Genomic DNA, 44613 nt, shown 5'->3' on the forward strand with positions numbered 1-44613 from the left:
AGACTTTCTGTCTTTTTTGCTTTTGAATGTTGGGAAGTCATTTTGACCACGAAAGAAATTTTTATAGGCAGTTTGCAAGTTTAGTTGAGCATTTGCCAAAGCTAATGAATCAACTTCTTTTAACCACTCAAATTCTGCTTTGTATTTTGCGGGAGTGGGAAGCTTTTGTTTCTTTAGTTGATCTTTATCATCTTTATGTTTTTCATACGCTTCTTTCCGTTCAGCTAACATTCTGTTATACACGAAACGTACACAACCGAAGGTTTTGTGCATAAGATGTGCTTGGTCTTCTGTTGGATACAAACGGAATTTATATGCTTTATTCTGCTTTGTCATATCATTTCACCTCACCTTTCACTTTGATTTTCAATATATGTTTTTACTACGTCTATTGGCGAACCACCAGTAGTTAGCAAGCAAAAACTTCTTGACCAAAACATCTCTTTCCAAAGTTTCTTTTTCACTTGTGGAAAGTCTCTTTTAATAAGTCGAGAACTTGCACTTTTATAAGCATTGATGAATTTTGTCATTTCTGTATTAGGGTGTGCCTTGAACAAAATATGAACATGGTCTACATCATAATTCCATTCAACTAATGTGATGTTATAGTTTTCAGATAGTCGAACAAACATATCTTTTGCATAGCCTGACATATCATCATCAAACACATTTCTTCTGTATTTCACGACCAACACAAGGTGATAATATAACAAGAATACTGAATGGTTATTACTATCTAATTTCATTTATATACCAGCCTTTATAATTTATAAGACTGATTATATCAGAGGCAAAATAAAAAGGAAAACCTTTTGGCTACGCCAAACCGAAATTCATCTCCCACCTATCGTTGGGCTACGCCCTTCACACGCTTGAGGAAGGAGAATTCTTTCGGGAAATTCGTTAAATAAAAGACATCTTTCTTTTCAGATTGATGTCTTTTATGAATTGAAAATTATATTTTACAAATCTATTCTTTCATTTGCCCTAGACTATATATTTTCTATAGGTAATTCTTATTTTACATTACTATGATTTGATTAAGCATCAAATTTTCTAAGTTAAGATAGAGTTTACATTTTTAATAGTTCGGACGAAAGTCCTAACATTAAAATCTATTTAAATATATATACAATTAAAAGAAGGTTTTAAGATGCAGACGAACACTAATACTATAGAGGACATCTATCAGGAGATATTAGATGGAAAAAGAAATAGATTTCCACCAAACACTTGGAAATTAGATAGAAATAATCAATTGGCCAGAAGAGTAACAAAGTATTTAGTAACAAAAATTTTGAATTGGAATGAAGAAGAGATAAAACAAAATTGGAATAACAAATTGATTGCAAAGTATCGATTACGTGGTGTATTGAAGCACAAATATAATAATAGTCCATATGCGATGATTAATGATTTATATCCGAATCAATTTAAAGAATGGGAATTTAGAATGACACCATTAAATTTTTGGACGAAAGAAAAGGCCCTACAATTATTAAAATGGTTAATTGAAGAAGAGGAGAAATTACCACCACAAAAACTCTTACAAATTTATGGGCAAAAATGGTTAATTGAACATCGATTAAGTGCACCTCTAAGGGTGATTTGGAATGGAAGCCCGTATGCGATGATTAATGATTTATATCCAAATCGATTTAAAGAATGGGAATTTAATAAGGCTCCTAATAAGTTTTGGACGAAAGAAAAAACATTACAAGCACTAAAATGGACAATTGAAGAAAAAGAAAAATTAAATCTGGATCAATTGAAGAATATATACGAAAATAAATGGTTAGCCCAATCAGGATTGCGTGGAGCCTGTCAATTATATTGGAATGATAGTCCATATGCAATGATTAATGATTTATATCCAAATCAATTTAAAGAATGGGAATTTAAGATGACACCTAGTGGTTTTTGGACGAGAGAAAAAGCGCTAGATGCATTACGGTGGACAATTGAAGAAAAAGAAAAGCTGACAGATAATCAATTATTACAGCAATACACAATGAAGTGGCTTAAAAATCATAGACTATGGACACCTGTAGTAAGATACTGGAATGGAAGTCCATACGCAATGATTAATGATTTATACCCAAATAAATATATAAAAAGTTCCTTCAGAGGATATATAAACAAAGTTTAATATTATTAGACATAGCTTAATTAAAATAAAAGCTTAACTTGCTAAACAGCAAATTATATTATCTTGATGAGAGAAATATTTAATGAATAATTGGCACAATTAATAACAATAGAAAAACAGTAAAAAATGGCTATTAGTTTAAAAACAAATTCAAGATTTTAGAGGAGGACATTTATGCATACAAAAAAAGTTCTATTTATATTTAATATGATGAGGCTTCTAGTAATAGTTATCTTATTTCTTCTCTTTTATTTTACACATCAACTATCTTATCTTTATTTTTCAATTCCTTTTATTCTTGAAATATTCAATAGATGTATTCTAAAAAATAATAAAAAAACAAAGTTCTATAGATGAATTTGATAAAAAAGCTAACAATGAAGCAATAGCTTTCATTCACATTAAAAATAAATATGTAAACTGACTCACACAGGGTTTGAGTTGAAAACAAAGATGCGAAGTCATAAAATAGACTTCGCATCTTTGTACTTAAAGCAATCTATATAAATATAAATCCCCTTTAATATTATAGCAATGTCTTTAACAAGATCATCACACCTTACTCACTACATTGTATCCCACTTTTTTAAACGGAAGTAAAACAATACCCCATCCTCAGTATTTTTCACACCGTATTCTGCATCATGTAATTCGAATATATTCTTTACAATTGAAAGCCCTAGACCCATCCCCCCGCATACTCGTTTTCTTGATTTATCTACTCTATAAAATTGATCCCATATTTTCTCTATATCTTCTTCTTTAATATGGGATCCTTTATTTTCAAACCCTATATATACGTCATGTTCTTCTTCATTTACCACTAATACAATAGTTTGTCCCGAATCTGTATACCGAATTGCATTCGTAAACAAATTGGTTATAACTTGTTCCAATAAATTTGCTTTCCCCTTCACACACACATCATCTATATTTGTTTTGATTTGCAGTTCCTTTTCATCAATTTGACAGTGTAAATCTTTTTCAACCTGATGAATCAAATTTCCTATATGAACTTGCTCCAACTGTATTTGATACGTTCCTGATTCATATTTAGCTAAATTAAGCATCTCATCAATCATTACATTCATTTTCTCTATTTCCTTTTCCAACGCTCCCCAATAATATTGATTCATTTCAGGTGCAATCCCGTCCTGAAGCATAGAAGCCGATACCTGCATCACACTCAGTGGTGTTTTCAATTCATGTGAAACACCTGCAATAAAATCTTTTCTTGTCTGTTCTAATTGCTTCTCTTTTTCTAAATCATCTTTCAATTGATTAATATATCCTTCCATTCTTGCTGAAAGCTGATTAATATTGGAGGACAGTTCCCCTATTTCATTTTTCGACTTTATGGATAGCTGATCTTGAAAATCAAATTCCATGATTTTTTTCGTCGCTTCATTTATTTTCAATAGTGGTTTCGTAATGATTCTTGAATAATAGAAAGACACAATAAGCGATAGAACTAACACAAATGCAACGATATATATATAATAATCACTCATTAAATCGCTTGCTTTGGTAAGTGGTTGCAAAGACGATAATGTATATACCATCTCTTGCACTTGACCATTTTTTATAATTGGTTGTATTGTTTCAATATATTGTATATCATTAATACGAATCTCTTTTTGTGTCCAACCTCTATCCTCCAATTTTACTTTATTAGTTATCCAATCAGCTTGAAAATCTAAAATTCGTTTCGCAAAAATATCATTGTTATATAGAGTTTCAATAGCATCAGGGTTTGAATAATTAGGCATACTTATTTCTTTGACAACTCCATCAAAGAAGTATAGTGGACTATCATCTTTAATGAGGCGAATACCCTCTTTAGCACCCTCGAACATATTTTTACTTATCTGACGATGGATCGAAGAATCAAAATTAGTATCATACCCTTTTACTCTCATACTCATTGGAATAATTATTTCCCTACCTACATCCTTACTTGCCGCAGTCAAGACAGCCACAGTAGATATTTTATTAATAAAACCAGTTATAATGATACTAAAATCAGGATCCATATATTCTTTTGCATTAACAATATTATTAAACACAACTTTAGAAGCATTTTCTGGATTTTCTTTATCTACCACCTTCAAATAATAATCCCCTGATGGCAGCATTTTGATATTTGCTTCTTTATCTAGCCTTGCAATCAAAATACCGTGCTGATTCGCAAAAGTCTCTTCTATATTTTGCATTTTCTTCTCATCGTGCGAATGTTTTTCATAATATTTACTGTACTGGTGTAATTGTTTTTGAACACTTTCTTTTTCCTTATCTACATACAGGTATTTTGTAACATACATTTGTCCCAAAAATATAACAGTAATAATCATACAGCATAACAAAAACGTAAGGGAAAACAATTGAAATACTATTTTCCGTCTCATCATCTATCTACCTCAAACTTATACCCCGTTCGAACAACAGTTGTAATATGTTTTGCTCTCTCCCCTAGCTTTACCCGTACATTACGCATATGTGCAGTTAATGTTTTATCGTCTCCATCATAATCATATCCCCAAATATTCGTGATTAATGTGTCTCTTGTCAACACTTGGTCCTTATGCTGCATTAACGATAGTAAAATTTCGAACTCTGTGTGTGTAAAATCTACTTTTTTTTCATCTATAGCAACAGTACGTGCCGATTTATCTAAATGAATACCACATAAATCAATGCAGTCCTGGAATTGTATAATTTGAGTTGTTTCTTTGAATAAACGCTTTGCTCTCGCTAGCAAGATAGTTGGCTTAAATGGTTTTGTTACATAATCATCAGCTCCTAGTTCAAACCCGAGTAATGTATCATCCTCATCACTTCGAGCTGTTAATAAAATAATAGGAACAGTCGAGTTCTTACGAATACGTCTACACACTGACCATCCATCCATGACTGGGAGCATAATATCTAATATGATTAAACTGATATTATCATGTGCAGTAAATAATTCTAATCCTACTTGGCCATCCTCCGCCGTTATTACTTCATACCCATCATGAGAGAAATATTGTGCCACGGCTTCTCGTATGATTTTTTCATCTTCAATAATTAACACTTTTTTCATATCAATTCTCATCCAATCTATGCTTATCTACATGGAAATGGCCATGGCTTGCCTTCCCATTTGAACCCATGATTGTTCAAAATCATTTCGATTAATTGCTATATGTTTCTCTGTCTTTAACGGATCGTTAATATATACATATTGGTTATCATAATTTGTCACTACTACACTATGCTGATGATATGTCACTTTCATTTCCCCTTCATCTGTTCTCCATGTGTAAAATTGATCCTCAGGTAATAGTTTAAAACGAGCATTAGTTAATACCCATACAGGGAACCCTTGATCTATCGCCTCATAAATTTGCTGAGGTTCCTTGCGACTTAAATCCATCACTTTATCAGCTGGAACATATAACTTTGCCAATTCTAAAATTGGTTCCACATAAACACCTAATCCAGGTTTATCAAAAGTAGCCATATTCCCAATAAACCCCTTATGCATATTTCCCTTCAAACCATTTCTCTGAAATGGTACATGTTTTATTTTTGAGGCTAGCTCCATCTTGTCGACTTGCACTCCTGAAAACTGAAGTACCATCGCAAGGCTCGTTACTTCACAACCGCGCATCAATTCTGGTTTTTGTAAAATCAGTGGCACATCCAATGGCTTTGTAATTTCTTCCCCTTGTTCTATGGCCACATTTTCATTTTCAACTACCACTTTATTAAGGGATTCTACAGATACATTCCTCTTTTCTTCTACTTCTGATTTTTGTTTCACTTCAGCTGCTACGGCAGGTTGTTTTTTTGTAATTGTAGGAATATCACTATTTGACATGCCAATACTTGTACCCAATACCGATAGAGTGAATAAACAGATTGTTGCCTTTCTGATTTTATTCATGCTTATCTCTCCTTGTAATGTTCTAAAGAGAGTGTAATTTATTCATATTTAGATAAAATCATATTCATAGAAAGACAAAGTTAAATTTATATCAAGATTATATAAAGATGACTCTTATACATATTAATCGTATGTGTGACAAATCACGCTTTCAACAAGAAACATTTAACATTTTCTATCAATTGAACCATTTCATCACACATCATGAATTCAGAGTTAGAAAAAACTTCAAATAAAACTCCTACAATTTATAAGAAAAAATACATCTACGTACAATAATGTAGTTTGCTTAACATGTTTAGAATTCACACAGTATACTTTTCATATCTGATTTGAATACAAAAGTACCGATTCCAAAGTCATACATATAAGGAACATTTATCCGTCTAATATAGACCAAATCCATACATCACCATTATTTTCATGTTAAGTATTTACTGGTTCAACTTCTACTATATGATTTATAATGTTCCAGCCAATTGAAGTTTGACCCCATCATCTATATTGATTTCACTGATTCTTTTATAAATTTAAATTCTTAGTACATACATCACTTCACACGAGGTTAATATTTATTAGTACACGATAACCGGTTCATATGTGTTTAAATTATCATACACATTTTTTGCAATACTAGGAGGAAGGTTAACGCACCCTCCCGATCCTCCTGTTAAATAGGCATTATTTGCCCAGTTTGTTCGCCAGCCAGCATCATGGAATCCTTGACCGCTATTTGTGAATGGAACCCAGTAATCTACTTTAACTGCATAATCACCTTTACCTACTGCGCTACCTTTAAGTGTATACGGTGACCGTTTATAAAGAACGTACCACACACCTGGTGAAGTATCTTCACTCGTGCTATGTTTCCCAGTTACTACATTTGTTGTGACTGCTAATTTCCCATCCTTATAGATCCAAATGTGTTGCTCTGCAATTGAAATTTCCGCATACGTGTCCCCAATACCATTATTCGATGTTGTTTCATAACCAATGCCTTCCTTACTCCAGCCATTTCCTCGAATGTTAGAAGCAGAAAGTGATTTTTCACCTTTTTCAAAAGCTTGTTGGACTTGCTTTGTTTCTTTTTCAACATCTAGTGCCCAGCCATAGCCTTGTCCTTTTACTGATATGACCGAACCGGAATGGGTTTTAAAGCTAAAATCTTTATTTAATGTTGATTTAGCATTATTAATTTCAGCAATCTTATTCTTAATGTTGCTCGCATCGATTGTAACTTTCATATCCTTTGACACAGAGGCATTTTGAATTAAATCTTTCGCTTTTAAAGGATACACCTCATTCTGCACTTTAAAATCTACAGACTGTTGAAAAAGATTGTGAAGTGCATTCTCCTCTTTTTTGATAATCGAATCGCCTTCTTTAATAGGCTGTATGTATGCAGACTTCAAATGAATTTCGCTGTTATACTTCTGCTTGTCGTAATCTTTCAGTAGACTCGTAATGTCATACTGTTTTCCCTCAACGCTTTTCGAAATAACAACTTTTCCTTGTTTGAGCTTCGCTATAGCATCTTGAGGCGCTTTTAATTTTTTATTCATAGAGAAGAGCTTTTCTTCTACAACTTTTTTCATCGTTTCACTACGATATTGTTCTGCCTTTTCTGGTAACAATGAATAATTCTTTTCCTTTGAGGAAGGAAAAAGTGTCCACTGGCTTTTTAATAGATTCTTAACTTGAGGCAAATCTTTTTCTGTAAGTTCCGTTTTAGTATCTTTTTCATCTAAAATTTGTTGTTGATCGACATAGACTTTGTTTGCTAGTTCAGATGTTTTTAATTTCTGAATTGCCTGATCAGCGCTCAGACCACCGACTTTTATGTCGTTAATTGTAACATTTGAATTGAAGTGGTTTTCCTGATAATAAATCATTCCCCCAATGAGAATTGTGATTATACCACCACCCGTTGCAACAAGCTTCCAATCTTTAAAATGTTTGCTTGATCTTACTCTTTTTTTATCAGCTTCTTCAACCGACTCATTTATTGTATTGTTGTTCATTAATCTTTCCTCCGTTTATACCAAAGCCAAAAGATTTTAAACTAAAATTATTGACTAATGTAACTTATTGTTTTTAAAATCTCATTATTTTCAACCATATTTCATGGTGATTAATTGATCTATTTTAGACTTTTATTAAACGACACATAAAAATTGGCAGATAAATTTTCAATTCACATCAAGCAGGCTTATACAAGTAATAAATCATTATAAAAGGTGCTCCCACTCTATGTCTAAAAATTTAGCAGTATAAGTTGCGCGAAAACGATAAATACGAAATCGATACCACAAAAAATAACTTTTCCATTTAGGAGCGCTAAAGTCTTAACTTGATAGCTAAGACCTCCATCGCTATCAAATTAAGACTTTAAAAATAGTTCCAAATCCCCTATCTTTCTACAATATTCATTCAGATTACTGTTTTAAGTCAGTTTGGTTCTACTTCCTTATTACATAGTTTTAGTTTGCATACTTCCCCTGATTATTTTTCAAATCAAAATACGCATCTAAAACCTCTTTACCAATTATTGAATTAATTTTATTACCTTTGTCATTAGTTATCCATGGGACAACAACAGAAAATGCCACCTCTGGTTTATCATATGGAGCGTAACCTGTTAGAGTTAAATTATAACAACGAACACGCTTGCCCTCTTGATCCTTACCAACGCTATTATCATCGCCTCCATAAACTGTTTGTGCTGTTCCAGTTTTACCAGCAGGCTTATAAGGAAGATTTTTGAAAGTACTCACACCAGTTCCGTCACCTTCTTGAAATACACGTCTAAACCCCTCTTTTACTCGATCTATATATTCTTTTTTCATATCTACATGGTTTAATACAACTGGTTCCATCGATTTTATAATTTTACCAATTTCTTCCTTTCTTGTAGTTTGTTCTCTAATTTCTCTCAAAATTTGTGGCTTCAATCGATTTCCTCCATTTGCAATAGTAGAAACATACTGTGCAAGTTGCAAAGGAGTATACGTATCGTACTGCCCGATAGCTAAGTCTAACAAGAAACCAGGTTGATAATTTTCTTTTCTCATTATTCCAGATGTTTCGTTTGGGAGATCAATTCCAGTTGGAACCCCTAATCCGAATTGCCCAAAATAATATCTCATTTTTTCAAATGCACTTGCCTTTATATCTAATGAGCTATTTGGTACGTAATCTATTCCTGCTATTTTTAATGCCGTATTAAACATATAGACGTTAGAAGAAACTTGTAAAGCTCTTAAATCATCAACAATCCCAAAATCTTTCCAAGATTTCTTCTCCTTAGTCCCTTTAAACTTCATAGGCACATCATTAAAGTTTGTACCGGGTGTAATAGCCTTCGTTGCAAATCCGGTTAACACTGTGGCACCTTTTACAGTTGATCCAAGCTCATATGAGCTCGTCATCGTACCTAAAGCATAATCAGCTATTTCTATGTTTCCGTCTTTCTTTCCTAATTTTTTACCCGCCATAGATAATATTTCTCCAGTATTCGGATTCATCATCACTACAAATGCCCGATCTAAAAGAGGCTCTGACCCCTTATAAGCTTTTAATTGCTTTTCAAGAATTTCTTCTACCGCCTTCTGTAATTTCATATCAATTGTCATAATTAAATTATTGCCACTTTTCCCTTTAGTGACCGTTTCCGTTTGAATAACATTCCCTTTTCTATCAGTAACATTCTTAACTTCTGCCTTAGTTCCATGTAGTACATCTTCATATCGTTGCTCGATATAACTCTTTCCAATACGATCATTGCGATTGTAATTACGAACTAAATAGTAATCTAAATTTTCTTTTGGAAGTCCCTCTTCAGTACTTGTTATATTACCTAGTACAGAACGGAATAATTCACCATTTACATAATTACGTTCCCAGCCAATAGTTGCATCAATCCCTGGAAATTCTGATAAGTTTTCACTAATTGTAGCGTATTCTTTCTCAGATACATTTTTCTTTATAATTTGTGGTGTCATTTTATAACCTGAATTCATTCTCCCTTTAATAGTTAATATCTTTAGGTCTTTTGGACTTAATTCATTCAATTCCTCTGCTGTGACGCGTCCTCGTCTCAATTCATCTATTTTCTTATCAAATTCTTTTCCTTCAATATTTTGTTTACGCAAATTTTCTTCATCTTTTTTTGTAATCTTTTTTTTCGCTTTTTCCTTATTTAACTGCATCCAGTAATCTTTTTTGTCTGTTTCAGTCAATCTATTTATATCTTCTTCTGGTATCTCAAGTATTTTGGAGAGCTTTTTTGCTATTTTTAAGATCTCTTCAGAAGTGATATCCTTCCCCTTTGTATACGAAATGGTACGAACCGCAGTATTATTAACCACCTTCTCACCTTCCCTATCAAAAATTTGTCCACGTGGAACAGGAATACTAACCGTCGTATTTTCTTGCTTTTCAACTGCATTCTTATAACCCTCTCCGTCAACAATTTGTACTTTTCCAAGCCGAATGATAATTGCTGAAAATGATAAAAAAATGCACAAAAATAATATATTTAACCTTATAGATACCTTGTTTTTTTGTAATGTTTTTGATTTTGATTGCCTCATATTTATCTCCTTTTAATACTCAATACATTGAACTAATATCCTGAAAAAACCCCCATCACATAACCCAAAAGTATTTCCCCCTGCATTTACATTATGTCTACAATAACTATTTGAAAATTTTCCAATAATAAAATTTCCATACTCACTAAATAAAAACATATACAACAGAAAACAACATAAATTTTATATAAAGTTTATATAAAGATGTATATGTTAAAAAAAAGTTAGGTTGTAAATTTATGTGAAAAATAAATATTTAATACGTAGAATTTATATAAAAGTTCTCAACAAGTGATTTTTTATACAAAACTGTTTATTTTTAAAATTAATTATTTTAATATACGAAATGAGAATTATGAGTTGATTGAAGATATTGTCGTAATTAATAATGTAATTCAAGAAAAATTCAAAACTCATAGCCATCATTATTTAAAGTTTAAGCTCTTTAAAGTATAAATGTATTAGTATATTTGAGCTTTAATACATTGGGCCCCCATATTTTCTATGTACTAAAGCTATTTTTGCAGTTAAGAGTTAAAAGTCTATCTTTTGTACATTCTATACTTATCAATCGTATTATGAAAAATTGTTAAAAATAATGGAACACATCATTCAAAATGATCACAATAGCATATAAAGGTGGAGAGAACGTTGGATTTTCGAGACTTAAAAATTTTTCAAACTGTAGCAAGAGTTCAAAATATTACCGCAGCAGCACGAATCCTTAATTATGTACAATCAAATGTAACAGCGCGTATTAAACTACTAGAACAAGAGCTAGATACAGTTTTGTTTTATCGACATGCTCGGGGTATCACATTAACTGGTGATGGACAAATATTTCTTAAAAAAGTTAATAAATTATTAAAAGAATTCGAAGAATTACAAAATACGTTTATTGATGATGATAATCCCACAGGTCTTCTCAATATTGGAACTGTAGATACTGTTCATCCCTTACCAACCATTTTGGCCAGCTATCATAAACAATTTCCTAATGTAGATATCTCTTTAAAAACTGATGTAAGTCAACGTTTGATCATAGACATCCTAGAATTTAAGCTAGATGGTGCTTTTGTAACAAGTCCGATTCAAGATTCTTCCTTAGAGCAATATAAGGTAAGTACGAAGACACTTGTATTATTTTCAAATCGTCCTACATTTGATATACAAGATTTAAAAAATGAAACATTTTTAGTGTTTAGTCCCGGATGTGGGTATCGTTTTGTTTTAGAAAAATGGTTGAAAGATGAGGGAATTCTTCTTAAGAAAATTATGGAGTTTAATATGTTAGAAATGATTTTACATAGCGTATCACTGGGTCTAGGCATTACGGTTCTTCCAGTTACAGCTCTAACTTTTTTTACAAACATTCCTAATATCTACTCTCATGAAATACCTGGGAAATATGGAAAAATCGAAACGATATTTGTTAGAAATAAGGATATAGCTTTATCTCTTACTATGAGAAAATTCATAGAAAATATACAGAGTTTATAGTAAACGTCTATAAATGATAATATTTTTATAACAAAAGTCCTAAATTCTCCAAAATAACCGACAATATTTTAAAAACAACAACGACAGATTTAGAAATATATATTGAAATTAGAGAAAAATCGAAGGATCTTAACGGATACCATTCGATTTTTTTGTGATTTTTTAATATCGATCATTAAAAATGATATGTATCATTTTTTAGAATTATTTTACGAACCTATATTCAGTATTTTAAAATTCATAATAATAATGTTATTTTTATATACTCAATTTAGAAAGAAGGCTAAGGATGAAACAACACAGAATGTTATTTAGTATGTTGATTTCTTTACTACTGGGTATTATATGGGAAGCACTGTTTCTATTCTTATGTTATGAATTTGAATATATAGATTTATTTTATTTTTCAATAATTCGTTATGGTTCGATAACAATTATATTATTGGTTTTATTATGGATTAAAAAGAAAAAAAATTCTTATTTAGAGGATACTGGTAAGTTATTTCTTTTTTTAATATTAATGGCATGCACTGTATACAGTATGTTGATTCTTCTAAAACAAATGTTAATGGAAGAAGAGATAGCTTCTCTGTTGGCTTCTACTATAGAAGTACTAATGCCCTTAATGTCTATTGTAATTTTATGGGGGTGTGAACTTAATAGGTTTAGGATATTCACAACTTGTACAGCTTTTATAGTAACATTTCTTATACTCACAAAGGGAGATATAAGTATATTGTATACATTACAAGATCAAATACTTCCATTATGCTGTATTTTAATTGGAATAGTAAGTTGGATTGTCTATAAACTAGACGATTAATACCTCATCATTCAGTATTTGGTGCCGGTACAGTATAAAATTGTACAAAATTAATAAACAAAATTCTATTATATAGAAGAGATTCAACCAATTTGTTATTAGCAAGTTGATTGGAAGAGAATATCATATTAGAGGTTCATTATTTTTCTTTATATCTTGAACGGAGGGTGACCTTACTGAAACCAATCAAAATAACAAGTAGAAAAGCAACTAGATTAATATTAAACTAGTTGCTTTTTTTCAAAATCAAACATATAAATGTTCCGTTAATACATATGGTTTTATCATTTCAAAAGGCTTTGATACCCTATTATTCCATACAGTTCCCCTACGCTCAAACTCAAAGATCCCTTCAATATAATGAGCAATCTGTGGGCCAAATTCTCGCTCGATTAGTTAGATTACACTATTAATTCCTGGCTTTCCCCCTTCACTTCTTACCAACTTTCTATGATTTAAAATACGATTCTAGATTTTTTAACACCTAAAAGCCTCTTATACATTCATCTCCAACATATTTAAATTTAGTTTGATGATTTAACATAATTAAAAATCTATAAGTTAATATTTATACACAATTTTAAAATACGAATAAACAGTTAGTACATAATAACCCAAATAAATTATGCAATATGCACCACTACTAATTAGAATAGGAGTAAAAATATTATATATAGGCATATTGATTATTACTGGTATAGCAAACAAGCTATGAACAAGTCCAACTATCACAGGTGAAATAAAACTAAAGCTAACTTTTTTCGAAATGGACCTTCTTAATTCTTTTTTTGTAACACCTATCTTACGAATAGTCTCGTAATATCCCTGATTAGCATATGCCTCAGATAATTGTTTATAGTAGATAATAGAACCCGTTGCCAGTACAAATATTAGCCCTAAAAAGCTACCAATAAACAACGTCAATCCATATATATTCATAAAATCTATATGGATTTTATAAAAAGTACTAATTGTCGAATTTTCACCGTTGGGCATTAGCTTTACTAAACTCTCAGTCAATTCTTTACTATCCTCTTGCTGAGTTACATCAACGTTTTTCACAATATGTGTCTGTTGTGTTTGCATAACAATTTTATAGAGATAATCAGGTACAATTACAACCAATTCTCCTAAATTAGTAAGTCTATAATTTCTGATTCCCTTAATTACTGATGTTCTTTGTTCCGTTTCAATAGGTAATTGAACTATATTACCATTATTAAGATGCTTATCATTTTCTGGACTATATATAAATACTTCCCCTGTATTTAAATCAACTTTTTTCACCCCCATATTTTGAGCATTCAAATTAAAATTTGATTGTGACATAAGCTGAAATTCATTTGTTAATTTATATTGGGAATTTGGTACACTTGTATTTCCTTCTCTCGCCTGACTCTCTCCCTTAATTGTTAACATTTCTACATCAAAATCACGAATAATAGCATTTTTTTTCTTATTATCCTCAAAAACAGCCTGTATACGCTTTTCCATTTCATCATCTTGTTTTTTATATGAAAAACTGTACGGTGCATTGTTCTTGGTTTCAGATTGTCCATAATAATACCCCGTTACAACTGTACTAATCGCTGTTAAAGCTGTGGCGCTTAATATAGCAATTGTTGCAAGTAATTTAGCATTTCCTTTTACTTGATATAATAGTTGTGAGATATTTAATATGTTCATACCATTATAGAGTATTTTTATTTTCTTTTTAATTTTCTTTATTAAAATGACTGTATAAAATGTATAGAAAAAGTATGTCCCAATAACTGTTGTAAACAAAATGAAAAACGGGATTGCAATAGGGGGCATAGCGTCCTTCACATAATTTATAACCTCATGAAAAAAAGCTGCTAAGAAATAGCCTAATCCAATTAACATAAGGGCTATATACGCCAAAATTTTAGATTCCTTCGGCATACTTTCTCCTTTATGATCTGCTTGAAACAATTCAATTAATTGGAATTGATAAATTAAGCGTGAGTTGTTCCATGCTGTATATAATAAAATAACTGAAAAGACGGTAAAAGTGTCTATTATTGCTTTTATAGACATCTCAAAACGAATTGGTGTGTTTAACTTCATCATACTCATTAACAGTTCCAAGAATAACTTAAAGCTCATGCTGCCAATCAGTATTCCGATTACAAGAGCTGCACCTCCCATTATCATAGTTTCACAAAATAACATCGTACCAATTTGTTTTTTAGGTATACCTAGTAAAGAATATAATCCTAGCTCTTTTTTACGTTTCCTTATAAAAAAATTAGTAGAATAAACAATAAATATGGCTATAAAAATAATAAGAATTACTTTTGACGATTGAAGAACGTTATTAATCGTCACATTAGTAATCATTTCTTTTTTTATTTGATTATTATATCGGAGTGATGCAAATATAAAATAAATAATCATACTCGAAGTTAGGGCTACAAAATAGAGTAAATACTCTTTTAAATTACGCCATATATTACGTTTAGTTATTTCAAATAAAGTCATTTATCTTAACCTCCATGAATATTTATATATCAACATTTTACCAACTTTCTTTTTACAGATTTCACGATACGTGAAATCACATACCACACTTTAGTCCGTCTTAGGCATGAGGTGAACACATCATTTTTTCATAGAATTTCCCTCGTAAACCATTTAATTTGATACAGAATTAATAATCTTTACTCAATGTACACGTAATAAATCCCTTATTTAACAAAAGAGTCGATACTCATGGGAGTATCCACTCTTCTGTTAGAGGGTTTTACTATTAAATTAAATCTTCCATCCTTCTTATTCATACCGTAAACACTCGATTGGATCTAATTTAGCTGCTTTATTAGCAGGAAGTATACCAAAGAAAATACCGATTAACATGGATATTCCAACAGATAGTAAGCCAAGATCTACGGAGATAATGACCGGCCATCCACCAATGGAGGCAGCTATCCAAGCAAAGAAAATGCCTAAACCAAAACCAATTCCTCCACCCAATCCAGTTAAGAAGCAGGATTCAATGAGAAATTGCATTAATATTTTTCCTCTTGTTGCACCAAGTGCCTTTCGAACACCTATTTCACGTGTACGCTCTGTAACCGATACAAGCATGATGTTCATGACACCAATACCACCTACAATTAAAGAAATTCCAGCAATACTAGCAAATACTATTTTCATCGTTCTCATTGAATCTTCCAGACCTTGACTATACTCTTTTGTATCATCTGCTACTGTAAACGAATACTCCACTTCCGGTGATTTCAAACTATTTAGTACAGATAAAGCTTGTTTTTCTACATTTTCTCGCTCGTTGGGAGAAGATAGCTTCATTTTCACTGCATCATATTCCTCCACGCCTGAAATCAATGATGCATTATCAATTGCCGTATAACCATCGTATATTTTAAACGACCGCTTAAAATTATCTGCATATTTATATACGCCTACAATTTTATATGGCTTTCCTTTTATATCTATATACAAATCATCTTTCCAAGTATCAAATATTTTTGTAAATAAAGCTTCACTGATAACCACAACAGGAATTGGTTTTTTCAGTTCATCCCCTGTTAATTCACGCCCATATACCATTTTAAGTTTATAGTCCTGCATAAAATTACCTGTTCCCACGTTTAAATTAAACGAAACAGCCTTTGGACCGCTATATGTTTTTACATCCATATGTTTCTTTGGATACACGTCTATAACACCTTGTATCACTTGCAATTGCTTCACCATTTCCGGTGTAATTTTAGCTTTTTCTGTTGGAGAATCAGGATTATAATAATTTATATTGATTTCATCCATATGGCTGCTCTCTGTAAGATCTTTTTGCATCTTTGCAGTATTTCCATCCCCCATTGCGATAATCGTAATAATTGCACTAATTCCAATAATAATTCCTAACATTGTTAAAACGGATCTCAATTTATGCGCAAAGATAGACGATATGGCCATCCTTATATTTTCTTTTGTATTTATATTCAACCCCTCCAATCTTGAACCATACTTCCATCACGGGTTACAATTTGGCATTCTGCTGCTTCTCCAATTTTATGTTTATGGCTAATCCTAATGATTTTTCATCCTTAAGAGATCCATAATTTGAGTACTTGTTTTCGTATTAAGTGGCTGCCATTGGTTTCTCCACTATAATGATTTTTGGGTTATTTACAATGGCACGTACTAAAGCAACATTTTCTCCGTTTTAACATAACAGTGCTAAATAGATTTCACCACATACCGTGTACAATATAAAAAAGCCCCCACTTTTTCATTTCCAGTTCCTTCTTTCCCTAATATACCTATAGGATAGAAAAAACTATTTAAATAAAAAGTGGGGTAAATATAAAATTTTTATTAAATTTTTAATTTCTCTTCTTTTGAAAATCTCACTTCAAATATTGTTCTTGCTGTATTACTTGCAACAGAGATTGTCCCATTATGTTGCTCGACAATATTTTTTGCAATGAATAACCCAAGACCAGTTCCGCCTCTCTGCTCTGTTCTTGCTTTATCACCTGTATAAAGTCTATCAAAAAGATAGGGTAAATCTTCTTCCGGAATCCTCTCTCCATAATTAATAATCTGTACGATAACCTCTCCATTATTAATATATCCATTCATATCAACAAAATATCCACTATCTCCATATCGAATTGCATTTGTTAAAAGATTTTCAAATACTCGGTTTAATAAATTCTTGTCACCATTAATATATAAATGAAGATCAACGTTCAATCTAACGTCTAAATGATGCTTCTTTAATAGCGGATACAATTCTTCATGTAACCGTATTAGCAACTCATTTATATTAACTATTTTTTTATCTAGCTCTAGCATGCCAGAATTCATTCGAGTAGTTTCAAGTAACTCATCAATTAATCTTTCAAGTCTTAGCGATTTCGTAAATGCAATCGTAAAACAACGTTTAATTTGTTCCTTCGTCAGTTTTTCATCTTTAAGGGTTAAATCTAGATAACCTAAAACAGATGTTAACGGAGTTCTTAAATCATGAGCCAAATTAACAATTAGCTGACTTTTACTATTTTCTTCAAAGTCTCCCCTCTCGACCGCCTCTTTTAATCGTTCACTCGCTATATTAATTTCACACCCGATATCTCCGATTTCATCCTTTAATGGAATTTGAACTTTATTTGTAAAATCACCGTTAGCGACATATTGAATGCCTTTAGAAATTTCATTCAAATACTTTAAGTAGGGCTTTGTTAAAAGGAAAAAAAATAAAATAGATAGTAAGATAAATGAAATCAAAAAGAAAGTAATATCTTCAAATGCTCTTCCTGTTTCCCTAAATTGTTCTAAGGGATTTATATGAAGTACCATTGTTTTATAATAGAGCATTCCTTTATAAATCATATATGTCCCACCAGTTGCTAGTGCCATACTTAGCGCAAAAAATGTAAGCATTTTAAAACGAAAACTTCTCATTATTTTAGTCATTGAAAGCATAGCCTCCCCTCATATCGTTTTTACCAACTTATTCTTTTATTATCCTAGCCAAGTTTATTTTCGCAAACTATGAATATACACCTTAACTCTATTTCCATTTTCATAATAAAAATTGGCTCCCCATACTTGTTGGAAGATGTTTTAAACACTATATAATTTCTTCGGGTGACTCACAATCGACACAAAACATCAAGCTCTTTAAGGTTAATTTAAATTGTTCTCCATATATATGTTCCACTCTTTGCTCAAAATCAATAACAACTCTCCCTACTTTTAAAGGAATCTTCCCTTCTCTACTTGAAATTGATTTAACGTAAAAAATTCATGAAGTTTTGCATTTATACGTGAAACCAACTCAAGCGCTTAGAATGGCTTTGTTTGTTATGTAATCATCTGAGCCTAGTACAAGACCAGCCACCTTATCAAAATCAGATATTTTCGTACTTAAGAAGATGATATGCCTATAATATTTCAAACAAAATTGTCGCATCACTTCTTATCTATCCATTATTGACATTATAATATCTAAAAAAATTCGAGTGGATGGATGATACAAATTGTTTCTTCTCCATTAATTGCTTTCACAACCTGTTAACCTTCTTTTTACTAAATACAACCTAGTCATTCTAATGATATCTATATATTATAATTTAAATAAATTTCATTTGATTACTCCTCACATTTCATTTTTATACGTTTAATTTTAAAGTACTTTGTTTTACGTAAAATCAATCTAAGGGAAGTGAATTCATTAAATTTTGAAACTTAAAATTTTTATATTATTAATTAGTGTCCATGCACACTAATACTTTCTTATTAATAAATAGATTGGCTATTAAAAGATGGTAGTATAACTAATTTCTAAATGCAAACACATTGTACAAAAATAAAAAATATATACCCTCTAAATCTAGAGTATTAATCCATTTCTCATTTTAAATACATCCTTTGTAAATTAAGTGATGTATCTTAGGTATTTATTTGATAAAAAAGGAAGGATGAATGTTCAATCAACCGACACAACTACTTCTTAGGAAGTGTGTTATAGTTAATTCAGAATCAATACTGCTTAGCAGCATTAATTCTCACCTATCTTTTATTTATTTGTTTTTACACCAACTTAAAGGAAAGACCAACTATATTTTTAGTTGGTCTTTCCTTTTGTTATTAGAACACGATTAAGAATCGCTTAGTTTATATACAAATTACGATTTATTTTACGATAATGTACATATACTTCCGATAGAATTCTACCGTACTCTTGATAAAATATGAAAAACATAGCTAGTTAAGGTATCTTTCAAAAAAAATCGAAACAAAAAGAACTTGTAATATATAATTACAAGTTCTTTTTATCGTAGCTTCAACACATTGGAACTATAAACTTGTAAACAACAACATTAGAGGAAGGGGTGAATTATCCCCTTAAAATGATTATATAACTAATATTTACATTTTAAGATTGAAACCTTGAACATTTCGTTAATTTTAATAATCACTTTAATATTCTCCATTTTTAATTTCCATAAACATTTATAATTAAAACAAAATAACCCAAAAATAAAAATATATATGAACTTTTTTATATTTTTTTTGAGATTAATTGAATATTTTATGATTATCATTTCATTTTCATTCTAATAGTGCCATGTTTGTAGATTACTATTAAAGATTTACCTTCTAAAACTTACTTAAAATTGGTTAATATTGAATACATTTACTGAAAATTGAGAAATTAAGTGCATATTGATACTATTATGCTATAAATTATCTGTCAGTCTCACTTCCATTACCCACAATAACGTTTTTCTATATATGTATAGAAATAATTTATCTGTCAGTAATTTATAGTTTATTATCATACATTAAAAAGGAGGAAGTAAAATTATGAAGAAGAAAATCATTACAGCAACTGCTCTGGCTGCAACATTAGCTACAAGTGCATTACCTACAACATCAGTATTTGCTGCTGAGACAGTTGCTCCTATCCAACAACAGGAATCACAAGTTAGTATTCAACCGTTTGCACAAAGTAATCTAGAAACGGCTGTTCAAGCTGCATTAAATGGTCCCGAAGTCAAAAAAATTAAAGTATTTGAGCATGAATTTAATGTAAAAGAAATTGAAGTTGTGGATCGAGGTGCAGCTGGTAAAGATGTATATGGACAAATCTCTCATCATTTAAGCTTCCGTCCAGATGATCAACTTTACTATAAATTCACAAAAAAAGATGGTGAGGTAACGGGATTCGAATTCCATATTGATAGAGGCGGCTGGACACCAATTGTAGCTCCACTCTTATCACTTCTTGCTGCATATAACGGAATTCCTGTTAATCCAAATGATTTAAATTCACTCGGTCAACAACTTGGAAAAGTTATCGATGGTAGTTGGGAACATGCAGGACAATCTATTGCTACTGCAGTTAGTTTAAGCTTTAATGAGAATTAAGCTTACAGGCATTATTTAGGGTTACAGAGAAGTATTATTCGTAAATTTTTCTAAAATGATATTATATGTAACAAATCCATTTCTAAATTCAATGCAGTAATAAGAGAGAGACTCTCCCCAAAAGTCTTTTGATCTCAGATATGGAATTCATATAATTTTGTCACATGATATCTTAACAAATAAAAATTTACATTAATAATTATGTAAACATTACCAATTTTAATAATTCATTGTACTTCGGAAAACAGACGTCTAGTTTAAGACTTCTGTTTTCTTTGTATAATATTAGATTTGAATTGTATGCCTTATAAAGTACATGAAGTATGATAATATACTTTGTCATCATTTCACTAAACTTGCACATGATTATTTTGGCCTTTCCACCCTTTTATGATTACATTTCTAAACTTATGTTCCCAGTGCACGATGGCTTTTGAGCAAATCTAAATGAGAATATCCCACTCTAAATTTTAAAGCTAACACAATATTTTAAGGCAAATGAAAATAGTAAATCTGATGGTAGCTAACATATTATCTTATTTGACTTACTTTCTTTTTAACTTTACAAACCTTTTGGTACCTATTATAAATTGGGCACTATTTATAAAAACTAAATTTTCAATTAATACAGTCTATTATTCTCATGCTGGACTTTATGCATATGGTAAAAGCACCTAAATTATTATATAAGACTAATCTGTTTAAAATCAGGAGAGATATAATGAAGAAAATAAAGATTATAAAACACTTAAAATTCGGGATTCTTACTTGTTTTACACTAGCAAGTTTATGTACAACTTCAATAGTATTTGCTGATAGACATTCAGGTTATTCATATGACTCCGATTTAGGTTATCGAAATCCAAACTGGATGTCAAAATTGGATGATACAAAAAGAATAAGTGAATTATCTATTCCAGGTACTCACGGTTCTATGGCTTTACATGGAGCGAGTTTTATTGATGAGAATTTGACAAGAAATCAAACAATGCCCCTACCTCAACAGTTCAATGCAGGAATACGGTATGTAGACATGCGTGTTAAACGTGTGAAAAATTCTTTTGCCATGCAGCATGGTATTGTGAATCAAAAAGCAATGTTTGAAGATGTATTAAAAGAAACAATCCAATTTTTAAGAGAAAACCCTCAAGAAACAATTTTAATGCGCTTAAAAGAGGAAACTGATCCAGAGAACGGCTCACAGTCATTCGAGGAGATATTTAAAAGTTATAAAGACCGTAATGTGTCCTATTTTTGGGAACCTAATTCTGTGCCATTTTCAGAAAGAAATAACCCTAAGTTAGGAGATATCCGTGGAAAAATTGTAATACTACAAAACTTCTCAGCAGTTGAAGAATACGGAATTAATTATGAATCATTAAATATCCAAGATAATTTTGAAGTTAGCGCTGGACCGGATGGAATGTATGAGAAATGGAGTGCAGTAAAAAACCAGCTTCTAAAGGCACATAACGACTCTAACAATAATCATATCTATCTCAACCATTTTAGTGGTACAGGTGGCGCTACAGCATTATGGAATAATTATTATCCTTGGTTTGTTGCAAGTGGAAAGGAAAATCGAGATACTGGTAGTAACCCACAGTTAATTCAAAAAAATACAACAAATGAATGGAAAGACTTCCCTCGTGATACAAATGGTCAAGTATTTTATGGTGGAATGAATACAATGGGGACAGATTTCATACTACAAGGTGGTATCAGACATTCTGGTATCATTGCAGCTGATTTTCCAGGTCCAGGTTTAATAGATAGTATCATTAAATTAAATGGGATAAACGTTAATGAAAAAGAGATATTAATTTCCCAAATTTCTTCTGACTCTAAGCCATTGCCTGGAGAAAAGAACCGATCCAGCCAAAACTTTAGTATAAATAATTTACCCCCAGGGACAATCGGTTTAAAATGGATTATTGAACCTACCCAGGGAGAGGCTTCTGACAGTATCTCTTTCAATATTATGGTCGATGTTTCTCTGGGTCTAGATCGTGTTAGTTGGAGCAATATTTCAAATGAGTCCAGGACTGCAGCAGATACAAATTCTAGATATTATATCGCAAATCCAAGTGGTGTGAATCACCCATTTACAGTAAAAGTATATGCTATCACCAATTAAATTCTTTAAAGGATTTCTTTATCCCTCCGTCGGCTTAAGAAGTTCAATTACCTTATGTATCAAAAGAGCATTCTCTCCAGGTATGCTATATTAATGGAAATAAAGAATCCAGTGAACTTAAAAAAATTTCATGTGACATATCTTTAGGATTATAAAATAAAAAAGAATCTAGAAATTCCACTAGATTCTTTTTTGTTTTTGGAAACAATTCATATTTAGATTAAAATGTTTTATTTTATAAAAATAATTAAAATACAAATTAACAAACCGCTGAACGTCCTAAAAGTAAAAGTACAATAACTACAATTTCATTCCATGTTGGTAATTGATTTATTTCAACTTTATTCGCGGAAACACATTATATAGAAAATAACATTTCTTGGTTTCGTTCCCCGTTACTTTCATATAAATACATAATCATATCACCTTTCTATATATAATTTATTTATAGTAAAGGCGTTCCTTCTTGATTTCAAATAACTACTTATGACCAATGAGCAGTAACTATCGTATCTTAATGATACTTATAGCATAGAAAAACTAACAGTAAAACACATTCTGTTTTCTTAAAATAACGATATAAAATCAATAAGTAATAGTTGATTCTCCTATTCTTTCTCACAACTAAAAAATTATTATAATAATCATTACACTAACTACCCATAAACTCCATATATACTACAGATTATGTTTGTATGATACGTATATCAATAGAAAGGGATGATATATATTGCTGACAATTTATATAATATACCTGTTTTTATCAATTGCTATTATGCTATTTTTATTTACAAGTACAATCGGTTAATTTTATAGATTATATCAAGCTCGCTTCTTTTCATACAAGAGAACGTCTATTTCTTCACTAAAGTGAACTACCCGCCACTTAACGTCCTAACGGACTGTTTGAAGTAGGGGCTTCTCGGTTAGTCGTTACTTTTGGTAGCTAACGAATTCGTCCTAAGACAGCCGAGCTAACTCCCTTGTTCCAAGGGTTATTTTATTGCTATCTATGCTAACGCTAATAGGCGTATTGCTTCATTTTTGATATTGATAGCTGCGTTATAATCTCTATCGAGATTTACACCGCATATACAAGAATAGACTCGCTCAGACAATGACATATTTTTCACATTTCCACAACTGCTACATGTTTTTGTCGAAGGAAACCATTTGTCTATTTTCACAAGCTGTTTGCCTTGTTCATTTAGTTTATAAGCTAAGAAAGAAGTGAACATCCCCCAAGCATTATCAGCGACGCTTTTTCCAAAATGAAGTGCTTGCGATATTCCCTTCATATTAAGATCTTCAATAGCTACAACATCAAAATGAGTAGCTAACTCTTTAGACCTATGATGAAGGAAGTTCTTACGTTGGTTTACTACTTTTTCATGCAGCTTAGCTACACGGATACGTTGTTTATTCCAACGCCCTGAACCTTTTGTACGTCTTGATAATACTCGTTGAGCCTTTGCTAATCGGTCTAACATTTCACGATAGAACTTAGGATAATTGGCTCTCTCATCCTCAGAACTGACGTATAATTGATCCATCGCAAAGTCTAATCCAACAACTGTTTCTACTTCTTTTTGTACGATCTCTTTTTCGTATTCAGTCAAAATGGACACATAGTATTTACCAGTAGGTGTCATAGAAATCGTACATGACTTGATTATATGGTCTTGTGGTATTTCTCTATGCTGTTTGATACGTACCATTTTCAGCTTTGGCAATTTGATATGACCGTTAAGCAACATAATATTTCCGTTCACTACATTCGTTGTATAAGACTTTCTGTCTTTTTTGCTTTTGAATGTTGGGAAGTCATTTTGACCACGAAAGAAATTTTTATAGGCAGTTTGCAAGTTTAGTTGAGCATTTGCCAAAGCTAATGAATCAACTTCTTTTAACCACTCAAATTCTGCTTTGTATTTTGCAGGAGTGGGAAGCTTTTGTTTCTTTAGTTGATCCTTATCATTTTTATGTTTTTCATACGCTTCTTTCCGTTCAGCTAACATTCTGTTATACACGAAACGTACACAACCGAAGGTTTTACGTATAAGATGTGCTCGATCTTCTGTTGGATACAAACGGAATTTATATGCTTTATTCAGCTTTGTCATATCATTTCACCTCACTTTTCACTTTGATTTTCAATATATGCTTTTACTACGTCTATTGGCGAACCACCAGTAGTTAGCAAGCAAAAACTTCTTGACCAAAACATCTCTTTCCAAAGATTCTTTTTCACTTGTGGAAAGTCTCTTTTAATAAGTCGAGAACTTGCACTTTTATAAGCATTGATGAATTTTGTCATTTCTGTATTAGGGTGTGCCTTGAACAAAATATGAACATGGTCTACATCATGATTCCATTCAACTAATGTGATGTTATAGTTTTCAGATAGTCGAACAAACATATCTTTTGCATAGTCTGACATATCATCATCAAACACATTTCTTCTGTATTTCACGACCAACACAAGGTGATAATATAACAAGAATACTGAATGGTTATTACTATCTAATTTCATTTATATACCAAACCTTATAATTTATAAGACTGATTATACCAGAGGCAAAATAAAAAGGAAAACCTTTTGGCTACGCCAAACCGAAATTCATCTCCCACCTACCGTTGGGCTACGCCCTTCACACGCTTGAGGAAGGAGAATTCTTTCGGAAAATTCGTTAAAGAAGATATAGATATCTTTCGGTTCCCTCCTACATATAAAGTAATTCACCCTGCTTCCTAATACCTACTGATTTGTTACACAAAATTGAATTCCATAAAAATTTGAATTTCAAAACACCCAGGAATACAATGAATATAGTATATACCTTATTTTTTAGAAAGAAGGATTGAACATGAAAACTAAAGTATCTAAATCAATTCAAAATTTGCAATTGAAATCATTTGAAATGATGACAAATTCTGTTTCTTTTAAATCTATTTTGCGTGGAACTGGTATGACTTTTGTAATTATTTTTGGATCATCTTTCATTAACAACTCTTCTTTATTTTCATTAAATTCTTTGATGGTGATATTGGGTTTCTTTTTAATCTTTACGCCATATATGTTTAATATTGCTGAGAAGTCTAATATATAACTTAATTTCCGACGTTTAATCATTGACTTAAAAATTTTAAGCACCCAAAACAAGAAATTCACACACTTTTAATTAAAAGGTGTGATTTTTTTTGTTTGGGTCTATTTGCTCTTAAATCTATAGTTAAGTGATACTACTTCAATTAATTAATTTTTATTTCTAGTTTAAAATTATGCAAATGGGTAGCCTGTATCTTCTCTACAATACAATTCCCCTTATTTAACTATTTATATAGTATAGATTTAAAAGTAAACATACCTAATCCCCCTATACAAAACTGTAAGAGTATCTTCAACCTTTTAATATTATATTTATATAAAATTTACCCTTTCTTGAAAACATACTATACTATAAAATTAAATTAACAAAAATTATTTAATGGAGGTTCATAATGAATAAAACAGAACTAATTAACCAAGTATCCGAGAAAACATCACTTACTAAAAAAGATGCTACCGCATCTGTACAAGCTATCCTAGATCAAATTACACAATCTCTTCAAAAAGAGGAATCCGTACAGTTAATTGGATTTGGTACATTTGAAGTACGTGAGCGTTCTGCACGTACTGGGCGCAATCCCCAAACGGGCGAAGAAATGCATATCCCAGGAGGAAAAGTACCTGCATTTAAAGCTGGGAAAGCTTTAAAAGAGGCTGTTAAATAAGGATTAAATTATCTATCTAAAAAAGAATGGAGATTTTTATCTCCATTCCTTTTTAGATTAATCATATATTTTTTCGGAAAATAATTAACTAATTTTTTATCATTTTCACGATTTCCATACCCTGCAAACTCTTCTAATCATAGAATTTGTTTTTTAGATGCTAGATGCATCTTTTACTGCTAATTTTTTCTTACTTAAATAAACAGCTCGATCCGATTTTTTTGCAACTTCTTGTGAATGTGTCACAACAATTACACATTTATTTTCTTGATGAGCGAGCTCCTGGAACAAATCAATAATGTCATTTGCTGTTTCTTCATCAAGGTTTCCTGTCGGCTCATCCGCAATTAGTAAATCAACATTACAAGATAGTGCTCGAGCAATTGCTACACGTTGTTGTTGTCCGCCGCTTAGTTGCAAGACATTTCGTTTCGCTTCTACTTCTGTGAGTCCTACCTTCTCTAATAATTCTAATGCCCTTGCTTTTTTATTTTTTACCTTCACACCTGTAATTTCCATTGCCGTTAATACATTCTGAAGAGCAGTCATATAGGTAATCAAATTATAAGATTGGAAAATTACAGATACATTTTGATTACGGTATCGATCCAAGCCAATTTTTCGAATATCCTTGCCATTATACAGTACATAACCATTTTTAGGTATATCCAACCCACAACCTAAGCTAAGAGTTGTAGTTTTACCAGATCCAGATGGCCCTAAAATCGTGTAGAAATGCCCTTTTTGAAAAGAAAAATTAACATTATCTAGTATCGTTACTTTTTTTCCGTTACTTTCATAATAATAATCTAAGTTTTTAAATTGTAAAATTGTCTCCATATCGAGCCTCCTTATTCATCTTTTAAAAGAATTTGTTTTGGATTTAAGCGTAGAATAGATAATGCCGGAAGAAGCGTTGCTAATATAGCAATAGCTAGTCCAATTCCCCCCATTTTCCCTACATCTTCTCCTGTTACACTTACATCAATTTTATCAATTGGCTCTTCTTTTTGGTCTTGCAGCGTACCACCAGGCCCCGACATCATTACAGTACCATTTTGTGGGGTGTCTGTTTCTTCGCTTGCTGTAGCAATTTCACTCGAAAGTAAGTTATCCCCTACGAATTGAGATACTTTAGCTCCTGTTGTTATGGATAATCCAAATGCTAAAATAGCAATACATACTACTTCTACTACGAACTGCGCCATCAGTTTCCATTTTTTCTCTCCAATGGACAATAAAATTCCCATTTCCTTACGACGTGCTTTAATCGATAACATAATGATTAATCCTAAGATAATTGCACCTGCAATAGATACCATATAGATAATCATTTGAGAAGTAGAAGCAATATTTTCGATAGGACCAATCATTTGTTTGTACAATGAATCATGTGCATCTAACTTAAAATAATTAAAATCAATATCAGATTTTTTTGCTTCTTTTTTAAATGCATCAATGTATTGTGGATCGTTCAATAAGTACACAACTTGAATACTACTACTCATACCTTCATCTGTTTCTAATTTTTTCAAAGTAGAGTAAGGCATATATAGTTTATTAGCTGGATTCATCATAGGAGGGGCATTTTGACCCATTGGTTGTTCATTCGTTTCATAAATACCGATAATTTCAATTTCAAGAGTTTCCTTCTTATCCCCTGATTGAATTTTAACTTTATCTCCTACTTTCAAATTGTTTTGTTCCGCTAATCGTTTTTCCATTAAAGCTACATTCTGATCTTGCATCTGTTCTGTAATTGGTTTCCCATCAATGATTTTACTTTTTCCATTTTTAAAACTTTCGTGTAATAAAGTCTTGCGAACTCCTTCTATCATAAGAGAAGAATTCATATCTATTTCTGAACCTGATCCTGATCCTCCCGCTATTGCAACGCTACCTTTTCCTTTTCCTTCTTCTTCTCCTTCTGAAGCTCCTACTAATTTAAACCCATCCGCAATTCCGAAATTATGGGTTATATAATTATAGTCTTTTACATGCTTGGACTTCGCTATTTGATCTGTTTCTTTTGTGTTGAGCTTTGGTGGTTTAGGCATCTCTCCAGTTTCCCTTGCTTGTTTTCCTAATTTATCAAAATCAAGACCTAAAGTAACATCAGCACCCAGTTTTTTTCTTGCTGCATCCGCAGCTTTTTTTGATGCATTTTGGATTGTAAATCCTGCCAGCACTAAGTTTGTAACAATCAGAAAGACCGCCATCAAAATTAATGATGTTCCTATCCTTTTTTTCATACTGAGAATTGCGCGTTTTATAAAATTCATTTTTCCTAACCTCCTTGATAGTTGTTATTCTAAATACGCTATCTGGAGTTTATATGAAGATATTCAGTAGATTATCTAAAGACATTAGGGCTTATCTGGAGTACATATGTAGTGATTCGTTAATATAGTCAAGAAAGGCTGGAACACGAATTAAAATATGTAATCGATTTTGAACATTGGTAAAGAGTCAGTCCATTTAATGTAGAATGAGGACAAATGGAATAATAATGTGGGCATTCTTTTTGCTTCATGACCTTTACCACCTCTGATATATCTAGTACCCACACAAAAAGCACATATAAAAAAACCACCGAAAGGTGGCTATATTTTTAAGCGGCACTTGTTTAATCCGCTAATTTCACGTTTTTTATTAGTTTTTCACCATTTCGATAAACTGTTACTTTAATTGTATCCCCCAATTTTTTCTTTTTATATAAATATTTTCGGAATTGAACGACATTTTCTATTTTTTGTTCATCCAATGCAATCACAACATCATACTGTTGTAATCCACCTTTTTCTGCTGGTGATTGGTTTGAGATATTCCTCAATACTGCACCATTTGATATCTCTTTTGGTAATTTTAACTGATTGCGTGCAGAATCTGTCATTTTCTCCACATCTAATAACTGTACACCCATCATCGGACGTTTAACTGTTCCATCTTTCTCAAGAGACTCTAGGATCGTTTTGGCTATATGAATCGGAATTGCAAATCCAATTCCTTCAACAGCTTGTTGTGCAATTTTACTCGAATTAATTCCAATGACTTCACCCTGTTCATTAAACAAAGCTCCTCCACTATTACCAGGATTAATAGCTGCATCAGTTTGAATGACCTGTGCTTGCCAATCCACTTGTTGATTTCCAAGTGTACTAACAGGTATTTCTCGTTCCTTGCTACTAATAATCCCCTTTGTTACACTACCTTCTAGCCCCAATGGATTCCCAATGGCTATTACCGTTTCCCCTGTACGAATTTTTTCTGAGTCTCCAAGTGTTGCGACTCTTTTTACATCTGCTCCGTCAATTTCTAATACCGCTAAATCTAATAATGGATCTGTCCCTACTACTTTAGCGGGAACCTTTTTACCATTATTCAATTTCACTTCTACTTTATTCGCACCGTCTATCACATGATTATTTGTAACAATGAAAGCTTTATTGCCGTTTTTTTTATATATAACCCCTGATCCCGAACCAGCTTCTTCTGATTGATCTTGCGTATTAAATGAATCTGCATTTTTTTTATAGTTAATGACACCTACGACAACTTCTTTTGCAGATTCAATCATATTTTGAGGATTGCTCACATCTTCTGGTTTGTAAGAGATCGGCGTAGCCTGATTTACTTCGTTATGCTTAGGAGATTGACCTGCACTTCCTTTGATTTCATTTATATAAGGAGTAGTCAATCCAATGGTAATTGCACCAATCACTGCACCAATTATTCCTGTGAAAAAATACCCTGTTTTTTTATAGACTTTATTCCTATTGCTTTCTGTTTGATTTGTATCATAGTGTCCCATTGTGAACATCCCTTTCTCCTTTAATTTATAATTGAATGTTTTTATCTTCATATTTAAAATACGATGTATGAATGTAATATTTAAGAATCACCATTTCATAAAAAAATTTTACCTTTAGGCATGGTTTAAACATAAATCAACTATTTTTTCGTAAGGGTAACATTATATTTGAAATTTCCTATGAATATATGTATGACTATATCCAAACCCACTTCAAGCTTGTCTCTAAAAAAAGAGCCTATTCGGCTCTCAACAAATAGAGTATTCAATGTACAAAGTAGGATACGTGTTTATACAGGTGTTTTGCAAAAAGTGGAAACAAGGGACAATAAACATCCATTAGCCTATTTATTCTTTTGTTATAAACTTAGATTCTAACATTCTCGTGAGAATGGATGGTAATAGGTTTGTGTGTAAATAAGAAGGAAGGGATAAAATTTGATAGATTGTGTAAGTCGTTAACATCATGTATCATTCCTTTCTATTTGGTACATGTATCATACAAACTTAATCTGTATTCTATATGGAGCTAATCTAGAGTTATAGTAAAGATTTTCAGTACCTAATTATGGAATACAAAAATAGAGAGAATCAATTTAATCCTCCCTATTTTGTTCACTAGACTTATATAGCTTTCTTTTATTTACACTTGTATATTTGTTTAAGCCTGGTGCTGGTTTCAATTTTTGTTTTTTCTCTTTTATGCGTCTATTATTCGAATGAGGGGCCATCCACAGTTGTACATCTAATAAAGAAAGAATGATGTTTGCTTCTAGTGACATCTTAATTACCTCCCTCTGTCTTGTTATGTATATAAACTATCTCATGCATCTGGAGCTAATTTGAAATACATGTAGTTTTCTTATGAAGTTTTTATAGTGTTTCTAATACGTCTCCACATCAACTCCAGTTTGGAAGGTTATAATGACTACAAGAGGTGATATTATGAAGAACTATCACATTCTGGTGGTAGAAGATGATCAAGAAATACAAGAATTAATCAAACAATTTTTAATGACACAACAGTATAAAGTTATAGTTGCATCAGATGGATTAGAGGGCATGAAACAATTTAATAAGCAGTCCTTCGATTTAATTCTTCTAGATGTGATGATGCCAAACCTGAATGGATTTGAAGTTGGCAAAATGATTCGAAGTCAATCAAATATACCAATTATTATGCTAACTGCGCTAGAAGAAGAACAAGATCAAATGAAAGGATTTGATCTTGGAATCGATGATTATATTACGAAACCCTTTTCTTTTCATGTTTTGATAAGACGCGTCGAAGCAGTACTGAGAAGAAGTAATAATCAAAGTACGGATAATCATTTTTTATTTAGAGAACTACATGTCGATGGCGATGCATATAAAGTATATGTAAATAAAGTTGAAGTTCCCCTAACGACAAAAGAATTTGAAATTTTGCAACTGCTACTTCAAAATGAAAAAAAGGTACTCACAAGAGAAACTATCGTAGAAAAAATTTGGGGATATGAGTATGCCGGAGACACACGAATGATTGATACGCATATGAAAAACATACGAAAAAAATTAGATATACCATATATTAAAACAGTAAAGGGCATTGGTTATAAAATCGATGAATAAGATTGTAAAAATCATGAAGATGAAGAGAATTACCTATAAACTCTTTATGACTACATCCCTCATTTTGTTAGCCTTTGCAACCTTAATTTATGTAACTTTATACTTCTTTCTCCCTAAATTTTATGAGAAATACAAAACAGATCAGCTTCAAACGGGAATCGAAGAATTAATTGATAAATCTAAAGATCTTACGCTTCAAAATGCAACACCACTTGTTGATGAATACGCACAAAAAAATAATGCAGTGATATATCTTCAAGATAATGAGGGAAGGCTTATTTATTATCCTTTTCTTCAAAGTACTATTCAAAGGAGTACTATTCAAGAGGGTACTGTTCGGGGGGGGACTCCAGCAAAAGGTTTTGTTACAACAGTACCAATAAAGGGTTTAGCTCAATCTCGTAATTCATATGAGGCTACCAAGCCAATACAATTCCAAGATGTTAACTTAACGCTTGTGGTGTTCGCAACATTTCAACCAATCGATGAAGCTTCACAGGTCTTAGTACGTTTTCTACCCTATATTAGTATCATTGTACTGGTTATTGGTTTAGGAAGTGCTTATCTCTATTCAAGGTTTATTACTAAACCACTTATTTATATTAATAAAGGTGCACAAAAGATGGCAAACTTGGATTTCTCCGAAAAAATTGAGGTTCGTTCTATGGATGAATTAGGGGAATTATCCAATAGCTTGAATGATATGTCCATAAATTTACAACAGGCAATTTTTGATTTACAAAAAGCGAATCAGCAATTAAAAAGTGATATTGAAAAGGAAAGAGAATTAGAAACAAAGCGAAGGGAATTCTTTGCTATTGTAGCACATGAATTAAAAACCCCTCTTACTGTTATGAAAGGATACATAGAAGGGATGATATATAATATCGGCCCTTATCAAAATCGTGACCAGTATTTAAAGAAAAATTATCAAATAATTGAAAGTCTGGAACAACTGGTTCGCGAAATTTTAAGCATGTCAAAATTAGAACAACATACCTTTAAACTTCAAGTGGAAGAAGTAAATCTTTCGAAATCAATAGATGTAATCACAAAAAGCCTCGAATTTTTTGCTTCTCAAAAAGGCATTCAAATAATAAAAGAAGTCAATTCTGACATTTTTGTTTATACGGATTATGTTCTTTTAGAAAAAGCTTGTAAAAACATCATTCATAATGCGATTATGTATTCACCGTATAACGAAAAAGTCTATATAAAGTTAACAAAGGATTCTAAACAAAACAACATCCAAATGCGAGTTATCAATACAGGTGTCAAAATAAAAGAAGAAGATATACAACATATTTTCAAACCATTTTATCGAATCGAAAAATCAAGAAATCGAAATACGGGAGGGAGTGGCTTAGGGTTATATATTGTAAAACAAATTTTTGAATCCCTTTTTATCACGTATTCTATAAATAATACCAAACAAGGCGTAGAATTTTTAGTTACCATTCCATTATCCAGCAAATAAACAACAAAAGAGTCTCAATCTCATTTCATCCTATAAAAATGAGATTGAGATTTTTCATATTATGTTGGGTATGGCAACCCAAACATAATATGGGGTACAGAGATATTAAAGTTGTTTAAATTACATTAAAAAATAATATGAGTCCTACAAGCCTAGTCATATCAGTGAAAAAGTAACTAAATTTGTAGACGGGATAGAAATATTTTTTGTTACACAAACTGGCCGACTGTACTTTTTTCACTACAAACTGATAACTTAACAGCTGGGTAGAAAGTGATGAGTATACTGGACCAGATATGACTGATTTCGGATTTCACATTTTTTGTTAGTATTTCCTTTCATCATGTCTAAAACAGATTTATATGCTTAGTGACACGGTCAATCAAACTATATAAGCAGATGATCCATTATACTCATTCGCCATATTATGCATAATAATCTATAAAATACGTATCTATAAATTAAAAATCTAAAAAAGAAAAAATCTGAAGATCCTTCGGACGTAAGGAGTTTCAGATTTTTTTATTTTAGTAATACCCTTTGCAACAAGTTGCCATTAGGATAGTGTATCAGCAACTTGTAGCTATTACTATGAATGCTAGATTCCTCAAAATTATTCCATATTTTTTCATTTTATTTATATTATTCTATGCTTTGTTCTAAATTATAATTCCATATTTATGGACAAAAGTTTAAATTTATGGAATTTTGTACAAGCTATTTATACGCTATTTTTAATTAGGAGGGATTCTTTATGTTTGGTCTAGGAAAAAAAAGAACTCCATTTGGGGAGTATTTAGATCACAGAGGAATCAAACAACAATGGCTTGTACAAAGAACTGGATTAAGTAAATCTCTGATAAGTGATTTAGCAAATAAAAAGGATCGTATTCCCACTTTAACATCTGCAACTAAAATCATTAGAATACTAAAAAAATTTGATAAGCATATTGATTATCAAGATTTTTGGAATATTGATATTTAATACCTCTAAAATGGACTGCACATCTAATTGTCTCTAATCCAATTGTGTAGATTACTAAAAATATAGATTTTTCTCTTTATAACTAATGATTATTTAACACTTATAATACAAAAATTCCTTTTATTAAAAAGGATATAAATTTCTATTTAGCTCTGTTCATATCCCCACTCAAAATAATTAATGATTACATCCCACTTCATTTTTGACAAATCAATTCTTTAAAGACACTTTTTATTAGAAAATGTAAATTTCATTGTTTTTTTATCCAGAAGCCTAAATATACATTTGATATTATTCTAAAGTTTATAGCGCACTATTCGAACATTTTGTGAAAATCAGCAAAAAACATTACAAACTACTAGTAGTAGGTATTAATTTACTAGTGTTTGTTCCAAGCACTGTGTTAAACTGAGAGGGTTTAACAGATCTACTCTAATAACATTAATGAAATGGGGTATTTACTTGAACTTTCCACAATTAAAAATCGGTCATATGATGCCAAAGGTCCCAATTATGCAGGGAGGAATGGGCGTAGGCATTTCATTAAGTAAACTTGCATCTGCAGTTGCAAATGCTGGAGGAATTGGGATTATATCAGGAACTGGTATTTCCATAGATGAAATGAGAATGCATATTAGGAAGGCGAAAGAAAAGATCCGGAATACTGGTTATATTGGAGTAAATGTCCTTTTTGCAATGAATGATTTTGCTGAAAAAATGAAAGCAGCTATTGAGGAAAAAGTTGATTTCATCATATCTGGTGCTGGCATTTCACGAGATATGTATACTTGGGGAAAAAATGCCGACATACCAGTTATTTCAATAGTATCCTCAGCCAAAATCGCTAGATTATCTGAACGCTTGGGTGCGGCCGCTGTTGTAGTAGAGGGTCATGAAGCAGGAGGACATCTGGGTACCGATCGACCTTTATTCGATATATTACCGGAAGTAGTCGCAGCAGTCAAAATCCCCGTAATTGCTGCTGGAGGAATTATGACTGGAAAAGATATTGCGCATGCCTTAAAAATGGGTGCATCTGGTGTGCAAATGGGTACAAAATTCGTTGCAAGTAATGAGTGTGACGCACCACTATCCTTTAAGGAAAAATATATAAGTGCTCGATTAGAAGATACTATATTAGTCAAAACAACTGTCGGACTCCAAGGTCGTGCGGTTAAAAATAACTTTACTAAATTAATAGCTGATAATAATAAAAAGATAAAAATAAAAAAGTGTATAAATTGCTTAAAAAACTGTTCTTATCGTTTCTGCACGCTAGATTCTTTGATAACCTCTATGGATGGTGATTGTGAAAATGGTCTTGTTTTCGCAGGTGCACGAGTAAATGAAGTCAAAGAGATTTTGCCTGTCCAAACAATTATTAATAATATTATGATGGAATATAGAGCATGTATTTAAGGTAGAATCCATGTAAGTTCTTTAAAAAATATTTAATGTTGTAAATTCTTATTTTCCTGACGATACATCAACTAATAATTATACTCCAGACATTATTGGTCATAAAAAAGAACACCTACAAATGCTGTAGGTGTTCTTTTGAATTTATAATTGGATAATTTCTCTTATTTCTTCTATAGGTAACTTCGTAAATTTCGCAATATCCTCTACAGACATTCCGTTTTTATACATACCACATACCAATTGTATACGTTCGGCTTTTTTGCCTTCTTCAATACCCTTTTCAATACCTTTTTTGATTCCTTGCTCCTCTGCGTGAGCAAACTTTGCAGCTTCATCCATTAGGGTTTTTTCCCTCGCTTCATAGGCTTGTCGGAATGTCGAATCTTGACTCATTCGCTCCCACTTATTCATTGCTTTTTGTAAAATCGGATCTTGATTCATCGCAATGTCCTCCAATGTTTGAGTTAAGTGTTCATCTTCATTTGCCGGAAGTAATAACAGCCAACGAACAAATGAATCTTCCCACGGATTAACTTTCTCTTCCCGCCATTGTTCCATTAGTTTAGGAAGCTCTATAACATGAATTTCTATATCATCACTAAACTGCTTTTGCTGTTGTACATTCCATAGCTTTCCCGTAGTATGAAATTCCTCATATTCGGGAAAAAGTACGAAGTTTAACAAATTAATAGTAATTGTTTTACTAAGAGAGCTGTACGGCATCCCTTTTTGTAACTGTGAAGTATATAATTTACCCCAGTAATATAAACTTCGTTTAATCATGTCGTGATTATTATTCAGCTGAATTTCTACGTTTACTTTAGTACCTGTGTCTAACGTGGCTGAGACATCTAAAATTGATAATTTATCATCCTCGTGTTCTCGATGTAAATGTGGATCCTCTAATTGTAGTGACATAATAGGTGATTCTAATGAATTCTTTAGCATGGCATTTAAAAATGTGATAAGAATATCCTCACTACCACTTGTTCCAAATAATTGCTTAAAAGCAAAATCAATTCGTAAATTTACTAATGACTTGGTCATGACTTCCTCTTCCTGTCTAAGAAACTCTCTTTTCTTTATTGTACATAAAAATTAGGTAATCATGCAAATAAGAACATTTACAAAAGATAACGCTATCATTTTTTTCAAAAATATATGTTCACTAGAAGATACAGGTACAATTAATATTTAATTTGGTGAATTATAACATATGTTATCTTTAAATAATACCCATTTAAAAAAATAATGGATTATCTGTGACATAATTGTTAAATTTAGGGATATAAAAAGGCTTTCTATATAAAAAATAGAAAGGTGATGGTGTACGGATAAAATATAAGGGGGATTTATATTATGTTTTCAAAAAAACAAAAATTAGTAACAGTGGTTACCACTCTGACGCTAGGATGTGGATTAGCTTTCGGATTAACTCCTACTTCAGCAGATTCTATAAGTAATCCTACTCCTATTAAGGAAGAACAAGTAAGAATACAGATACCTTTCACTGGATATGTTATTTCAGCAGATGATAATTATTTGGTTGTAGCTGACACTACTACAAAAGAGGAGGCACTTTCTTATCAAAATAATTGGTGGGAATTAGCTTCTCAGAATAAAATTTTACGTGTTCCTATTACTAGCAAAGATAACTATAGCGTAGGTGAAAAACTAAATATATTTTCCGTAGGATGGACTCACTCTATTCCACCAATCGCTGTTATGCCTGTTATCGAAAAAGTAATTGAATAAATTATATATTTTTTACAAAAGAAGATAGCCATTACAAATGGCTATCTTCTTTTAAACTCGTTTATTCTAAATTGGACTAAATAATTTTTGTTTGTAACTATCTTTATAAATTTATGCTATAACAACGCTTGTGCACTTTTGTATTTACTGAACTATGGCTTGTTCTTCCTTCTTCATAGCTCTAATGGATTGAGCTACTTTAACCATCATAGAACATTCTATCCTCTTGCGGAAGATTTTACAGCTGAACTCATGTGTTCCCTTAAGGGAACCCGTTGCATGTATTGTATTAGCTGGGCAACCGCCGCTACAGTAAAGCTGTGCCCAACATTCCTGACATTCCGGTTTTGAATAGCAATTATTCTCCTTAAATTGAGACTGTATCTCTGTTTTTGTAATGCCATCCCAGATATTCCCCATACTATATTCTTCTTCCCCAACAAACTGATGACAAGGAAATATCTCCCCCCATGGGGTAATAGCAAGGTATTCAGTTCCAGAACCGCAACCAGAAATTCTCTTTTGAACACATGGGCCTTCTGAAAGGTCAAGCATGTAATGATAGAAAGTAAAACCGTTGCCTTTTTCCTCACGGTTTAGCATTTCCTTCGAGAGAATTTCATATTGATTGTAAATTTCCAAAAGATTTTCTTCACCGAGCGCGTATGGTTCTCGTGGATTACAGATAACTGGTTCCATTGAGATCTTATTAAAACCTAGATCAGCGATGTGATAAATATCATTGGTAAAATCGACATTATTATGAGTATAGGTTCCACGTACATAGTATTCTTTATCTCCACGCTTTTCAACAAATTCCTGAAACTTTGGAACGATATAATTGTAGCTACCCTTCCCATTGACAGTTTTACGTAGATAATCATGAACTTTTTTTCTTCCATCAAGGCTTAATACAACATTGTGCATTTCCTGATTCAAGAAGTCAGTAATTTCATCATTAAGCAGCATACCATTTGTAGTAAAGGTAAAACGAAAAGTTTTTTTGTACTCTTTTTCTTTATTTCTTGCATAGACGACAATCTGTTTGACAGTCTTCCACGCCATGAGTGGCTCCCCACCAAAAAAATCAACATCGAGATTTCGATGATTACCTGAGTTTTCTAATAGAAAATCGATGGCTCTTTTTCCAACTTCATAACTCATGATGGCCCTATTTCCATTGTATTTTCCTTGGCTAGCAAAGCAGTATTCACACGACAGATTACATGTATGCGCGACATTAAGGCAAAGAGCCTTCACATAAGTGGGACGATTTATCAAATCAATTGAAAGATCCTTATAATCATCATCGGTAAAAAGCTTCCCATCTCTTTTTAGTTCTTCAATATCCGCAATTGTTTCTCGAATTTCCTTCTCGGAAACGTGGAAATCATATTTATACTTTTCTTGTATCGTTGACAGGATTTCTTCCATAGGAGTATTCTCATATAGCATAATTATTTCATAAGCAAGATCGTCAACAACATGTACCGACCCGCTATAAGTATCTAATACGATATTGTATCCATTTAATTTATATTGATGAATCATACTGGATAATCAAACTCCTTTTTCATAAAGATTGCCGCCCAATAAAATATAACTGCGTACAATACTACTTGTTTCCTATCTATTTATTGTATTTTCACACTTTTGATTTGCAACTCCACATGAGGTTTTACAAGCGGACTGACAAGATGTCTGACATGCACCACATCCACCATGTTTTATAGTATCTTGCAGTTTACAAGTGCTCAGTGTTATAATTCTTTTCATTACCTATAACCTCCTTTTGAAATAATTTTGAAGAACTAAGGCACATCATTGTGAACATCTTCACAATGATGTGCCTTAGTTCTTCAATTTTGGTGTATTAATTCTATTCATGCTTTTAACAACACTTCGATTAACCACTAAATATTACCAATAACTTTATGTATTAACAAACTACTTTTACTGTCTTTTCTTTTAACCATAATTTAAAATATCACGAGAATATCAAATATTATCTATTTAAAAGTTATATACCATAAAAGCTACATATAGACTAATGTTTGTTGTAATTATTTATATATTCATAAGTACGGTACGTGAAATTACAACATTTATCCTATAAAAAAATATGGACGTTTATAGCTTTCTGCTACAACTATAAAAAGTCAACCCCAATGGAATTGACCTTTTATAGACTGTGGCAACAGAAGGATGTCATAAAACTAGGATTTGATATTGTAGCGTTTCACTTGTGAAAAGTATAACATGATTAAACAAAAATAGATGTGTCGATCCTTGGAACATTAGTTATAACTTAATTTTTTGATTATGTATAGATATATATAATATTTAATGGGCCTATAGAATTCATCATACATCACTATCAATAATTAATGCTTTTTTAATAATAAAAAAGATGTCCAAAAAAATTCTATTTTTTTAGACATCCTTTTAATCTATTTTATTAATAATCCCGTAGGAGTAACTTGATATGTTTTTTTCTTACCCACAAATTCCTGTTTACTATTCTCAAGATTTGTAAGTGTGGCACGTGTCTTTTCCTTTTGTGCTTCTCCCTCTATATGAGTAAACTCAATATAATCTCCTACTTTGACGGGAACGGTTTGGTTTTCAGCAGCTTGTTGTCTATTTCCTACAATTTCTTTATTATACAAAATATTGCCCGATGAGTTTTGAACTTTAATGCTTGCATACGTACTAGTAAAATAGGAATGGGGTATACCCGCTTCTAATTTAATCTGCATTTTTTCTGTTGCTTTGTTATACTCTACTTTTGCGATTTCTCGATCATTATATCCTTTTAAAGACCACGCAAATTGATTTCCATCTAAAACTGTTGTTTCTGGCATTTTCTCTACTTTCTTCAGGCCTTCTTTTGTAACTTCGTACATGGCTTTTTTTCCAAAACTCTCTTGTTTACTATTATCTACATTTGTGAGAGTAGCTCTATGCACACCTTCTTGATGTGTTAACTCGATATAATCTCCTACTTTGACTGAAACTTTTTGCGATTCAGCATTTTGTTGTTTGTTTCCGTAAATATCCTTATTGTATACTACTTTCCCTGATGCATTTTGTACTTTAATACTCGCATATGTTTCATTAAAATAATGATGTGGTATGCCTGATTTTAAATCAACTTGCATTTCTTCTGTCGGCTTATTGAAATTGATTTTAGCAAACTCAAAATCACTGATTCCTTTTAGCGACCAAGCAAATTGATTTCCATCTAGAATTGTTGCTTCTGGCATTTTTTCTACTTTCTTCAGGCCTTCTTTTGTAACTTCGTATATGGCTTTTTTTCCAAAGCTCTCTTGTTTACTATTATCTACATTTGTGAGAGTAGCTCTATGCACACCTTCTAGATGTGTTAACTCTATATAGTCTCCTACCTTAACCGAAACTTTTTGCGATTCAGCATTTTGTTGTTTGTTTCCATAAATCTCTTTGTTATAGACCACTTTACCTGATGTGTTTTGCACTCTAATACTTGCATATGTACTATCAAAGTAGTTATGTGGTACACCTGCTTTTAAATCAATTTGCATTTCTTCTGTTGATTTATTTAAATTTACTTTTGCAAATTCAAAATCTCCAATCCCTTTCAGCGACCATGCAAACTGCTTTCCTTCTAAAATACTAGAAGAGCTCGGTATATCTGAATTAAAGCCTAAGTTATCTAATATAGATTTTAGATCAGGTAAAACACCTATTCTATCATTCCACGGATCTTGAGATTTTGTTCCTGTATTTGGATTACTTAGGATATTTCTTAATTCGGCTGGTGTATAAGGAGAACCTCGATGTTCTTTAGCAATACCTTGAATCGAAGTTGCTGCTCCAGCAATAATTGGTGAAGCACTTGATGTTCCACTAAATGTTGATGTATATAAATTTGTAGTATTTTGACTTGGATTTGCTGATGTTGTATCAACATTTTCTCCCCATCCATATACATCTAATCGACTTCCATAATTTGAAAACCATAAACGTTTATGTGGAACAGTTGATGATCCCGCCCCAACCATAATAGCACCTGAATCCTTGAAGTCTGGACTATTTCGATTTAAGATCTTTTTTCCATTACGATCTTTAAAATTATCTAAGTCGTTTGAACCATTTGCGCCAGCTTCTATAATAATAATCCCTTTATCTGCACCAACACGAATTGCATCAAAAATATCTGGATGTACTTCTACAGGTAAATATTTATCCCCATACCCATCATACGAAGCTTGTGCCTCTAATAAAAGAATATCTCCCGCTTGTAAATTATGTACAGCACTTAAAATAGCATCCGCTGTATTATAAATTCCATTATCCCTAATTTGGGATATCACTTTTACATTTGCTTTTGGTGCAATTCCAATATTTCCAATTTGATTATCTTCGGATGAAACAATTCCTAATACAGAAGTACCGTGAGCTCTATGCTGACTTATATTTTGTCCAGACATAAGCTTTATATTTTGATTGACTAAATCCTCATGGTTCAATAACCACCCATATTCCATATCCACAAAAGTTGTACCTTTCCCGTCACCACCTTTAATGCTCCAAGCATGCGAGGCATTAATTCCCTTTGGTGCCGCTTCAAGATATCCTTGATTTTTAAATCTAGGATCATCGTATGGATTAACAGATAAACCTGGTAATTGTACTTCAGGGGGTGTTAAGATTTGTTTTTCTTGTATATAGGCCTCCTCTACAAGAGGTGATGTTTCAAATTTTTTCAGCAATAATTCTATTTCTATATTATTAGGAGCTTGTACAATATAATAATTTAATAAATTTTCAGCTGATTGATTAGCAAATGATTTAGAATGTAATGATAACTTTTCAATCTCTATCGGATTTACAGATGAAAACAGGCGATTCAAAGTAAGTTCCGTATTTTCGGAAAATAACTTCTTTAAATTATTATCATAATTACCATTTTTTATTCGTTTCTCAATGCCATCTTCATAAGGTAAGTCCATTTCATTTTTAAACTTTACAATTAATTGTCCCTCCTGTGAATCTCTTTTATTAGAATCAGTTTCTTTGTTTGTAGCATTATAGGACTCCGCATAAACTTTATTATGAATACTATCATCTGGTAGTATTTGATCTGTTCCTAAGAATGTTGTCATTGCAATTGAAGCAATTAGAAACCCTTTGAATATGTTCATACTTTACCCGCCAATCTATTTTCTCTTGAGCATTGTTTAATGCATATAATAGTTAAGATTTTAATATAATATATAAATTTACAATTTAAGTTTTAAGGTTACCTCTATGACTTTATTAATAATCCCATAGAGGTAACCTGATATATTCTTTTCTTCCCTATATATTCCTGTTTACTATTATCAAGATTAGTAAGTGTAGCGCGTGTCTTTTCCTTTTGTGCTTCTCCCTCTATATGAGTAAACTCAATATAATCTCCTACTTTGACGGGAACGGTTTGGCCTTCAACAGCTTGTTGTCTATTTCCTACAATTTCTTTATTGTACAAAATATTGCCCGATGAGTTCTGGACTTTAATGCTTGCATACGTACTAGTAAAATAGGAATGGGGTATACCCGCTTCTAATTTAATCTGTATTTTTTCTGTTGCTTTGTTATACTCTACTTTTGCGATTTCTCGATCATTATATCCCTTTAAAGACCAGGCAAATTAATTTACATCTAAAACTGTTGTTTCTGGCATTTTCTCTACTTTCTTTAGGCCTTCTTTTGTAACTTCGTACATGGCTTTTTTTCCAAAACTCTCTTGTTTACTATTATCTACATTTGTGAGAGTAGCTCTATGCACACCTTCTTGATGTGTTAACTCGATATAATCTCCTAGTTTGACTGAAACTTTTTGTAATTCAGCATTTTGTTGTTTGTTTCCATAAATCTCTTTATTGTATACTACTTTCCCTGATGCATTTTGTACTTTAATACTTGCATATGTACTATCAAAGTAGTTATGCGGTACGCCTGCTTTTAAGTCCACTTGCATTTCTTCTGTCGACTTATTGAAATTGATTTTAGCAAACTCGAAATCACAGATTCCTTTTAGCGACCAAGCAAATTGATTTCCATCTAGAATTGTTGCTTCTGGCATTTTTTCTACTTTCTTCAGACCTTCTTTTGTAACTTCGTATATGGCTTTTTTTCCAAAGCTCTCTTGTTTACTATTATCTACATTTGTGAGAGTAGCTCTATGCACACCTTCTTGATGTGTTAACTCAATATAATCTCCTACTTTGACTGAAACTTTTTGCGATTCAGCATTTTGTTGTTTGTTTCCATAAATCTCTTTATTGTATACTACTTTCCCTGATGCATTTTGTACTTTAATACTTGCATATGTACTATCAAAGTAGTTGTGTGGTACACCTGCTTTTAAATCAATTTGCATTTCTTCTGTTGATTTATTTAAATTTACTTTAGCAAATTCAAAATCTCCAATCCCTTTCAGTGACCATGCAAACTGCTTTCCTTCTAAAATACTAGAAGAGTTCGGTATATCTGGTTTTATTGGATTAGAATCCGTACCCTTCCAAATCTCTGCTGTTAAAATTGGATATCCTAATGCAGCTACTTTTTGAATAGTATCGTTATTTGGATGTAATCCCCACTTCTCAAAGAAAGGAATCAAATTTTGTTTGGCTACTTTTGATGCTGAAATCATAAATAATTGTTTTTTATTTTCATCAGTTTGTGGAAGTTCACTTGAAG

Annotated in this window: 32 protein-coding genes and 2 pseudogenes; 12 read left to right on the forward strand and 22 right to left on the reverse strand. The window is 31.8% G+C overall.

The genetic code is table 11. The features are described from left to right. Together ACUN13_RS30140 and tnpA (ACUN13_RS30145) are read right to left on the reverse strand one after the other, a co-directional pair. On the reverse strand, window positions 1-336 hold a 336-nt coding region (locus ACUN13_RS30140), incomplete at its 3' end, for a helix-turn-helix domain-containing protein (protein ID WP_445424151.1). Window positions 337-347: 11 nt separating this feature from the next. Next, window positions 348-746: an IS200/IS605 family transposase gene (gene tnpA / locus ACUN13_RS30145; protein ID WP_375812607.1), complete on the reverse strand. Its 399-nt coding sequence runs from the start codon at window positions 744-746 to the stop codon at window positions 348-350. A 407-nt stretch (window positions 747-1153) separates the two neighbouring features. Between tnpA (ACUN13_RS30145) and ACUN13_RS30150 the strand changes: the two genes are divergently transcribed. Beyond that, window positions 1154-2149, forward strand: a complete 996-nt coding sequence (locus tag ACUN13_RS30150; protein ID WP_445424152.1) for a DUF4046 domain-containing protein — start codon at window positions 1154-1156, stop codon at window positions 2147-2149. 566 nt (window positions 2150-2715) lie between these two features. On the opposite strand, the gene ACUN13_RS30155 is transcribed toward ACUN13_RS30150, so the two are convergent. The 5 genes from ACUN13_RS30155 to ACUN13_RS30175 all read right to left on the reverse strand — a co-directional run bounded on the left by ACUN13_RS30155 (window position 2716) and on the right by ACUN13_RS30175 (window position 10669). Further along, entirely contained in the window at window positions 2716-4554 is a 1839-nt protein-coding gene (locus ACUN13_RS30155; RefSeq protein ID WP_445424153.1) for a sensor histidine kinase, read from the reverse strand. After that, a complete protein-coding gene (locus ACUN13_RS30160) occupies window positions 4554-5231 on the reverse strand; it encodes a response regulator transcription factor (RefSeq protein WP_445424154.1) in 678 nt (225 codons plus the stop codon). Before ACUN13_RS30160 ends, ACUN13_RS30155 begins: the two co-directional genes overlap by 1 nt. 27 nt (window positions 5232-5258) lie before the next feature. After that, the gene (locus ACUN13_RS30165) at window positions 5259-6077 is read right to left on the reverse strand and encodes a C39 family peptidase (protein WP_336975061.1); all 819 of its coding nucleotides are present in this window, start codon (window positions 6075-6077) and stop codon (window positions 5259-5261) included. Between the two features lie 575 nt (window positions 6078-6652). Further along, a complete protein-coding gene (locus ACUN13_RS30170; RefSeq protein ID WP_445424155.1) occupies window positions 6653-8098 on the reverse strand; it encodes a L,D-transpeptidase family protein in 1446 nt (481 codons plus the stop codon). A 459-nt stretch (window positions 8099-8557) separates the two neighbouring features. Continuing rightward, on the reverse strand, window positions 8558-10669 hold the full coding sequence (locus ACUN13_RS30175) for a peptidoglycan D,D-transpeptidase FtsI family protein (RefSeq protein WP_445424156.1): 2112 nt from the start codon (window positions 10667-10669) through the stop codon (window positions 8558-8560). 651 nt (window positions 10670-11320) lie between these two features. Here ACUN13_RS30175 and ACUN13_RS30180 point away from each other — a divergent pair. Then, window positions 11321-12169 carry a LysR family transcriptional regulator gene (locus ACUN13_RS30180; RefSeq protein WP_242807456.1) on the forward strand — a complete coding sequence of 283 codons (849 nt, stop codon included), beginning with the start codon at window positions 11321-11323 and terminating at the stop codon, window positions 12167-12169. A gap of 289 nt (window positions 12170-12458) precedes the next feature. After that, window positions 12459-12992, forward strand: a complete 534-nt coding sequence (locus tag ACUN13_RS30185) for a hypothetical protein (protein WP_445424157.1) — start codon at window positions 12459-12461, stop codon at window positions 12990-12992. A 561-nt stretch (window positions 12993-13553) separates the two neighbouring features. On the opposite strand, the gene ACUN13_RS30190 is transcribed toward ACUN13_RS30185, so the two are convergent. From ACUN13_RS30190 to ACUN13_RS30205, 4 genes and pseudogenes are all read right to left on the reverse strand, one after another. Next, window positions 13554-15494, reverse strand: a complete 1941-nt coding sequence (locus tag ACUN13_RS30190; RefSeq protein WP_445424158.1) for an FtsX-like permease family protein — start codon at window positions 15492-15494, stop codon at window positions 13554-13556. Window positions 15495-15785: 291 nt separating this feature from the next. Next, window positions 15786-16973, reverse strand: a complete 1188-nt coding sequence (locus ACUN13_RS30195; RefSeq protein WP_161114044.1) for an ABC transporter permease — start codon at window positions 16971-16973, stop codon at window positions 15786-15788. Between the two features lie 2 nt (window positions 16974-16975). Beyond that, window positions 16976-17193: pseudogene (locus tag ACUN13_RS30200) on the reverse strand (macrolide ABC transporter ATP-binding protein); the annotation flags it as partial. Between the two features lie 158 nt (window positions 17194-17351). Further along, a complete protein-coding gene (locus ACUN13_RS30205; protein ID WP_445424159.1) occupies window positions 17352-18455 on the reverse strand; it encodes an ATP-binding protein in 1104 nt (367 codons plus the stop codon). 1896 nt (window positions 18456-20351) lie between these two features. Here ACUN13_RS30205 and ACUN13_RS30210 point away from each other — a divergent pair. Then, window positions 20352-20915 carry a methyltransferase gene (locus ACUN13_RS30210; protein ID WP_445424160.1) on the forward strand — a complete coding sequence of 188 codons (564 nt, stop codon included), beginning with the start codon at window positions 20352-20354 and terminating at the stop codon, window positions 20913-20915. 721 nt (window positions 20916-21636) lie between these two features. Next, window positions 21637-23052 carry a phosphatidylinositol-specific phospholipase C gene (locus tag ACUN13_RS30215; RefSeq protein ID WP_445424161.1) on the forward strand — a complete coding sequence of 472 codons (1416 nt, stop codon included), beginning with the start codon at window positions 21637-21639 and terminating at the stop codon, window positions 23050-23052. Between the two features lie 1010 nt (window positions 23053-24062). Here the strand turns inward: ACUN13_RS30215 and ACUN13_RS30220 are convergent. Together ACUN13_RS30220 and tnpA (ACUN13_RS30225) are read right to left on the reverse strand one after the other, a co-directional pair. After that, window positions 24063-25175, reverse strand: a complete 1113-nt coding sequence (locus ACUN13_RS30220; RefSeq protein WP_445424162.1) for an RNA-guided endonuclease TnpB family protein — start codon at window positions 25173-25175, stop codon at window positions 24063-24065. A gap of 11 nt (window positions 25176-25186) precedes the next feature. Next, a complete protein-coding gene (tnpA, locus tag ACUN13_RS30225) occupies window positions 25187-25585 on the reverse strand; it encodes an IS200/IS605 family transposase (RefSeq protein ID WP_284559599.1) in 399 nt (132 codons plus the stop codon). 334 nt (window positions 25586-25919) lie between these two features. On the opposite strand from tnpA (ACUN13_RS30225), the gene ACUN13_RS30230 reads away from it, so the two are divergent. Both ACUN13_RS30230 and ACUN13_RS30235 read left to right on the forward strand, forming a co-directional pair. Beyond that, the gene (locus ACUN13_RS30230; RefSeq protein WP_087965247.1) at window positions 25920-26162 is read left to right on the forward strand and encodes a hypothetical protein; all 243 of its coding nucleotides are present in this window, start codon (window positions 25920-25922) and stop codon (window positions 26160-26162) included. Window positions 26163-26553: 391 nt separating this feature from the next. Continuing rightward, window positions 26554-26826 (forward strand): HU family DNA-binding protein, encoded by a 273-nt coding sequence (locus ACUN13_RS30235; RefSeq protein ID WP_016083288.1) that lies wholly within the window; start codon window positions 26554-26556, stop codon window positions 26824-26826. A 153-nt stretch (window positions 26827-26979) separates the two neighbouring features. On the opposite strand, the gene ACUN13_RS30240 is transcribed toward ACUN13_RS30235, so the two are convergent. From ACUN13_RS30240 to ACUN13_RS30255, 4 genes are all read right to left on the reverse strand, one after another. Further along, window positions 26980-27666, reverse strand: a complete 687-nt coding sequence (locus tag ACUN13_RS30240; protein WP_086422647.1) for an ABC transporter ATP-binding protein — start codon at window positions 27664-27666, stop codon at window positions 26980-26982. 11 nt (window positions 27667-27677) lie between these two features. Further along, window positions 27678-29108: an ABC transporter permease gene (locus tag ACUN13_RS30245; protein ID WP_409532589.1), complete on the reverse strand. Its 1431-nt coding sequence runs from the start codon at window positions 29106-29108 to the stop codon at window positions 27678-27680. Window positions 29109-29452: 344 nt separating this feature from the next. Continuing rightward, entirely contained in the window at window positions 29453-30646 is a 1194-nt protein-coding gene (locus ACUN13_RS30250) for a S1C family serine protease (protein WP_088346696.1), read from the reverse strand. A 587-nt stretch (window positions 30647-31233) separates the two neighbouring features. After that, window positions 31234-31419, reverse strand: a complete 186-nt coding sequence (locus tag ACUN13_RS30255; protein ID WP_088346694.1) for a hypothetical protein — start codon at window positions 31417-31419, stop codon at window positions 31234-31236. A gap of 163 nt (window positions 31420-31582) precedes the next feature. Here ACUN13_RS30255 and ACUN13_RS30260 point away from each other — a divergent pair, with 163 nt between their 5' ends. The 4 genes from ACUN13_RS30260 (at window position 31583) to ACUN13_RS30275 (ending at window position 36129) form a co-directional block, all read left to right on the forward strand. After that, window positions 31583-32248, forward strand: a complete 666-nt coding sequence (locus tag ACUN13_RS30260) for a response regulator transcription factor (protein ID WP_088346692.1) — start codon at window positions 31583-31585, stop codon at window positions 32246-32248. Between the two features lie 13 nt (window positions 32249-32261). Continuing rightward, window positions 32262-33725 carry a sensor histidine kinase gene (locus tag ACUN13_RS30265; protein WP_341723414.1) on the forward strand — a complete coding sequence of 488 codons (1464 nt, stop codon included), beginning with the start codon at window positions 32262-32264 and terminating at the stop codon, window positions 33723-33725. A gap of 754 nt (window positions 33726-34479) precedes the next feature. After that, entirely contained in the window at window positions 34480-34710 is a 231-nt protein-coding gene (locus tag ACUN13_RS30270; protein WP_000467334.1) for a helix-turn-helix domain-containing protein, read from the forward strand. Between the two features lie 444 nt (window positions 34711-35154). After that, window positions 35155-36129: an NAD(P)H-dependent flavin oxidoreductase gene (locus ACUN13_RS30275; protein WP_445424163.1), complete on the forward strand. Its 975-nt coding sequence runs from the start codon at window positions 35155-35157 to the stop codon at window positions 36127-36129. 144 nt (window positions 36130-36273) lie between these two features. Here ACUN13_RS30275 and ACUN13_RS30280 read toward each other — a convergent pair whose 3' ends face one another. Further along, window positions 36274-37179: an Rpn family recombination-promoting nuclease/putative transposase gene (locus tag ACUN13_RS30280; RefSeq protein ID WP_000167466.1), complete on the reverse strand. Its 906-nt coding sequence runs from the start codon at window positions 37177-37179 to the stop codon at window positions 36274-36276. A 312-nt stretch (window positions 37180-37491) separates the two neighbouring features. On the opposite strand from ACUN13_RS30280, the gene ACUN13_RS30285 reads away from it, so the two are divergent. After that, complete coding sequence (locus ACUN13_RS30285) at window positions 37492-37887, forward strand: DUF3221 domain-containing protein (protein WP_088346688.1); 396 nt, start codon at window positions 37492-37494, stop codon at window positions 37885-37887. Window positions 37888-38031: 144 nt separating this feature from the next. Here ACUN13_RS30285 and scfB read toward each other — a convergent pair whose 3' ends face one another. From scfB to ACUN13_RS30305, 4 genes and pseudogenes are all read right to left on the reverse strand, one after another. Continuing rightward, on the reverse strand, window positions 38032-39438 hold the full coding sequence (gene scfB, locus ACUN13_RS30290; protein WP_088346686.1) for a thioether cross-link-forming SCIFF peptide maturase: 1407 nt from the start codon (window positions 39436-39438) through the stop codon (window positions 38032-38034). Window positions 39439-39513: 75 nt separating this feature from the next. Beyond that, window positions 39514-39663 carry a six-cysteine ranthipeptide SCIFF gene (scfA, locus tag ACUN13_RS30295; RefSeq protein WP_000821352.1) on the reverse strand — a complete coding sequence of 50 codons (150 nt, stop codon included), beginning with the start codon at window positions 39661-39663 and terminating at the stop codon, window positions 39514-39516. Between the two features lie 674 nt (window positions 39664-40337). Then, entirely contained in the window at window positions 40338-43073 is a 2736-nt protein-coding gene (locus tag ACUN13_RS30300; protein WP_445424164.1) for a putative mucin/carbohydrate-binding domain-containing protein, read from the reverse strand. A 104-nt stretch (window positions 43074-43177) separates the two neighbouring features. Beyond that, window positions 43178-44613 (reverse strand): annotated as a pseudogene (locus ACUN13_RS30305) (putative mucin/carbohydrate-binding domain-containing protein); the annotation flags it as partial.

Source organism: Bacillus cereus group sp. Bce041 (genome assembly GCF_052646455.1).

What these genes read in the sequence shown, in the direction of transcription:
- tnpA (WP_375812607.1), bottom strand. Translation starts at nt 746, where the DNA reads ATGAAATTAGATAGTAATAACCATTCAGTATTCTTGTTATATTATCAC.
- ACUN13_RS30150 (WP_445424152.1), top strand. Translation starts at nt 1,154, where the DNA reads ATGCAGACGAACACTAATACTATAGAGGACATCTATCAGGAGATATTA.
- ACUN13_RS30155 (WP_445424153.1), bottom strand. Translation starts at nt 4,554, where the DNA reads ATGAGACGGAAAATAGTATTTCAATTGTTTTCCCTTACGTTTTTGTTA.
- ACUN13_RS30160 (WP_445424154.1), bottom strand. Translation starts at nt 5,231, where the DNA reads ATGAAAAAAGTGTTAATTATTGAAGATGAAAAAATCATACGAGAAGCC.
- ACUN13_RS30165 (WP_336975061.1), bottom strand. Translation starts at nt 6,077, where the DNA reads ATGAATAAAATCAGAAAGGCAACAATCTGTTTATTCACTCTATCGGTA.
- ACUN13_RS30170 (WP_445424155.1), bottom strand. Translation starts at nt 8,098, where the DNA reads ATGAACAACAATACAATAAATGAGTCGGTTGAAGAAGCTGATAAAAAA.
- ACUN13_RS30175 (WP_445424156.1), bottom strand. Translation starts at nt 10,669, where the DNA reads ATGAGGCAATCAAAATCAAAAACATTACAAAAAAACAAGGTATCTATA.
- ACUN13_RS30185 (WP_445424157.1), top strand. Translation starts at nt 12,459, where the DNA reads ATGAAACAACACAGAATGTTATTTAGTATGTTGATTTCTTTACTACTG.
- ACUN13_RS30190 (WP_445424158.1), bottom strand. Translation starts at nt 15,494, where the DNA reads ATGACTTTATTTGAAATAACTAAACGTAATATATGGCGTAATTTAAAA.
- ACUN13_RS30205 (WP_445424159.1), bottom strand. Translation starts at nt 18,455, where the DNA reads ATGACTAAAATAATGAGAAGTTTTCGTTTTAAAATGCTTACATTTTTT.
- ACUN13_RS30210 (WP_445424160.1), top strand. Translation starts at nt 20,352, where the DNA reads ATGAAGAAGAAAATCATTACAGCAACTGCTCTGGCTGCAACATTAGCT.
- ACUN13_RS30215 (WP_445424161.1), top strand. Translation starts at nt 21,637, where the DNA reads ATGAAGAAAATAAAGATTATAAAACACTTAAAATTCGGGATTCTTACT.
- ACUN13_RS30220 (WP_445424162.1), bottom strand. Translation starts at nt 25,175, where the DNA reads ATGACAAAGCTGAATAAAGCATATAAATTCCGTTTGTATCCAACAGAA.
- tnpA (WP_284559599.1), bottom strand. Translation starts at nt 25,585, where the DNA reads ATGAAATTAGATAGTAATAACCATTCAGTATTCTTGTTATATTATCAC.
- ACUN13_RS30230 (WP_087965247.1), top strand. Translation starts at nt 25,920, where the DNA reads ATGAAAACTAAAGTATCTAAATCAATTCAAAATTTGCAATTGAAATCA.
- ACUN13_RS30235 (WP_016083288.1), top strand. Translation starts at nt 26,554, where the DNA reads ATGAATAAAACAGAACTAATTAACCAAGTATCCGAGAAAACATCACTT.
- ACUN13_RS30240 (WP_086422647.1), bottom strand. Translation starts at nt 27,666, where the DNA reads ATGGAGACAATTTTACAATTTAAAAACTTAGATTATTATTATGAAAGT.
- ACUN13_RS30245 (WP_409532589.1), bottom strand. Translation starts at nt 29,108, where the DNA reads ATGAATTTTATAAAACGCGCAATTCTCAGTATGAAAAAAAGGATAGGA.
- ACUN13_RS30250 (WP_088346696.1), bottom strand. Translation starts at nt 30,646, where the DNA reads ATGTTCACAATGGGACACTATGATACAAATCAAACAGAAAGCAATAGG.
- ACUN13_RS30255 (WP_088346694.1), bottom strand. Translation starts at nt 31,419, where the DNA reads ATGTCACTAGAAGCAAACATCATTCTTTCTTTATTAGATGTACAACTG.
- ACUN13_RS30260 (WP_088346692.1), top strand. Translation starts at nt 31,583, where the DNA reads ATGAAGAACTATCACATTCTGGTGGTAGAAGATGATCAAGAAATACAA.
- ACUN13_RS30265 (WP_341723414.1), top strand. Translation starts at nt 32,262, where the DNA reads ATGAAGATGAAGAGAATTACCTATAAACTCTTTATGACTACATCCCTC.
- ACUN13_RS30270 (WP_000467334.1), top strand. Translation starts at nt 34,480, where the DNA reads ATGTTTGGTCTAGGAAAAAAAAGAACTCCATTTGGGGAGTATTTAGAT.
- ACUN13_RS30275 (WP_445424163.1), top strand. Translation starts at nt 35,155, where the DNA reads ATGAAATGGGGTATTTACTTGAACTTTCCACAATTAAAAATCGGTCAT.
- ACUN13_RS30280 (WP_000167466.1), bottom strand. Translation starts at nt 37,179, where the DNA reads ATGACCAAGTCATTAGTAAATTTACGAATTGATTTTGCTTTTAAGCAA.
- ACUN13_RS30285 (WP_088346688.1), top strand. Translation starts at nt 37,492, where the DNA reads ATGTTTTCAAAAAAACAAAAATTAGTAACAGTGGTTACCACTCTGACG.
- scfB (WP_088346686.1), bottom strand. Translation starts at nt 39,438, where the DNA reads ATGATTCATCAATATAAATTAAATGGATACAATATCGTATTAGATACT.
- scfA (WP_000821352.1), bottom strand. Translation starts at nt 39,663, where the DNA reads ATGAAAAGAATTATAACACTGAGCACTTGTAAACTGCAAGATACTATA.
- ACUN13_RS30300 (WP_445424164.1), bottom strand. Translation starts at nt 43,073, where the DNA reads ATGAACATATTCAAAGGGTTTCTAATTGCTTCAATTGCAATGACAACA.